At 35.5% G+C, this 57,671-nt stretch carries 50 protein-coding genes and 4 pseudogenes (2 of these 54 only partly in view); 36 read left to right on the top strand and 18 right to left on the bottom strand.

Annotation, left to right across the window (positions count from 1 at the left end):
* The 7 genes from I585_RS14015 to I585_RS13985 all read left to right on the top strand — a co-directional run.
* Nucleotides 1–2,611: the 3' portion of a phage tail tip lysozyme gene (locus tag I585_RS14015; RefSeq protein ID WP_010742440.1), read on the top strand. The gene continues 161 nt to the left of window position 1, outside the view; only the last 2,611 of its 2,772 coding nucleotides appear in the window; its start codon lies off the left edge, out of view; its stop codon occupies nucleotides 2,609–2,611.
* A gap of 14 nt (nucleotides 2,612–2,625) precedes the next feature.
* Nucleotides 2,626–3,354 (top strand): hypothetical protein, encoded by a 729-nt coding sequence (locus tag I585_RS22675; protein WP_010742439.1) that lies wholly within the window; start codon nucleotides 2,626–2,628, stop codon nucleotides 3,352–3,354.
* Between the two features lie 13 nt (nucleotides 3,355–3,367).
* The gene (locus I585_RS14005; protein WP_010742438.1) at nucleotides 3,368–3,658 is read left to right on the top strand and encodes a hypothetical protein; all 291 of its coding nucleotides are present in this window, start codon (nucleotides 3,368–3,370) and stop codon (nucleotides 3,656–3,658) included.
* Complete coding sequence (locus tag I585_RS14000; protein WP_010742437.1) at nucleotides 3,648–4,886, top strand: hypothetical protein; 1,239 nt, start codon at nucleotides 3,648–3,650, stop codon at nucleotides 4,884–4,886. Before I585_RS14005 ends, I585_RS14000 begins: the two co-directional genes overlap by 11 nt.
* Before the next feature lie 62 nt (nucleotides 4,887–4,948).
* Nucleotides 4,949–5,452, top strand: coding sequence for a DUF3801 domain-containing protein (locus tag I585_RS13995; protein ID WP_010742436.1), 504 nt, complete (start codon nucleotides 4,949–4,951; stop codon nucleotides 5,450–5,452).
* A gap of 44 nt (nucleotides 5,453–5,496) precedes the next feature.
* Nucleotides 5,497–5,775, top strand: a complete 279-nt coding sequence (locus I585_RS13990; RefSeq protein WP_010742435.1) for a hypothetical protein — start codon at nucleotides 5,497–5,499, stop codon at nucleotides 5,773–5,775.
* Nucleotides 5,776–5,821: 46 nt separating this feature from the next.
* The gene (locus I585_RS13985) at nucleotides 5,822–6,157 is read left to right on the top strand and encodes a hypothetical protein (protein ID WP_010742434.1); all 336 of its coding nucleotides are present in this window, start codon (nucleotides 5,822–5,824) and stop codon (nucleotides 6,155–6,157) included.
* 96 nt (nucleotides 6,158–6,253) lie between these two features.
* Here the strand turns inward: I585_RS13985 and istB are convergent, their stop codons facing one another.
* Nucleotides 6,254–7,015, bottom strand: coding sequence for an IS21-like element helper ATPase IstB (gene istB / locus I585_RS13980; RefSeq protein WP_003129321.1), 762 nt, complete (start codon nucleotides 7,013–7,015; stop codon nucleotides 6,254–6,256).
* A 10-nt stretch (nucleotides 7,016–7,025) separates the two neighbouring features.
* Nucleotides 7,026–8,252, bottom strand: a pseudogene (gene istA / locus I585_RS13975) (IS21 family transposase).
* 127 nt (nucleotides 8,253–8,379) lie between these two features.
* Between istA and I585_RS22670 the strand changes: the two are divergent.
* From I585_RS22670 to I585_RS13960, 3 genes are all read left to right on the top strand, one after another.
* Entirely contained in the window at nucleotides 8,380–8,766 is a 387-nt protein-coding gene (locus I585_RS22670; RefSeq protein WP_010742432.1) for a hypothetical protein, read from the top strand.
* A gap of 241 nt (nucleotides 8,767–9,007) precedes the next feature.
* Nucleotides 9,008–9,358: a plasmid mobilization protein gene (locus I585_RS13965; protein WP_010742431.1), complete on the top strand. Its 351-nt coding sequence runs from the start codon at nucleotides 9,008–9,010 to the stop codon at nucleotides 9,356–9,358.
* Nucleotide 9,359: 1 nt separating this feature from the next.
* The gene (locus I585_RS13960) at nucleotides 9,360–11,012 is read left to right on the top strand and encodes a relaxase/mobilization nuclease domain-containing protein (protein ID WP_010742430.1); all 1,653 of its coding nucleotides are present in this window, start codon (nucleotides 9,360–9,362) and stop codon (nucleotides 11,010–11,012) included.
* Between the two features lie 176 nt (nucleotides 11,013–11,188).
* Here I585_RS13960 and I585_RS13955 read toward each other — a convergent pair whose 3' ends face one another.
* Complete coding sequence (locus I585_RS13955; RefSeq protein ID WP_010743167.1) at nucleotides 11,189–11,869, bottom strand: IS6-like element IS1216 family transposase; 681 nt, start codon at nucleotides 11,867–11,869, stop codon at nucleotides 11,189–11,191.
* Between the two features lie 606 nt (nucleotides 11,870–12,475).
* Between I585_RS13955 and I585_RS23430 the strand changes: the two genes are divergently transcribed.
* From I585_RS23430 to I585_RS13885, 15 genes and pseudogenes are all read left to right on the top strand, one after another.
* Complete coding sequence (locus I585_RS23430; RefSeq protein WP_002316998.1) at nucleotides 12,476–12,616, top strand: hypothetical protein; 141 nt, start codon at nucleotides 12,476–12,478, stop codon at nucleotides 12,614–12,616.
* A gap of 13 nt (nucleotides 12,617–12,629) precedes the next feature.
* Complete coding sequence (locus tag I585_RS13950; RefSeq protein ID WP_010742428.1) at nucleotides 12,630–14,435, top strand: type IA DNA topoisomerase; 1,806 nt, start codon at nucleotides 12,630–12,632, stop codon at nucleotides 14,433–14,435.
* Nucleotides 14,436–14,991: 556 nt separating this feature from the next.
* Nucleotides 14,992–15,180, top strand: coding sequence for a hypothetical protein (locus I585_RS13945; RefSeq protein WP_002311028.1), 189 nt, complete (start codon nucleotides 14,992–14,994; stop codon nucleotides 15,178–15,180).
* Between the two features lie 722 nt (nucleotides 15,181–15,902).
* Nucleotides 15,903–16,325: a cupin domain-containing protein gene (locus I585_RS13940; protein ID WP_002307506.1), complete on the top strand. Its 423-nt coding sequence runs from the start codon at nucleotides 15,903–15,905 to the stop codon at nucleotides 16,323–16,325.
* Nucleotides 16,326–16,408: 83 nt separating this feature from the next.
* Complete coding sequence (locus I585_RS13935) at nucleotides 16,409–17,062, top strand: ABC transporter ATP-binding protein (protein ID WP_010742427.1); 654 nt, start codon at nucleotides 16,409–16,411, stop codon at nucleotides 17,060–17,062.
* Complete coding sequence (locus I585_RS13930) at nucleotides 17,059–17,823, top strand: ABC transporter permease (RefSeq protein ID WP_002318452.1); 765 nt, start codon at nucleotides 17,059–17,061, stop codon at nucleotides 17,821–17,823. Before I585_RS13935 ends, I585_RS13930 begins: the two co-directional genes overlap by 4 nt.
* A 459-nt stretch (nucleotides 17,824–18,282) precedes the next feature.
* Nucleotides 18,283–18,597: pseudogene (locus I585_RS13925) on the top strand (recombinase family protein); the annotation flags it as partial.
* A pseudogene (gene topB / locus I585_RS13920) lies at nucleotides 18,597–20,310 on the top strand (DNA topoisomerase III); the annotation flags it as partial. The pseudogenes I585_RS13925 and topB, both read left to right, overlap by 1 nt.
* Nucleotides 20,310–20,549 (top strand): annotated as a pseudogene (locus I585_RS13915) (transposase); the annotation flags it as partial. The pseudogenes topB and I585_RS13915, both read left to right, overlap by 1 nt.
* Before the next feature lie 534 nt (nucleotides 20,550–21,083).
* Nucleotides 21,084–21,656, top strand: coding sequence for a Dps family protein (locus I585_RS13910; RefSeq protein ID WP_002292150.1), 573 nt, complete (start codon nucleotides 21,084–21,086; stop codon nucleotides 21,654–21,656).
* 143 nt (nucleotides 21,657–21,799) lie between these two features.
* Nucleotides 21,800–22,504, top strand: coding sequence for a Crp/Fnr family transcriptional regulator (locus I585_RS13905; protein WP_003125436.1), 705 nt, complete (start codon nucleotides 21,800–21,802; stop codon nucleotides 22,502–22,504).
* 228 nt (nucleotides 22,505–22,732) lie between these two features.
* Nucleotides 22,733–23,071: a hypothetical protein gene (locus I585_RS13900; RefSeq protein WP_003102891.1), complete on the top strand. Its 339-nt coding sequence runs from the start codon at nucleotides 22,733–22,735 to the stop codon at nucleotides 23,069–23,071.
* Nucleotides 23,056–23,910: a prolipoprotein diacylglyceryl transferase gene (gene lgt, locus I585_RS13895; protein ID WP_010742424.1), complete on the top strand. Its 855-nt coding sequence runs from the start codon at nucleotides 23,056–23,058 to the stop codon at nucleotides 23,908–23,910. The genes I585_RS13900 and lgt overlap by 16 nt, the downstream gene beginning before the upstream one ends.
* 146 nt (nucleotides 23,911–24,056) lie before the next feature.
* Nucleotides 24,057–24,290 (top strand): heavy-metal-associated domain-containing protein, encoded by a 234-nt coding sequence (locus I585_RS13890; protein WP_005237717.1) that lies wholly within the window; start codon nucleotides 24,057–24,059, stop codon nucleotides 24,288–24,290.
* Between the two features lie 197 nt (nucleotides 24,291–24,487).
* Nucleotides 24,488–26,392: a heavy metal translocating P-type ATPase gene (locus I585_RS13885; RefSeq protein WP_010742423.1), complete on the top strand. Its 1,905-nt coding sequence runs from the start codon at nucleotides 24,488–24,490 to the stop codon at nucleotides 26,390–26,392.
* Nucleotides 26,393–26,575: 183 nt separating this feature from the next.
* On the opposite strand, the gene I585_RS13880 is transcribed toward I585_RS13885, so the two are convergent.
* The 10 genes from I585_RS13880 to I585_RS13835 all read right to left on the bottom strand — a co-directional run bounded on the left by I585_RS13880 (nucleotide 26,576) and on the right by I585_RS13835 (nucleotide 35,547).
* Nucleotides 26,576–27,535: an IS30 family transposase gene (locus I585_RS13880; RefSeq protein WP_002330482.1), complete on the bottom strand. Its 960-nt coding sequence runs from the start codon at nucleotides 27,533–27,535 to the stop codon at nucleotides 26,576–26,578.
* A 105-nt stretch (nucleotides 27,536–27,640) separates the two neighbouring features.
* Nucleotides 27,641–28,435, bottom strand: coding sequence for a MurR/RpiR family transcriptional regulator (locus tag I585_RS13875; RefSeq protein WP_010742422.1), 795 nt, complete (start codon nucleotides 28,433–28,435; stop codon nucleotides 27,641–27,643).
* A gap of 25 nt (nucleotides 28,436–28,460) precedes the next feature.
* On the bottom strand, nucleotides 28,461–28,829 hold the full coding sequence (locus I585_RS13870; protein ID WP_010742421.1) for a glucose PTS transporter subunit EIIB: 369 nt from the start codon (nucleotides 28,827–28,829) through the stop codon (nucleotides 28,461–28,463).
* A 36-nt stretch (nucleotides 28,830–28,865) separates the two neighbouring features.
* Nucleotides 28,866–30,530, bottom strand: coding sequence for a recombinase family protein (locus I585_RS13865; RefSeq protein ID WP_010742420.1), 1,665 nt, complete (start codon nucleotides 30,528–30,530; stop codon nucleotides 28,866–28,868).
* A gap of 310 nt (nucleotides 30,531–30,840) precedes the next feature.
* Nucleotides 30,841–31,638 (bottom strand): replication-relaxation family protein, encoded by a 798-nt coding sequence (locus I585_RS13860; protein WP_010742418.1) that lies wholly within the window; start codon nucleotides 31,636–31,638, stop codon nucleotides 30,841–30,843.
* A 162-nt stretch (nucleotides 31,639–31,800) separates the two neighbouring features.
* Entirely contained in the window at nucleotides 31,801–33,975 is a 2,175-nt protein-coding gene (locus I585_RS13855; RefSeq protein WP_010742417.1) for a type IV secretory system conjugative DNA transfer family protein, read from the bottom strand.
* A 4-nt stretch (nucleotides 33,976–33,979) separates the two neighbouring features.
* Complete coding sequence (locus tag I585_RS13850; RefSeq protein WP_034709023.1) at nucleotides 33,980–34,177, bottom strand: hypothetical protein; 198 nt, start codon at nucleotides 34,175–34,177, stop codon at nucleotides 33,980–33,982.
* Nucleotides 34,174–34,788, bottom strand: coding sequence for an MT-A70 family methyltransferase (locus I585_RS13845; RefSeq protein ID WP_010742415.1), 615 nt, complete (start codon nucleotides 34,786–34,788; stop codon nucleotides 34,174–34,176). The genes I585_RS13850 and I585_RS13845 overlap by 4 nt, the downstream gene beginning before the upstream one ends.
* A 191-nt stretch (nucleotides 34,789–34,979) precedes the next feature.
* Complete coding sequence (locus I585_RS13840) at nucleotides 34,980–35,237, bottom strand: hypothetical protein (RefSeq protein WP_010742414.1); 258 nt, start codon at nucleotides 35,235–35,237, stop codon at nucleotides 34,980–34,982.
* Between the two features lies 1 nt (nucleotide 35,238).
* Nucleotides 35,239–35,547 (bottom strand): hypothetical protein, encoded by a 309-nt coding sequence (locus I585_RS13835; RefSeq protein ID WP_010742413.1) that lies wholly within the window; start codon nucleotides 35,545–35,547, stop codon nucleotides 35,239–35,241.
* 142 nt (nucleotides 35,548–35,689) lie between these two features.
* Between I585_RS13835 and I585_RS13830 the strand changes: the two genes are divergently transcribed.
* Nucleotides 35,690–36,778 (top strand): hypothetical protein, encoded by a 1,089-nt coding sequence (locus I585_RS13830; protein WP_010742412.1) that lies wholly within the window; start codon nucleotides 35,690–35,692, stop codon nucleotides 36,776–36,778.
* Between the two features lie 287 nt (nucleotides 36,779–37,065).
* On the opposite strand, the gene I585_RS13825 is transcribed toward I585_RS13830, so the two are convergent.
* The gene (locus tag I585_RS13825) at nucleotides 37,066–37,422 is read right to left on the bottom strand and encodes a recombinase family protein (RefSeq protein WP_010742411.1); all 357 of its coding nucleotides are present in this window, start codon (nucleotides 37,420–37,422) and stop codon (nucleotides 37,066–37,068) included.
* 194 nt (nucleotides 37,423–37,616) lie between these two features.
* On the opposite strand from I585_RS13825, the gene I585_RS13820 reads away from it, so the two are divergent.
* From I585_RS13820 to I585_RS13810, 3 genes are read left to right on the top strand one after another with little or no spacing between them, the layout of a single operon-like run.
* Nucleotides 37,617–40,619 carry a type I restriction endonuclease subunit R gene (locus I585_RS13820; protein ID WP_010742410.1) on the top strand — a complete coding sequence of 1,001 codons (3,003 nt, stop codon included), beginning with the start codon at nucleotides 37,617–37,619 and terminating at the stop codon, nucleotides 40,617–40,619.
* 18 nt (nucleotides 40,620–40,637) lie between these two features.
* Nucleotides 40,638–42,239, top strand: coding sequence for a type I restriction-modification system subunit M (locus I585_RS13815; RefSeq protein WP_010742409.1), 1,602 nt, complete (start codon nucleotides 40,638–40,640; stop codon nucleotides 42,237–42,239).
* Nucleotides 42,239–43,390 (top strand): restriction endonuclease subunit S, encoded by a 1,152-nt coding sequence (locus I585_RS13810; RefSeq protein ID WP_010742408.1) that lies wholly within the window; start codon nucleotides 42,239–42,241, stop codon nucleotides 43,388–43,390. The genes I585_RS13815 and I585_RS13810 overlap by 1 nt, the downstream gene beginning before the upstream one ends.
* Nucleotides 43,391–43,457: 67 nt before the next feature.
* Here I585_RS13810 and I585_RS13805 read toward each other — a convergent pair whose 3' ends face one another.
* Both I585_RS13805 and I585_RS13800 read right to left on the bottom strand, forming a co-directional pair.
* The gene (locus tag I585_RS13805) at nucleotides 43,458–44,387 is read right to left on the bottom strand and encodes a site-specific integrase (protein WP_010742407.1); all 930 of its coding nucleotides are present in this window, start codon (nucleotides 44,385–44,387) and stop codon (nucleotides 43,458–43,460) included.
* 89 nt (nucleotides 44,388–44,476) lie between these two features.
* Nucleotides 44,477–45,541: a restriction endonuclease subunit S gene (locus I585_RS13800; protein ID WP_010742406.1), complete on the bottom strand. Its 1,065-nt coding sequence runs from the start codon at nucleotides 45,539–45,541 to the stop codon at nucleotides 44,477–44,479.
* Nucleotides 45,542–45,802: 261 nt separating this feature from the next.
* Between I585_RS13800 and I585_RS13795 the strand changes: the two genes are divergently transcribed.
* The 6 genes from I585_RS13795 (at nucleotide 45,803) to I585_RS13770 (ending at nucleotide 54,346) form a co-directional block, all read left to right on the top strand.
* Nucleotides 45,803–46,009, top strand: coding sequence for a hypothetical protein (locus tag I585_RS13795; RefSeq protein ID WP_010742405.1), 207 nt, complete (start codon nucleotides 45,803–45,805; stop codon nucleotides 46,007–46,009).
* Nucleotides 46,010–46,139: 130 nt separating this feature from the next.
* Nucleotides 46,140–48,302, top strand: coding sequence for an ATP-dependent nuclease (locus tag I585_RS13790; protein ID WP_010742404.1), 2,163 nt, complete (start codon nucleotides 46,140–46,142; stop codon nucleotides 48,300–48,302).
* A gap of 1 nt (nucleotide 48,303) precedes the next feature.
* Nucleotides 48,304–50,073 (top strand): UvrD-helicase domain-containing protein, encoded by a 1,770-nt coding sequence (locus I585_RS13785; protein ID WP_010742403.1) that lies wholly within the window; start codon nucleotides 48,304–48,306, stop codon nucleotides 50,071–50,073.
* Nucleotides 50,074–50,262: 189 nt separating this feature from the next.
* Nucleotides 50,263–50,592 carry a hypothetical protein gene (locus I585_RS13780; RefSeq protein WP_010742402.1) on the top strand — a complete coding sequence of 110 codons (330 nt, stop codon included), beginning with the start codon at nucleotides 50,263–50,265 and terminating at the stop codon, nucleotides 50,590–50,592.
* Between the two features lie 231 nt (nucleotides 50,593–50,823).
* Nucleotides 50,824–52,062, top strand: coding sequence for a hypothetical protein (locus I585_RS23425; RefSeq protein WP_010742401.1), 1,239 nt, complete (start codon nucleotides 50,824–50,826; stop codon nucleotides 52,060–52,062).
* A gap of 511 nt (nucleotides 52,063–52,573) precedes the next feature.
* On the top strand, nucleotides 52,574–54,346 hold the full coding sequence (locus I585_RS13770) for a DUF262 domain-containing protein (protein ID WP_010742400.1): 1,773 nt from the start codon (nucleotides 52,574–52,576) through the stop codon (nucleotides 54,344–54,346).
* A 342-nt stretch (nucleotides 54,347–54,688) separates the two neighbouring features.
* Here I585_RS13770 and I585_RS13765 read toward each other — a convergent pair whose 3' ends face one another.
* Both I585_RS13765 and I585_RS13760 read right to left on the bottom strand, forming a co-directional pair.
* Nucleotides 54,689–55,945: a PTS transporter subunit EIIC gene (locus I585_RS13765; RefSeq protein ID WP_010742399.1), complete on the bottom strand. Its 1,257-nt coding sequence runs from the start codon at nucleotides 55,943–55,945 to the stop codon at nucleotides 54,689–54,691.
* Between the two features lie 16 nt (nucleotides 55,946–55,961).
* A complete protein-coding gene (locus I585_RS13760) occupies nucleotides 55,962–57,287 on the bottom strand; it encodes a family 4 glycosyl hydrolase (protein WP_010742398.1) in 1,326 nt (441 codons plus the stop codon).
* A 259-nt stretch (nucleotides 57,288–57,546) separates the two neighbouring features.
* On the opposite strand from I585_RS13760, the gene I585_RS13755 reads away from it, so the two are divergent.
* A protein-coding gene (locus I585_RS13755; RefSeq protein ID WP_010742397.1) for a MurR/RpiR family transcriptional regulator crosses the window boundary here: on the top strand, nucleotides 57,547–57,671 show its 5' end (the start). 619 nt of this gene lie beyond the right edge of the window; the window shows 125 of its 744 coding nt (coding positions 1–125); its start codon is at nucleotides 57,547–57,549; its stop codon lies off the right edge, out of view.

The raw sequence follows: 57,671 nt of genomic DNA, 5'->3' as shown, positions 1-57,671 counted from the left end.
GATGAAAGAAAATGCCAATCTATCTTCACGAAAACAAGTGAAGCATACCAGGGGAGAATACAAGGAAGCACAAAAAAAGTATCGAGCAAAAGTTCAGACACACAAGCAGCTGAAGCAATCGCTCGATGCTTTGAATGCAGAGCATTCATCCAAAGTTACAGATCAACAAAGAGCAGCGTATACAGATGAATCCAAAAAATTAGATTCTCTATCAAGTGGAAAAACGGCTGAAGAGATTCGAGCGAAAACATTTGCTAGAGAGAAGCTAGAAAAAGAAGTCGAAAAAGCAGGTAATGACGTAAAAAATGCCAAAGAAGAGGCCGGAACTGCTAAACAAGTATTGAAAAAGACCAAAAAAGCTGACCCTTCAAGACTTTCAAAACAAGTGAATCGGCAAGCTCTATCAGCTGCAAAAAATAAGGCTGAAGAATCAATGAATCAGCATGATACGTTAGCTGAAGCAGTGAAGCTCAGACAAGATGGCCGACGTCGAACAAACACATATCAATCGACAAAATATTTAGTTAAAAGTGGTCATCGAGTAAATATGAAATTGACTAGGGGCGCTTATGGCCTGTCCAATCGCTCCTATAATTTCATTCGTGGACGGGGGTTTCAAACGACACCTGAAGAATATTCGAAATTGCGACAGACAGCTAAAAGAATGCGGAACTTTAGGAATCGACTTCAAGCCAGCAAAGCCGCCCAAGCAGCAAGAAAAACGCAAGGATTTGTTAGCTCCATTATTCGTGTATTGAATAATCCCTTTAAGGGAAGAAATTTATTAATAATCGGCGGCATTATGATGTTCATTGCTACGATATTCATGTTTTTCCCGCTATTTACACCACTTCCTATCCAACAAGACGAATTCGATCTAACCGATTCATGGAATCATATGACGAAACTGGATGCGGATCGTTCCGATGATACGTATTCATTCTACACGAATCCTGATGAAACAATGTTTTATATGAATTATCGCTTTGAAGACTATACCATCGATGAGCGAACGAATATCCTTTCTTTCAAGACGTATGGTGATTATTTAAATGGCATTTGGGAATCGATGAATAATACCAAAGGTGACGAGTACAAATTTACATCCATGTACGATCTCGCTAAGGATAAAAAATCGGATTACTATTTAGATTCTGATGATTTTGAAGAAATGAAGGAAAACGTGGATGAATACGGCTATTCAACGTTAGATGGCCAGTTAAGCCAGCCTTTTGAAACTGACAGTTTGCCAATCACTAGAAGGTTTGGCTATGAGGTCAGTAATGATAAAGCCGTTCATTTTGGCAGCATTGAAGTTGAAACAAATCAAGATTTAGATTTAAAAGCATCTATGAGTGGAAACGTGAAGTGGTATGAAGACCAAAAGAAAGTCATTATCACTGAAGAGGGCGAGCGTGGTTCTCGACTGATTTTGACAGGGGTCTATGGTAAACGCCAGGAGAGCGGTTCGGTCGTTCAAGAAGGAGAGTTGGTCGCCAAAGCAACAGGTAGCAAGTTGACGATCTCTTACGAAAAATATGACGAGGATAAAAAGACAATGCGGCGGGTGAACCCCGCTTTTTATTTTCCCAGTGTTTCTTATCGACAAAAAACAACCGTTTCTGAACCTTTTGATCCTGAAGGCGGCGAGTTAGAAAATGCCCGTTTCCTTTACAGTAAACTCACAGAACAAGGCTACAAATTAGAAGGTATTTGCGCTATGTTAGGTAATTATTCTGTTGAGAGCAGTATCAATCCCAAGCGAGCGGAAGGAGACTACCTGTCGCCCCCTGTTGGAGCGAGTAAAGACTCCTGGGATGATCCCGCATGGTTAGCGATTGGCGGTATGCAAATTTATGGCCGGTATCCAAACATAGTCCATCGAGGCTTAGGGCTAGGGCAGTGGACAGATACGGCCGATGGTGGAACACGACATACGTTGCTGGTGAATTTCGCCAAAGAAAAAAAGAAAAAGTGGTACTCGCTAGGCTTACAGATGGACTTCATGTTAAATGGTGACGTTCCAGCATATCGAACGATCTTCAAGCAAATATTGAGTGGAGAATCAGGAAGCAGCGTGGCTGAATTGACCCGCGACTTCTTAGTTCGTTGGGAAGGAAATCCTGGTGATAAGCTGCAAGCACGAGTAGAAGCAGGTGAAAAGTGGTACAAGTATTTCAAAGAGAATCCAGATAGCGATCCAGGAGGAAGCACTGGGAAATATATTCTACCAATTAGTCCACCAAATATTAGTTCTGGTTTTGGCTGGCGATCGATGGGAGATTACCATCGAGGACTTGATTTTGCACATCCACAGGGCACACCAATCAAAGCGATCGATGGGGGCACTGTTATCACAGCAGAATTCCATTACTCCTGGGGAAATCATGTCCGAGTAAGACACGATAACGGACAAACAAGTCTTTACGCTCATTGTTCTGCATTAAAAGTAAAAGTTGGCGACAAGGTGAAACAAGGCGATATCGTTGGTTTAGTAGGGAATACCGGTAACAGTTTTGGTGCGCATTTACACTTAGAAATTTCAAAATCAACTGATTTATCAGTCGCGAGCTTACTTGATCCGGCGGTTGTTTTAGGAATCAATAAGTAAGAAAGGAAAGAGATATGTATAACGAAAAAAAGGTCAAAATTATTAGTCGTTTGGCGATTGTTGCTTTGCTGGTTGCCGGAATCTTAACAGGTTTCGGCATCGGCCAGCTGACCAGTAAATCTGAGAATAAAACAGAAACAAAAGCTTCGTCTACTGCCAAAAATACGATTGAAGAGAAGACGAAAAAGAATCAACTCAATACAAAGGATGTAGAGGCATTCTTGATCGCTTATTATACGAAAAAGGATTTGTCAGAAAATCGTTCAAGGTATAAACCCTTCATGACTAAATCGATGTATACACAAGAAACCGATATAGAGGATCTACCCATCAATCAAGCATACAAGGGTTATGTGGTCAATCAAGTGTTTGATGAAGCAGACGTTTATATCGATAGTGAGAACCTGGTTGTATTAGTTGACGTTAAATATCATAATACCCAGCTAGTGGAAAAAGGAACGACTGAAGGGGCGTTGGTAGATACGCCTGAAACGCAAACACTGAAGCTTACATTTATTAAAGAAAACGGTCGTTTTAAAGTCAATAATATTAATCGTATTTTCTTGACAACTACCGGCGAAACGGCGAGAACGAATACTTATGAAGATGAAGAGGAAAACGAGACAAAAGAAAGCTCTAAGACTGAAGACAGTCAATCAACGAACAACTCTTCAGAGACAACCGAAGCGGTTACAAAAGAATCAACGGCGGCTTCTCAAACACAAGAATCAAAAACAGAATAGGAGAGGTCATCTTTTGGGTAAAATTGAAGATCTACAAAAAAGACGTAATCGTCTGGCCAAAGAATTAGAAAAAGCGGAACAAACCCTTAAAAAGCAAAACGAGATTTGCAAAACAAAACGGGCAACGTTAGAACAGCTGGATATGGATATTGTTTCCCAACTATTAGTTGATAAGGGAATGGATATGAAGGACTTAATGAATATGCTTGGAAACAACAACGCTGCGGTGTCACCCTCTTCAAATGGAAAAGTCGTTAATGAGGAGAACCATTCAAATTTAGGAGGACAATCAGATGAAGTTTAATCCCCTTTCGATCGTTAAAAAGAAGTATAGTTTTGAATTTTCAGATGATTATAATGTAGAAACACCTGAAAAAATGAAAGATGCTATGGATCTTATCTGTTGGGCTGAAGAAGAAAATGCTCGTCATTTAGAAGAAGATACTTCCGGCTCAGTAGTGATCATCAAACAAAATAAAAAAGGCGTTGTGTTGTACGGGCAACGTATAGAATTTCCGATGGATTTAGAAACTGATTTTGATTCGTTGATGGAATCCTTTTATACGCGAAAAGTAATTCCGTTCGATCAAACACTTTTAAGTAGTTCTAATCAGAAAGAAACGGCTTTTGTTGCACCACCAACGCCACCATTTCCGCCTCTAAAAGACGTGGAGCAAAATGATAGTGAGGCGGGCTATGCAGCTGTTCCTACTATTCGATCAACTGAAGAGCCGGTTGAAGAAGAAAAGGAACAAGTTACTTATCAACCAAGCGACATTCAAGAACTGATTGCTCTTCAAAAAGAGCAACAAGAAGAAATCCGACGATTAAGGCAACAATTAGAAGAAAAAGAAGCTAAAAATAGTACAAGCGAGCCGGTTTCGCCTACAGTAAGTGGGTTAGTGATTGAGTCTGTTGTAGAAGGTAAAGAAAATGCGGTTCAGCTAGGGGTACCAGGGGAAGGAAAAGCAGTATACGGATCTGCGGCGGCGTCCAATTTAACCTTCCAAGAACGTATGGATCTGTTCATGCTAGACGAAAAGAAAAAGATTGAAGCTGAGATTGTAGCAGCCGACAAACGTTCAATCATAGAGTCATCAATTACAGCGAAATTACAAGCTGAAAAAGACGCTGCGGTTAGTAAAATGGAATTTGATTTATTTGATCAACAAACCAAAGCAATCGAACAAGAAGAGAAACGTCATGCTTTAGAAATGGAACGGATTAGAAAAGACTATGATAATCAAATTTCTGCCAAAGCGCTTCTTTTAGATGAAAAATACAAGAATAAAGCGGAAGAAGAGATCCGCACCGAGTACAATAAACAAACAGAAGCCCTAAAGAAAATATACGACAAGCGGATGACGGAACTGAAAGAACGTCAAAAAGAGTTGTCTGCTAAGATGATGGAGAATATCGAATCAAGCTTCAGCTCGTTAGACTTAAACATCGATGAACCAAGAGAACAAAAGAAAGAAAAAGAAGAAATTCCGGATATTACCGATTTTCAACGAATTCGAGTTGGAGAATAATTGAAGATGCTAGTCCTATAGAGCTGCCAGCAATGGCAGCTTTTTCTATTTGGAGGTGACGAATGGATCAAAAAGAATTAGTTCATTCATTATATATAAATGGTGTAAGCACGATGAAAACACTCCTAGAGACGTTACTGAAAGTAAGCTCTGAAGTGGAGTACATGGGGAAACAAATCCATGAGAGATATTCACCTAGTGAAACAAAATTATACAAATTGTTGAATCAAAAAGATCCTATCAGTGTTCAATTTCTATCCCAAAAAGTTGATTTGAATAAAGTAAGAGAGCATTTGGGGAAACACAATATCTCATTTGCTTTTGAAGAAGATCCAAACGGTGTCCGGCTGTATTTTAAGGTGAAAGATGAACGGATGATCGCCCAGGCATTACAGCCAATCATCAAAGAAGCAGCTGCTGACTTAGGTTCGTTTTCTAAGAAGGTGTTGAAAAAACCAGGAACTATGAGTTTCAAAGAGAAAGTAGCTTACGCACAAAAACACCAATCAAAATACCAGGGACCAATCAAGAAAGCACCTACAGTCAAAGCACCCGTAAAAAGCTGATGGCACATTTAGCTTAATGAATTCTATAGAAAGAAGGGGAACAAATGCTATTTGTCGTTGAAACCATTGAAGACAATGAAAAGAAATATAGTGTAGTGGAATCAGAGTCGCCAAAAGGAGCCATGCTGCTAGACGGGTTTGATTTGCTACAAAAGAAAGGTGATACACCTAATAAGGTAGAGAGTTCTATTACTGGTATTTATGAGGTTGCTCAAACGAACCATTTATTAGAAATGTCTCGAAATGCGGAAGTGCATAGATTTTACCGAGAAAGAATCAAAAATCTAGGGTTTGATTCATCGACTCTCAAAAAATTGGAATAAAAGGATCTAATATTGTAACTACTAAAAAAAGAATAGAGGGAATTAAATGAAGAATTACTTAGATGATTGGAGAAAGATTGAGGGATCACTGACTGAAGAAAGAATTAATAGTATCCCTTATTGTTTGGAAAAAGATCATTTATTTAGAATCAGAGAAATGTTGTCTGAAGAGGGTTTTGAATCAGATGAATTCTTCATTAGGGAAAATCCAGCGCTGGGTGTCTACATTGTGTGTAGAGAAAACCAAGAGGATTATTTTACGATTCATGAAGAAAATGGGAATCTTACTCCGATATATATTACGAACGATTTTGACGAGAATGGAACAAATTGTTTCCCATGCAAGGAAATAACAAAAGCCATAGCGTTGAATGAATGTTGAAAAAGTTCACAAAATAAAGGCGGTGGAATATGCAAATGTCAAGGGCCATAATAAAATGTTGGTTTTGGGCCATTGAAATTGTAGGTAGTTTTCTCTTTATCGTTTCGTTTCTTTTCCTTTCGTTTCACTATAACTTTTCATTCGATAGGAAGGTCCTGTAATTTGAATAATTTTAGAATGATGGACCAATCGGTCCAATAAAGCATTAGTCAATTTCTTATTACCAAAAATTTCGGACCATTGAGACAGAGGAATATTCGTTGTAATAATCGTTGATTTTCTTTCGTATCGCATATTAATTAGTTGAAACAGTAAGTTAGATCCTTCTTTTGAGAAGGGGAGATACCCGACTTCATCAATAATTAATACAGAATAGCTCGCATATTTTTTGAGCATGGTATCACTTGTCCCACGTTTATGTGCCCGGATAAGTCGATTAACCAGTTCTGTACTAGTGATAAATAAACAGCTCTGCCCTCTATCAATACACTCTAAACCAATTGAAACGGCTAAATGAGTTTTTCCAACACCGCTATTTCCAATGAATAAAAGGTTGTCATACGTGTCTAAAAAGCGTAATGTCACTAAATCTTGAATTTCACTTTTTTTGATTTTGGGTTGAAAATCAAAGTTAAAATCATGAAGGCGTTTATGATAGGGAAACATTGCCCGTTTTAAAATTTTTCTTTGGGTCTCCTTTCTACGATAGCTAATTTCTTGATGTGTTAATTCAAATAAAGAATCAACTAGAGATTGTTCATTTTTAGCTACTTCATCTAAATGGGCAGGTAAAATTTCTTTGATACAGGTAAGATTTAAATCTGATAATTGATTTAATAACTGATGGTAATTTGACATATGAGCCTCCTTATAATTCATCGTAAGCATCTAAATTTTCTTCTACAAAGCGCTCCAACTCTTCGTCTTCTAAGTATTTGAAGACATCAGATCGAAGAATCTCAAGAGAGTCATCACGTTGATAATTTAAGGTTTTTTTGCTTAATGGGTGCGAGCGAATACATTGATGGCCATACCAAATGAATAGACTGTCCTTACGGACATCTAAAGTTACCTCTTTACCAATATATTTCACGGGAACAGAATACTTTGAGTTTTGATATTGGACCATGGATTCAATGGAAACTTTTCTAATTACGTGTTGGGTTCTAGAAACATATCTGACTAATTATAAACGATTGAAAGGACGCAACACCGATTGTTCATCTATAAGAAGCTTAGAGGGATGATTATTCACTGCTTGAGAACGTTCATTATTTAAGTCATTCATAAACTCATAGACGATTCGTTTTAGCTCCTGCTCATTTTCAAACTCGTAGTTAAAGACCATTAAGCGGTTAACAGTACGAGCTAAAGCTTCAACTTTGCCTTTGGTTTGTGGACGAAAAGGGCGACAAGCAATCGGATTGAATCCAGCATCTTTAGCAAATTGACGAAATTTTTCGTTAAAAACGGTTTGACCAAATTGGCTTTTACTTCTATCAACAACTGTTTTCATATTGTCAAACCAAATTTCTTGAGGAACACCATTCCCGCAGTACTCAAACGCATTGACCAAACAATTGAAGACATTCGCTTGGGTTCGATCAAAGGTTACCTCTAAGTATTTCATGCGAGAATAGCCTAGAATATATAGAAAAAGATTGAAGTAAAAGACTTCACCATGTTTACTCACCATCTTAATATTTTCTTTCCAATCGACTTGAGCAGAAAGACCTGGCGTCGTTTCAATTCGAATGGTTGCCTTTTTTACACGCTTTTCTCGATAGTTCCGACAATATCGTTTGACGGTGGTATAGCCACCTTGATATCCTTTTTTCTTAATAAAATAATAAATTGAAGAAGCGGAACAGCTTAACTCCATTTTATCTTTAATAATTTCTTCAAAACCGCTTAATAAAAGAGGAGCAGAAGATTGTCTCTTTTTGATCTGTTCTACTTCCCCTTTAGTTCCAGCTTCATAGTAACGCTTGACTGTTCGGTAATCACAATTATATTGCTTGGCCATGGCTGCATAGTTAGGTTGAATATCGTTCATAATGTGTCGTAAGACTCCTTCTAAGACATCTTTTCGCATGAGTCACTCTCCTTGAATGGTTTCATGAAAAAGAATATCAGATTTTAAATCTAACCTACATTTTCGATGGCCCTTTTCCTACATTTTATCGTGGCCCTTTACACCTGAGAAGGAGAATTAAGAAAAAATGCCAATGAAAAACGAAACGATCGTACACACGCTTTCGCAAATTTTATTAGTTGATCCTGCAAGTGAAACACCGAGAATCCATAATAAAAGGAAATCTATTTCTAAGCGACAATTGATTCGAAGATTAGAGTTGCTGGTTCAAGAAATGGAAGAATTAGAAATCGAAATCGATCTTACTGAATATAAAGAGACAATCGCACACTTGAAAAAAATTAAAGCGACTCATGAATACAATGAGTTGATTCAAGAAGTCGTCGATAGTTATGATCCGGACTTTGGTGTAACGATCGAACGGAAAAACGAACTGAAAATCGTCAAAGAGATGACGAAAAAGGAAGAAATCGAGTCACAAGAAAAACAAAAAAGTAAACGGTCGTCTGTTTAGAATGGACACTCGCTTCAGTGAAGCGGAAAAATACGTCAAAAATGGTCAAATGAACGTCAGTGAAAGTCAGTCGTTCAGCAAAAGGGGGATTGGGGGAACCCCCAAACATTTAGAAAGGAGTCGTCAAAATTGACGGCTCTTTTGTAAAATATAGCGAGTGGGTACCCACTTGCTCTGCTCGCAAAAGGGTTAGTCTACCGTTCCTAGATTTGCGGAGTCAATAGGAAAAGGAGAACTGAAGATGGAAAAAGAACCTAAACGCAAAAGACCAATTCAAAAAAAAGTCCGCTTTAGTCAAGAAGAATGGGGCTATCTGAAAAATAAAATAGACCAAAGTCCGTACAATAATTTTCAAAATTTTGCTCGAATCATGTTGATTACCGGCGAGATCGTCCATGTCGATTACTCGGAGCTGCGAACGTTGAACCAGGAAGTTGGCCGGATTGGAAACAACGTCAATCAAATGGCTAGACTTGCAAATCAGTTCGAAGAAATATCCATCGATGATGTTGAACAGCTGCTTACTGATGTGCAAAATTTACAAATCATGGTTTCTTCAGCATTGAAAAAGGAAATGCAGAGAGGGAGATAAGATGGTTTATACGAAACATTTCTTTATCCGGTCGTTTGATCATTTGAAGCAAGCGGAGGACTATATAAAGAATGCCGGCAAGACGACCATTCAAAAAAGTGAAGACAACGATCATTTAGGAAATTTATTTCCGTATCTGATCAACGAAGATAAAACAATGAGTAAAAAACTGGTGTCTACTTTTGGCATTGCTTCAGTCGAAAATGCGGCGGATGAATTCTCCGCAACAAAGTTGAATGCAGCAATCGAAAGAGGAACTGATGTCGAGATCGATTTAAAAACGGGAAAACCTAAGTCGCTAGAACTGAAGCAGCTTGAATCGGGAAATAGAATTTTGGCACATCATGTTATCCAGTCGTTCTCACCAGAAGACAATTTGTCGCCCGAAGAAATTCATGAGCTAGGACGAAGAACGATTTTAGAATTGACTGGTAATGAACATGAGTTTGTTATCTCGACTCATGTTGATCGCGAACATATTCATAATCACATTTTGTTTAATTCAACAAACATGATGGATGGAAATTCGTACCGTTGGCTGAAGAGTACAAAAAGAACTTTGGAGAAAATATCAGACAAACACGCAGCAAAAGCAGGCGCTAAAATTATAGAGAAGTCGCCAAAGAATTCTCACAAGAAATATACGATGTGGCAAACGGAATCGATTTATAAAAGTAAAATTAAGTCGAGGTTGGACTTTCTTTTGGATCATTCTTCCAGCATTGAGGACTTCAAAGAGAAAGCAGATGCGTTGTACTTGCATGTAGATTTTTCAAAAAAATGGGCAACGTATCGTTTGCTAGATCATCCACAAATCAAAAACACTCGGGGTCGGAGTCTCACGAAGAGAGATCCAGAAAAATATAATCTTGATCGAATTGAAACTCGATTAAAGGAAAACACTGCAACATTTACAGTTGAGGAAGTTGTCGATCGTTACGAGGAAAAAGAAAATGAGATCAAGAATGATTTTGATTACCAGGTAAAAATAGAAAGCTGGCAAGTCGATCATGTGACCACAAAAGGAATTTATTTGAATGTCGATTTTGGTGTCGCTGATCATGGTCAGCTGTTCATTGGGGGATTTAAAATTGATCAATTAGAAAACGGAGATTTTAATCTCTATGTAAAAAAGGAAGATATATTTTACTTCATGAACGAGAAGAATGCCAATCGGAATAAATACATGACAGGAGAGACGTTGGTCAAACAATTGAGTCTCTACAATGGAACCGTACCTTTGAAGAAAGAGCCGGTCATGTCAGAATTAAATGAAATTATTTCGGCAATCAACTTTCTTGCGGATCATGATGTTAGTAACGGAAAGCAGCTTCAGCAGCTGGAAGTCAAATTGGATCGTGCGCTGCATGAAGCAAAGAATAAACTGATTGAACTTGATGGGAAAATCATTGAGCTGAATCAAGCAGCGAAGGATCAGTTGTTGGGTAAAGATCCTGACTCTGAAGAGATTGAAACATCAGGAGACTATCAAACGATTCAGAAGGAGCTTGCTTCAGTAAAATTGAGTCGGTCAATTCTAAATGATCGCTTTGAAGAAATCGTTGGAGAGATTGAAGCGTATCGTGAAATCCGATATGTGGCAGAAAAACCAGAAGAGAAGAATCGTCCTGAGCATGGTGTGAATAAGAAGTAACAAATGACCCGGCCTCTTTCAGCAGCTTTTTCTTTTTCGTTCAGCCAGGGCGAGCCGCCCGTTTATTTTTGAACCACTAAGCGGCGGGGGCGGTGGGAGCTAGTGAGTGAAAAAATAAAAAAGGTTCTGTTGCAAAGTTTTAAATAAAGAATAAAATCCCTTACGGTATCTATGATTTAAGCTGGGATTCCCAATAATATCTTGATTTCAGTACAGACCGAAAACCCGAAGAGAGTGCCTTCTTTTCGGGTTTTCTTATATAATCCTCGGATGGCTTCCATGCCTTTAATCGTGGTAGAGGCAGTGCGTAAACTTCGATAGAATTTATTGCGTCTCTTTACTGGACGATGGTCTTGTTCAATCAAATTATTCAGGTATTTAATGGTACGATGTTCTGTCCCTTGATAAAAGCCGTATTCTTTTAGTTTCTTAAAGGCACTTGTAATAGAGGGGGCTTTATCTGTGACTACAACCTTCGGTTCATCAAACTGCTTCACTAACCGCTTAAGAAAAGCATAGGCTGCTTGTGTGTCCCGTTTTTTACGTAACCAAATATCCAAGGTTAAACCATCTGCATCGATGGCTCGATACAAATAATGCCATTTTCCTTTAATTTCGATGTACGTTTCATCCATTTTCCATGAATAAAAGGATTTTTTATTTTTCTTTTTCCAAATTTGATAGAGTAGTTTGCCATATTCTTGCACCCAACGATAAATCGTCGTATGAGAAACGTTAATGCCACGATCATATAAGATTTCTCGAACTTCACGATAGCTAAGGTTATAACGAAGATAGTAGCCCACGGCTACAATAATCACATCCTGCTGAAATTGCTTTCCTTTAAAATGATTCATCGTCATTCCTCCTGCTATCTTTTTCTATTATTCTACCTTATTTGATAGTAGATTTAAAACTTTGCAACAGAACCGTCCATGACATTGAAGTCAACAGCAAGTAGTTTTTGACTAACTATTTGCAGCTGGTCAATAGATAATGGGGTCATAAAGTCTGCGAAAAATTGGAAATCATAAGAAGTCGGGTACGTGGCTTCTTATGATTTGATTTATAAGAGCCAGGGCTTTAGTGATATCGATTTTAGGAATTTGAGTAGTGTCATTTGATAAAAATTTCTCAAGCAGCATTCTTAAATGGATTAGTGTCAAATTATTGTTTTCGTTTCTAAAACATCCTTGTATAGCAAGATAGCTTGTTGAACATCATGATGTTCAACAAGGTTGTAACGTTTTTTTGAGTGTTGTTGTCTTCGGATATCGAATTCAAACAATCACTACTTATCACTAACAAGTCAATTATCAGATTGAACAGAAAAGTGGATTGACAGCTGAAGCAGTTGAAGAGCTCAAAGATTACTCAAATAAACAATTTCAAGGCCAGAGAACAAAAGCAAGAACAAACAATAGCTTTACAAAGAGAAGAAGAAAAATAAAGGAGAGTGAGCTATGAATTTTCTACAAAATAATTTCCAAACTTTATATTTAGGTGCAGCTGCAGGAGATATTCAAGGAAGAATTTCCGGAGCATTAACAACAGTTCAATCCGTATTGACAGGTATACAAGATCGTCAAAAAGCATTTAGATGAAGCGGAAACAATCGTGATTGCGACCGACAGCGACCGAGAAGGTGAAGCAATCGCCTGCTTGATTATCAACCTTTCGGGAAATAGCCGGAAAACCATTAAACGTTTATGGATCAACTCGCTTGAAACTAGCGAAATCAAAAAAGGATTTCAAAATCTGAAGGACGGACAGGCGTTTTATTCCACTTACAAAGAAGCAGAAACCCGACAAATCGCTGATTGGCTGGTAGGAATCAATCTCACCCGTCTTTACACGCTTTATATGCAGAAAAACGGCATGAGAGGCGTGTTTAGCGTTGGACGCGTCCAAACCCCGACTTTGTTCTTGATTTACCAACGCAACGAAGAAATCAAACATTTCGTCAGCAAGCCATTTTATGAGTTGTATGCCACTTTCACACACTCGAATGGTAAGTACAAAGGGAAATACAAAGAGCGGTTTGATACACTCGAAAACCTTGACGGGTTCAAAGAAACCAATCAGCTAGAGCAAGCGGAGAATGCCGAAGTAACAAATGTCAAAGTGGAAGAAAAACGGCAGTATGCGCCGAAACTCTTTAGCTTGTCTGATTTACAATCTTTCGCGAATAAACGCTTTAAGTACAGTGCCGACAAAACGCTTTCGATCGCTCAAAAACTCTATGAAAAAAAGGTGCTTTCTTATCCAAGAAGCGATACCAATTATATTGGTATCCCCGAATTTGACTACCTGAAAAGCAACCTCAGTCGGTATCTCGAACTAGCAGGAGTGGGCATTTCCGAACCGCAGCTAAACGAAAATAAACGGTATGTAGATGGAAGCAAAGTACAAGAACACTATGCGATTATTCCAACGAAGACATTGCCGAAGCTCAGTGATGTAACGAAAGACGAAAAAAACATTTATCTTCTGGTCTTGTATCGTACCCTCGCAATTTTTGAAAAGCCGTATATCTATGACGAAACCACCATTGATACAGCGATCAATCAGGTTCTGTTCCAATCAAAAGGGAAGACAGAAAAAGAGCGTGGATGGAAACGACTATATAAACAGGAAGAAAAAGACAAGGACGACCCACTTTTACCAGAAGTAACCGTCAATGATTCAGTGGCTTTCGCCCTTGAAACAAAGGAAGGGAAAACCCAACCACCCAATTACTATACAGAGGGCACACTGCTAACCGCCATGAAACATGTCGGACGGGCAATGGACGATAAAGACAGCAAAGACATTCTTAAAGAAACCGAAGGGATTGGAACCGAGGCCACTAGAGCCAGTATCATTGAAACCTTGAAGAAACAGGACTACATCACGATCAGTAAGAGTAAAATCTATGTGACAGAAAAAGGCGAATTGTTGTGCCGCATAATTGCAGAGGACGAAATCGCCAATGCCGGCATGACTGCCCAATGGGAATGCTATTTGAAAAAGATCCGAAGCCAACAAGGCACACAAGAAGCTTTTTTAGGCAGTATCGAGCGGTTTGTGCAGCACCTCATTGAAAAAGTGCCACAAAACTTCCAAGACAAAAAAGAAAACATTGCAGATGTAGCCGGTCATATGGAACAAGAAAATGTGATGGGTACGTGTCCGAAATGTCAAAACAGCGTAGTAGACAAAGGAAAAGTTTATGGCTGTTCGGGCTACAAAGACGGTTGCAAATTTACGCTTCCTAAAAGATGGAGCCAAAAAGCACTCACAAAGAAAAATGTCCAAGATTTATTAAGCAAAAGAGAAACGAGTTTAATCAAAGGGTTCAAAAGTAAAAAAGGAAGCAATTTCTCGGCAAAGTTAACACTGAATGACGAAATGAAATTAGCTTTTGAATTTCCAAAAAAATAAAAACACAAGATCTAGACCTTGCCCCTTTTGGAAAAAAGGGGCAAGCCCCCAAAATCGTCTCAGTCACCCAGTTGTAATAGCCTAAAACTGAATAACACTTAAATAAGTCAAGAAACGGGTAAGTATTTTTTGGCAGACCACCAAAAAATCTCCACCCTCACAGTCCTTGACTTCTTTATTTTTGGCTGTGGGCTGTCGTCGCCGACAGTCAAACCAGTTGTAAAAAATATTTGCTATCTTGCCTGTCGCTAAAATAGTGTACCGCCAAAAAACGCTTGAAAGGAATTTTTCTTTTGCTCGCTTGTTGCTTTGTAAGAATAAGTAGCTATTCTGCAAATAACCCTAATATTTCGTATTTCTCTAAAAAACCAGTGTTTGAGAGGGAAGTTCTACGCTCATTTCAGATTGATCTATGGGTAACTATCCATGAAAATGCCTGTAAACCGCTCTTTTTTCAGTTTTTTTAAAGAGAGAGAAAATAAAAATAAAATACCAACTTTTTACGTATATTAATAACGAAGGACTTAAATATAGGATGATCAAAGGAGGCGTTCTTATGTATGAAGACGAATGGAGAGAATACTATGCAACCAAAAATGAGAGCATACATATTACGAGAAACAAACTCATTTTCCAATGCAATGAAGGAATCGCTCTGTCTACTCATAAAACGGAAATTGAAAGAATCATGCATGCATTGGCACTTAAACTCTTATTACTGGAGTTAAATTCATATGATTTTTAATCTGCAAAAAAGTTTATAGCACCGTCGCTTATACCAGAAAATATAACAAACGCCGCATTGTTTTTTTGTGCACTTTAATAATCTATTCAACTAAGGAATTAAGCTGGCTGTCAAGAGAGTAATATCGTATTGAATCTCAGGTGGAAATTTTCTGCGGTATCTTTTTTGACTGAAATGACATTAGTGTTTTTTGGGGATTGTGTATGTAAGTATTTTTTAAAATCATTTTAACAAGTTTTGGACAAAAATTCTCATGAAAAAACAGAATTTAAATAGCATGATAAATTAGAGAAGATAGTTTAATGTGCTTATAGGAACACCCCACTTTTACAGTCACAATCAATAACCTTGCTACTTTCTTTCGAAATTGATAAGATTCTAAAGGATTGACAACGCTTGATAGTGAGCATAAACTTAATGTACGCTAGTTAGTTTACAAGTGCAAACTAAAAAAGTATGATGTGTCGTCTCTGAAATTCTCCCTGATTCAAGTCATAACCAGAGTACATATCGGTTATTTTTTGATTCCATATTTTTTCCTTTATGTGCTGAGGATTAAGGGGTACCAATTGTAATTGCGCGTTATATGGTCTTTGTTTAGAATCGCTCTCCAAAAAGCCAATTTTTTGCATAGAATTTTAGATGTGGTACCATTAATTAGAATTATTATAAATAAGAAGTAGGTATCATTGTTTTAGTAAAAAGACTAGGAGGAATGGAAGATGGAAATAGACTACAAGGATCATGGGAAGAAGCCGTATATCATTAATATTGAAGACGCCACCACAGGAAATGATAATTACCGGACGACCATTTGGACAGGCAGTAAACTGCAAGTCACCGTAATGTCCATTCAACCGGGCGATGACATCGGTTTGGAAGTGCACGAAGGCATTGACCAATTTATCCGTATTGAAGAAGGAGAAGGCGTGTGTAAAATGGGGCCTTCTAAAGATAACTTACATGTTCAACAAAAAGTGATGGATGATGACGCCGTATTTGTTCCGGCGGACATGTGGCACAACATCGAAAACACCGGTGATAAGCCGCTCAGACTGTATACCATTTATGCTGGTCCAGATCACCTTGAAGGAACGGTTCACCCTACTCATGAAGACGCCAAAAACGATCCAAACGAACACTGAGGTACACTAGGATGAAACAAAAGCCCTGCACCCGTATGGATGGTCCACTGGTGCAGGGCTTTTTTATAAAGGAGAGAAGTGGTATGAGTGATTCATTGTTTAAATTAGAGAAGGTTGGTTTTCAGGCAAACGGAAACCAAATCCTTCAAGATATCTCTTTTACAGTAAACAAAGGGGAAGTGATTGTTTTTTCTGGTCCTTCTGGAAGTGGAAAAAGTACCCTTTTGAAATTAATTGGTACGCTGCTTTCCCCAACTTCCGGAAAAATTTATTATCGAGGTACGGATCTGCAAAAAATCGATCCTGTGGAGTATAGAAAAGAAGTCTCTTATTTCTTTCAAAACGCTTCTCTATTCGATGAGACAGTTCAAGAGAACTTGTCTTTTCCTGCCCGCATAAGAGAAGAAGGATTTGATCGGGAACGTGCAAAAAAATTGTTAGAACGAGTTCAAATACCTGAAACTTACTTATCGAAAGAGGTCAAGGAACTATCAGGAGGGGAAAAACAACGGGTTGCATTGGTCCGAAATTTGATGTATCAACCGAAAGTGTTGCTCCTGGATGAAGTTACCAGTTCATTGGACCAAGAAAACAGAGCGATTGTCCTTGATTTAGTCCGAGACATGATGAAAGACCAACAAACTACGGTGTTGGCCGTCACTCACAACCAGGAAGAAATCGACCAAGCTTCTCGTCTGATTACTATCAAAGGTGGAAAAATGGAGGAATCGAAATGACAAACAATTTGGAAATCAGTAATCTTTCTTTGCTTTTATCCTCTGTCCTCTTGATAGTTGCCTTGTTGATTGATTACAAAGAGAAATTGGGATTAGGAAACGACATTTTTATTGCGGGAATTCGCGCTGTCGTTCAATTATTCCTTATTGGATATGTATTGAGCTACGTATTACGAGTGGATAACAACTTTCTCACTTTAGCGATGGTTTTGTTCATTGTGTTCAACGCTTCTTATAACGCCCATACACGCAGTGAGGGGATCAACCGCTCTTTTAAAATTTCAACGACGGCTATTGGAGTAGGAACAGCCTTGTCCTTACTCATTCTTGTTTTTTCAGGAGTCATTGACTGGTCCCCTTCCCAAATCGTTCCAATTACAGGCATGATTGCCAGCAACGCCATGACTGCGATTGGAGTGACCTATCGGTCTTTGAATTCAAAATTTACGGACCAACGCCAACAGGTATTGGAAAAATTGGCATTGGGAGCCAATAAAAAACAAGCGTCCATGAGTATTGTAAGAGAAAGCGTCAAAACGGGCATGGCTCCTTCTATTGACCGAACAAAAACGGTTGGACTTGTCAGCCTACCAGGTATGATGTCAGGGTTGATTTTTGCGGGAATTGATCCTGTTCAAGCGATTCGTTACCAAATTGTTGTGATGTTTATGTTGATTTCAGTTACTGCGATTTCTTCGTTTATTGCTAGTTATATGGCTTACCGTGAGTTTTATAACAATCGCAGTCAATTAATTATATGATTTGGGATGATACACTACTCTTAAAACCAGTGGTTACAATTTTATGTAGTTAAAAGAAGACCTCACGAGAATAATTGCAAAAAGAACTTCATTTTTTAAGGAAGAAGGATATTTTTGTCATCGAATCTTTGGAACGACTAGGGCGAAACTATGATGAAATTTTTTATATAGTGCAGCAACTGGATTAAAAGGATATCGGACTGATTGTTTTGAACATGCCTATCCTCAACCAATGAGAACTTTCGACGAAATCATGTTCTAGAAAGAAATTTCTATCCAATAAGAATTCCAAATCATGGACACTATTATCAAAGAAGCTTTAATAGATAAAATATTCAAAGCAGATTCTAAAAAAGTCGATTCCACAAAATATACATGAAATGAAAAATGGAGGAATATAAGTGAACTTTATGTATGAAGTTAAAACAACTAAATCATTCCAAGCGGCAACAGAAGCATCTAAGGCAATTGATTAATAATTTAGTGATTGAAATTTATAAATATCAAGCTGAATCAGAACGTAAAAAAATTAAAGAAAGACAAGCCGAGGGTATCGTTTTAGCAAAGGAAAAAGGGAAATTCAAAGGAAAGTAATTTAAATTTAAAGAAAACGATCCACGGCTACAACATGCCTTTGATTTATTTTTGAACGGTTGTTCCGATAAAGAAGTTGAAGAAAAAACTGGAATCAATCGCCGAACGTTTAGAAGGTATCGATCAAGATATAATGTGACAGTAGATCAAAGAAAAAACAAAGAAAAGAGGGATAGTTAATGAGCACGGTTATTTTAGCTGAAAAACCAAGCCAGGCATTAGCCTACGCAAGTGCTTTAAAACAAAGCACCAAAAAAGACGGTTATTTTGAGATCAAAGACCCACTATTTACAGATGAAACGTTTATCACTTTTGGTTTTGGGCATTTAGTCGAATTAGCAGAACCAGGTCATTATGACGAAAAGTGGCAAAATTGGAAACTTGAATCTTTGCCGATTTTACCTGATCGATACGATTTTGAAGTCGCAAAAGATAAGGGAAAGCAGTTTAAAATTGTTGCAGAACTTCTCAAAAAGGCAAATACAATTATTGTTGCAACAGATAGCGACAGAGAAGGTGAAAATATCGCCTGGTCGATTATCCATAAAGCAAATGCCTTTTCAAAAGATAAAATATTTAAAAGACTATGGATCAATAGCTTAGAAAAAGATGTGATCCGAAGCGGTTTTCAAAATTTGCAACCAGGAATGAATTACTATCCCTTTTATCAAGAAGCGCAAACACGCCAAATTGCCGATTGGTTGATTGGCATGAACGCAAGCCCTTTGTATACGTTAAATTTACAACAGAAGGGCGTACAAGATACATTTTCACTAGGACGTGTTCAAACGCCCACCTTATACCTTATTTTTCAGCGCCAGGAAGCCACAGAGAATTTTAAAAAAGAACCTTTTTTCGAGGTGGAAGCTAGTATAAAAGTAATCCAAGGGTCATTTAAGGGCGTTCTAAGCCCCACACAGCGTTTTAAAACCCAAGAGGAGCTTTTAGCTTTTAGCTTTTGTTTCTTCTAAACAAGCTAAAATAGGCAATCAAGAGGGGATAATTGCTGATGTTCAAACCAAAGAGAAGAAAACGAATAGTCCGAGTTTGTTTTCTTTAAGTAGTTTGCAATCAAAAGTCAATCAGCTTTATAAAGCGACAGCGAGCCAAACTTTAAAAGCTATGCAAGGACTGTATGAAGCAAAATTATTGAGTTATCCAAGAACAGATACACCATTTATTACAGAGAACGAATTTGCTTATTTAAAAGCGAATTTTGGCAAATATAGCGGTTGTTTAGGACTTGATCTTGAAATGGTTCAAACAGAGCCTAGAAAGCGTTATGTGGACGGTAGTAAGGTACAGGAACACCCCGCCATTATTCCAACAAAACAAGTACCTAACGAATCTGCATTAGCAAAAATGGACGATTTACAACGAAAAATATATGCTTTAGTCGTTAAAACGACCGTTGCCATGTTTTTACCTGATTACTTGTATGAAGAAACCAAGATACAAACGAAAGTAGCTGATTTGCTGTTTCAATCGATCGGAAAGACACCAAAACAAGAAGGTTGGAAAATTCTTTTCAAACAACAAACCAAAGAAGAAAAAGAGGACGTTCAAACGTTACCACTCGTTATCATTGGCGAACGTGCCGAAGTTGATGTTAAGAGTGTTGAAAAAGAAACGCAACCGCCAAAAGCTTTTACAGAGGGTACACTTTTAACCGCTATGAAAACGGCGAATAAAACGGTTGATAATGAAGAAGCAATAAAAATTTTACAAGAAGTTGAGGGGATTGGAACAGAAGCAACAAGAGCAAGTATTATTGAAGCGTTAAAACAAAAAGAATATATCCAAGTGATTAAGAATAAACTTGTTGTAACTGAAAAAGGAAAATTATTGTGCCAGGCAGTTGAAAGTCAGCACCTTTTAACGAGTGCTGAAATGATTTCCCATTAGCCATACGCAAGACTATTTACTCTACGAACTTGATTGAATCCTTTAATAAGCAAATCAAGAAATACAGCCACCGCAAGGAACAGTTCCAAAATGAAGAGTCGATGGAACGTTTCTTAGTCTCGTCTTTTGATACTCACAACCAAAAATTCCTAGGTCGCAGTCATAAAGGTTTCCAACAGGCCGAAGGCGAGCTCGAACAAATGCTGAGTCAACCGATGGAGAATTAGAAACAATCTACAGTAGGAAAGAACCATTTACACAAAATTATTGACGCTCCCAAGCTAAAACTCCTATTAATCGATCTACTAAAAATAAATAAAAAATTCTTTTCAATTTTTATTTATGGTATGACATAAATAAAGTAAAGTTATTCTTCTAGGTTAATCTTATTAATACTCTTTCTCACTAGTGTTGCATGCAACACTAGTGAGAAAGAGCATTAAATATACTGCAAGGCAAGACATTTGGTAATTGAAGAATAACAAGCAAAAAAATAGCAGTCAGGTCTCTTGACAAAGTATAGTTGCTATTCTTTTTTTAGGCCCTACTTTAATGAAATTTTTGTTTGGAGGGAACGACTTCATTCCTTTGATTATTTCAGTTGAATTTAATAGAGAAGCCTGGCGTCTATTAAGAAATACTTTTCTTGATGAGCGTCAATTTTTTTAACGGAAATCTATCCTATACTAAATTCAGTAAAGAAAAAGGAGGAATCAAAGAAAGCTATTTTAAACAAACCAAAATTATAGGAGGAATAAATCATGACTGAAAATAAAGCTACTCAAGAAAGAACACCCCAAGAAAGATTGCAAGAAGAACAAGAACACAAGGAACATGTTCATCATACGAAAATTAATGCAGCGGCCATTGCGGATCATCTTTTAGGCAACATGCATACATTACATGTGAAACTGCACCAATATCACTGGTATGTAAAAGGAGCCAATTTCTTTACGTTGCATGAAAAATTTGAAGAGTTGTATAACGAAAATGAAAAATGGTTCGACAAACTTGCGGAGCGTCTAATTACTTCTGGGCATAAACCTGCTTCGACAACGGTTGAATTTGAAAAATATTCGATGCTTTCGGAAGATGCAGTTAATAAATACGCTAAAGCAGAAGACATGGTTGAAAATATTATCGAGGACTTCAGAAGCACTCGTGACCTAACTATTCGCGCGATTCGTTTAGCTCAAGACGAGGGTGACGATGCTTTAGAAGATACATTGATTGCTTTTAAAAATGACTTAGACAAGAACATTTGGATGCTGCAAGCGTTCATTGGTAAAGAAGCATTAGAAGATGATGACGCTCTTGATGAGGATGAAGATTAAGGTAAAAGTAGAAGCTGATTTAGGGATTGGAATTCTTTCCAGTCCTTTTTCCATTTTCTTGATGTGCATCAATTTTTTTGTAGTAAGAGACTTATATAATAAAAGCAGCGAATATAAACAAAATAAATAAAGGGGAGAATGAATTGACTAAACATACCCATCATGAAATTGGCGACCACGCAGCCTGTATCCGCTTGGTTCCAATATTCAATCACTTAGAGGATAGCGCGATGAATTACATTGCTGAAAAAGCCCACACGAAACAGTATCAAAAAGGAGAGTTTCTGTTTCGTTCACAAGAAAAAGAGGATACTTTATATATTATCAATCGTGGGAAAATCCGTATTTATCGATTGGCAGACTCTGGCAAAGAGCAGCTAGTGCGGATCTTGAACCCTGGTGATTTCACCGGAGAATGGACCTTGTTCAACCCGGATGCAGTACACGAGGAATATGCCGAAGCAACCCGAGATACCGTTGTCTGTATGATTCAGCAAAAAGATGTCCAAGATTTTCTGGAACAATACCCAGCTATTTCTTTAAAACTATTGGCGGAAATGTCTAAACGGTTAGAAAGTTCAGAACGTCAAACGACACAAGTAGCCTTGGAGAGTGTCATTACCCGTTTAGTTTTGTTTTTGGCAGAAAATGTGGAACCTGAAATGGGCAACTCTCCCACCATCACCCTGCCGATGGAAAAAAAGGACATTGCTTCCTATTTAGGAACGACACCTGAGACCATCAGTCGCAAATTTGGAGAATTGGAGGACGAGGGATTGATTCAACAGCTGTCTGGGAAAAGGATCAAGATTCAGGATTTAGATGATTTATTGCTTTACAGCGAATAATCGGACACACTTTTTTCTACACGTTGGTGTTCTGTCGCTCTTCATTAACAACGGGACAGAACTCAGTGCTTTTGCTTCCATCTGTCCGTTTTTGGCTTTTTTAAGACAGAACGACCTTCATTCATTGGAAAAATAAAAGCACAAACATGATAACCCTCAAGTTTTTTTGTTTTATTTTTCTTTAAGATAGGGTTGTCGAACAAAACGTAAAAATAAGTAGGGGTGAATGTGCATTATTTTTGGGTGATAGTTGCCATCACGTTGTCAGCAGCGGGTGCATTCTTTGTCGTCCCTTTCACCAAGAACACGATTGGCGGCGAAGCAAAAACGTCTAACGTTGTTGAGGCAGATAGGTTAGCTATGGAAAAAGAAGAGGAAGTTGTAAAAGGAGCCGGCGTAATCGGACACGGAAAAGTGGCGTATTACGAAGCGAGTGACCAGGGAGATAAAAGTGTATTCACTGTTTGGTTTCCATGGAGCTTAGCCGGAATCTTGTTCAGCATCACCATGACTAGAATGACGCGAAAAATTGAAGAAATGGAGCAAATAGAATGGAATTCGTATTAGGCGTTTTGAATCCCCATGCGGTGGAGATTGGTTCTGTTGTGATTCATTGGTATGGAGTCATTATTGCAGCGGGCATATTAGCGGCTCTCCAGTTGAGCACCAAGGAAGCAAAGAAAAAAGGACTGGAAGAGGATACCATTATCGATATGGCCTTATGGGCAATTCCGATTGGACTCCTCGGCGCTCGGCTTTATTATGTGTTATTTGAACTTGGTTATTATCTGCAAAATCCAGGACAAATCCTTGCGATTTGGAATGGCGGCATTGCGATTTATGGGGGATTGATTGCAGGAGGGGGTACGCTATATTGGTATGCAAAGAAAAAAGGTACTTCTTTGGCACTCGTTCTTGATATTTTAGCGCCCAATGTATTGTTAGCCCAGTCCATTGGTCGTTGGGGCAATTTTATGAATCAGGAAGCTCATGGTGGACCGGTTACTCGTCAATTCTTGGAAAATCTTTATTTACCTGAATTTATCATTGAACAAATGAATATCAATGGTACCTACTACCATCCGACTTTTTTATACGAGTCATTGTGGAGTTTGTTGGGCTTTGTCCTCATCGTCACTATACGGAACCGAAAACAGCTTTTGCGTCAAGGAGAAGTCGCTTTGAGTTACGTTTTGTGGTACTCAGTGGGTCGGTTCTTCATTGAAGGTATGCGAACGGACAGTTTATGGATTGGCGAGTGGATCCGCGTTTCGCAAGCCTTGTCTCTGGCCCTGTTTATTGGCGCGATTGTAGTATGGTTTATACGCAGACAAGACTATCCACCAATTTCTTATTATTCTGATGGCAATAGGGGGCAGAAAAAGACTATTAAGATGGTGAATTGAGCAAAAAGATAAAAAGAAGTGCAAAACTTGATATGCGTCAATTTTCGTTTGCTAAAAGTGAGCTATACTACAGTTGTAAAGAGGAAAAGGCAGTGTTCATTAATCTGCTGCCGATAAAATAAAAACACATAAAGGAGATAGGAATTATGGAAAAAGCTATATTGCAATTAGAAACGTTGTCTTGTCCAAGTTGTATGCAAAAAATTGAAGGTGCCTTGAAATCAGTTAACGGTATTGATAAAGACAGCATTAAAGTATTATTCAACTCCAGCAAAGTCAAAACCAATTTTGATCCAGCTGTCACTTCGATTGAAGAGATTCAAAAAGCTATCGAAAACGTAGGCTATCCGGTCCTTAAAGCAAAAGTCAAGGCCGCTTAACAGATTAAATGAACTAGGCAATTCTGGAAGAAAAGCTATTTTTCCGGGATTGCTTTTTTTGTTGCAATCCGATTCGAGGTGCTTAGAAACGATAAAAGAGAACTTTCTAAACTTGATAGCCGTCAATTAATTACTTAGGCAATTATCTTATACTGTGTTTATCAATAAAAGAGAAATTAAATTTGGAGGGAAAAAGCATGCAACAATATATATTAAGCAAGAAAAATGTTATCACCGTCATCAGTGGATTGTTAATCGCACTCGTTTTCTTCAGTCACTTTGTTTTAGAAAACGTAGGACTTTCAGAGTGGTCTTTGATCATCGCCTCTGTCTTTGGGATTACGCCAATTGCCATTCAAGCGTTTCAAGCAATGAAAGTCAAAGTCATCAGTATTGATGTCTTAGTCAGTATTGCAGCGATTGGTGCGCTTTTTATTCAAAATTATGAAGAATCGGCTATTGTCACGTTCTTATTCTTATTCGGACACTACTTGGAACAACGAACATTGAACCAAACGCGATCTGCTATCAAAGAATTGACTGAAATGGCACCCGAAAGCGCCTTGAAACAAATGGATAATGGCGAATTTGAAGAAGTAGAAGTGGATGATGTAGATGAAGGGGATATCTTGCTCGTTAAAACGGGTGCGAAAGTTCCAGTAGATGGTACAGTCCTTACGGGTGAAGGGCATATCAATGAAGCTAGCATTACAGGTGAAGCTGTTCCGGTCAACAAGCTAGCTGATGCAGAAGTTTTTGCAGGAACCATTTTAGAAAACGGAACGATTCAAATCAGAGCTGACCGAGTTGGTGAGGACACCACATTTGGAAAAATTATTGAACTCGTGGAAGAAGCACAAGATTCTAAATCCGAAGCGGAACGGTTCATTGATCGCTTTTCTAAATACTACACACCAGCTGTCTTGGTTCTGGCAATTGTTGTATGGGCGTTCAGTCAAAATATTGAGTTAGCAATCACCATCTTGGTTCTAGGTTGCCCAGGCGCATTAGTTATCGGAGTGCCTGTCTCAAACGTTGCCGGTATTGGGAATGGTGCTCGTAACGGTGTTCTTTTAAAAGGGAGTGAAGTCATTCAAGACTTCAGCAATGTGGATACAATTGTATTTGATAAGACAGGTACTTTAACTGTCGGAAACCCAACCGTTGCAGCGACTGAACTGTATGAAAAAGATCCTGCTGAAACGCTTGGCTATCTGGCCAGTGTGGAACGGGAATCAGATCATCCATTAGCAAAAGCGGTCTTAAATCAAATTGGAGAAACAAACTTTTATCCTGTTGAAGGAACTGAAGTCGTGAAAGGCGGCGGAATCGTTTCAAGTGTAGCTGGACATAGAGTGGCTGTTGGGAATGTGGCCTTGATGGAAAAAGAAAATGTCACTCTCAGCAAAAAAGTGCAAAAAGATGTCAAACGGTTTGAACAACAAGGGAACTCTCTCGTTTTGACAGCGGTCGACGGTGAATTAAAAGTACTGATGGGCATTCGCGATCAAGTCCGTCCGGGTGTGAAAGCTAATTTGCAGGAATTAAAAGACTTGGGCGTGAAAAATCTAGTCGTTCTTTCAGGAGATAACCAAGGAACTGTTGATGTGGTCGCCGGCGAACTTGGTTTGACCGAAGCTCACGGCCACATGTTGCCGGAAGACAAATCGGCTTATATCGGAAAACTTCAACAACGTGGTCAAATTGTAGCCTTTGTTGGAGATGGCGTTAACGATAGTCCGTCCTTAGCTTTAGCAGACATTGGAATCGCAATGGGAAGCGGAACGGACGTAGCGATTGAAACATCCGATGTCGTTTTAATGAACTCGAACTTCAGCAACTTGCCTCACGCATTAGGATTAGTAAAAGCCACCGCAAATAATATGAAACAAAATATCGTGATTTCAATTGGAGTAGTGTTGGTCTTGTTGACCAGCGTCTTCTTCAGCGAATGGATGAATATGTCTATCGGAATGTTGGTTCATGAAGGTAGTATCTTGGTGGTAATTTTCAATGGCATGAGATTAATGAAGTATAAGTTGAAAGGTCGAAAAGAACAAAAAGAAGTATCAGCACCTGCAGAGAAAGTAAAAATATCTTAAGAATAAATTAGAAGAGGCTGAGACAATAGTCCATCCTTGAAATGACAAAAGCGGAAACTCAGATTTTTAAATCTGGGATTTTCCGCTTTTTTGAGTTCTTGAAAAAAAAATAAGAGTATAGAGTATGTTCTTTATAAAATTAATTTTCGTGTAAATGATTAAAAAATTTAATAATCTTAATTGTCAAATTAAGTTAGACAAATCATCAATACTTACGTAACTCAAAAATACTTCCAAAGGTGTTCGATAATCCAGTGATTTTCTAGGAATATTATTTCGTTTAGATGTGACAGATTGAATAAAAGATTCATCTACTGAATTGAAATCCATAGATTTCAATAAACCATCTCTACGTAACAATCCGTTAGAATTCTCGTTTAGGCCTCTTTGAGACGGCGTTCCTGGATCAGCGAAATAAATGGCAATATCATTGGCATTACTGATTTGTTTCCAATTTGAAAATTCCTTTCCACAATCAAAAGTGATGGATTTGAATAGATTTTTCGGTACAGATTCAAACCAATGATTTAATTTTTTTTCAATATCAATCGCTTGTCTACCACACGGTTTCAATGTGATGATAACTTTTGATAATCGTTCAACTAAGGTAATTACAGCACTTTTATGTTTCAGACCTACGATAGTGTCACCTTCAAGGTGACCAAACTCATTTGAGAATTGGCTATAATCTTTTTCACGTTCATGAATAGAGCGGCGGAAAGCTTGTTTTCCACGCCTTTCTTGATGTCCATTCGGTTTACGCTTGCCTTTCATCGGTAAGTCAGAAGGATTAAATAGCCCCTTTTTGAACATACGATAAATGGTACGAGCAGAACAACGAATAGGAAACGCTGCACGACCAACAATCACATCGGGTGTCCATCCTTGAACAACCTTTCTTTGAATATATTCTGATTGTTCCTCGGGTAAAACAAGCGGGCGTCTACCACAGTTTGATTTGTTTTTCTTATACTGTTGATAGTATTCTAAGGCTGATTTTCCTTGCTTGAAGAATAGGTATACTTTATGGATCGTTTGTCTTGAACGATTCAAGCAATGCGCAGTTTTCGCAACAGATTGATTTATTTTGAAATAAGACTCTATCATTACAAGTTCATCCGTTGTAAGATGGGTATAGGTCATTTGTACTCACTCCTTATAATTCTTTGGTCAGAACTATTTTGAGTGTAGCACAAATGGCTTTTTTAGTTGTCTAGCTTAATTTTACAATCGGCGATTTTAAAAAAATTAATGTTGTTGACGTAAATAATCAGTATAGTATAAATAGACTAAATCAACAGCAATCCTTAAGTTAATACCTTCAATCAAAGAGGTTTCATATTGATGTAATGCTAAAGAACTGACTGGTAGAATCATTTCATTTTGTTTATTTAATCCTCGTTCTTTATTAGCTGTAATCCAAATTATTCGACAATTTTTATTTTTCAATTTTCTATATAAACGTTTGATGTGTTTGGTTGTACCTGAAAAAGTGACAAATACGATTAAATCATTTGCTGTTATTAATTCAATTGCATTTAATTGTGATTTTACTGACGAAAATGAAAATGAAAGTTGGTTAATACGTGTAAATTTTTCACATGCATCTTTTGCGACATTATTAGAAAAAGAACTTCCAAAAAAGTAAATACTTTTAGAAGAATCTAACCATTGAATGACTTTGTTTAAAATATTTGGAGTTAAAAGTTCTCTTGTTTCGTTTATTGATGGATATAAAACAGAGAAGTAATCATTGGAACTCATAAATTCTTCAGTAAATTCTCCATGCACTTCTTTTTTTAAATAAGAAGTGTATTCCATTAATTCTAGTTTTAACTCTTTAAAATTAGAATTGTTTATACGGCGACAAAAACGACTAATTGATGATTGAGATGTATTACAAGCTAAGCTTAGTTCACTAATTGACATATTAGGAATAAAATCGTGATTTTCTAAAATGTAGTGAGCAATATAGCTGTCAATTGATCTTGACTTATTTAAATTTTCAACACATGTTTTTAAATTAGAATAAACAGCAAACATTGCTCACATCCCCTTTTTTTATTAATTATTCAAATTCTAAAAATTCACGCATTTCAGATTTATAAACGGCTGCTTTATTTCCATAAATAATTTGAATTCCATCACCAACATGAACGATTCCATTTGCACCTAGTTGTTTGGTAAAGTAATCATCTTCTATTAATTTTTTATTATCGACTAATTTAATACGTAAACGCGTAAAACAAGCGTCAACACTGATAATATTTTCTTTACCTCCTACAGCTTCGACAATAAGTGGAATTAACTTATTTATATCTTTGGTTTCTTGTTTATTTTCTTCAACTACAGCAACTTCTCGACCTGGTGTTTTTAAATTAAATCGTTTAATACAAAAACTAAATAATAATTTTCTGTTCTCACGGAGCAGTCCCATATTTATTTTAAATCGAGCGAAAATTTCTCGCTCGATTTAGATTTGTCCAATAAAATTGTAATGAATCTCTATCTTAATCTGGCGCTGTTTACCTCTACCAACTGGCGTGTGAATAATTATCCGATTAATCAAGGTATTTACAATTTCTGGCGTAAGTTCGGTCATATCGGTATATTTTCTAACCTGTCGCAAAAATCGTTCAATATTAACGGATTGATCATCTTGTTTAGAAACGATTTGTTGTAATTCTTGAATTTGTTGAGTCAGTTTGGTTTGTTCAGTTTCATAATCTTTCGAAAGTTTGCTAAAACGCACATTTGTAAGTTCTCCGCTGAGCTTATCTTCGTACAAATTTTGGATAATTTGGTCAATTTTCTCATACCGCTCTTCCGCTTGAATCAAGCGGTTTTTATTTTGCAATTTTTCTTTATTATCAACAATATCACAATTCTGCCGTAATTGATTCGCAAGCTTGCTCTCGTCCAAATCAATTGCATGAATTAGAAACTGGAGTTCTTTTAAAACAATTTCCTCAAGTACGATTTTTCGAATGTAATGTCCGTGATTGCAAGTTTCCTTGATACCTTTATATTTGCCACATTTGTAATGATCTAAATTTCTATGGTTCTTTTGTTGCGGACAAAATGTCATCTTATGTCCATTCTCACAAAAGACCAATCCCGCAAATAGATTCTCATGACCCTTAACATCTTTGAATTTATGATACTGGGGAACACGCTTATGCTGGCGCATTTTTCTAGCTGTCTCAAAAGTATCTTTGTCAATAATCGGTTCGTGTGTATCTTGAAAGATTAGCCATTCTTCACGAGGTGTGTTGATACTTCTAGCTTGCTTATGCGAAAGTTTTCTAGTACGCAAATTAACAGTTGCTCCGGTATACTCTTCACGATCAATCGTATTGAGAACTGTTTCAGCTTTCCAAAGATAAGGATTGTTCGAAAAAGAAATGGCGCTTTTCAAACCTAACTTCTTCTTATGGAATGATGGCAGTAAAATTTTGTCATTAGCTAAACCACGGGCGATACTACTAGGCGTTTTACCTGAAACAAATTCTCGGAAAATACGCTGAATGATTTTAGCGGCTTCCTTATCAACCAACCATTCTTTACGATTTTCAGGATTGTTTAAGTAGCCATATGGTGCTTGCCAGCCAATTTTTTCGCCTGCTTTTGCCTTGGTATGCTTAGACATCCGAATTTTCTCACTACATTGTCGACTATACCATTCATTGAAGATATTCATAAGGGGCAACATATAAGCGTCTTGACTTGAGATTTTCAAACTATCGACTTGTTCATTGAGTGAAATAAATCGAATACCATGTTGTGGAAAAACAGATTCTAAAAGCTGTCCGACACGCAAGTAATCTCGTCCGAGTCGACTTAAATCTTTCACAATGAAATTTTTGACTTTTCCAGCTTCAACCAGTTCTAGCGCTTTTACCATAGCGGGGCGATTGAAGTTAGAGCCAGAGAATCCATCATCCGCCATAAGTATTGGGTTGCTCAAATTTTCTTTTTCCGCAACTTTTGATAAAATTAACTTCTGATTGGCAATTGAATAACTTTCGCCTTCATTACCATCCTCCGCTGAAAGTCGACAATAAATGATCGTAATATCCGTCAACTGTTTTAAATCTACTTCTGTGTATTCTTTAATTGTCAAAGTGCTGTTATTCATATAAGTGGCCTCCTAATTGTTATTATTTTAGATTTCACCTATAACCCACTGACAGTATAGCGTGCTTTGGGCAAAAAGTGGAGTCTTGATTTTATTTAATCTAGCTTCAACGACCAGCGTTTAGGAAATTAGATAAAAAGTGCGCACGAGCTGAAGCTCGCTTCCGCCTTTTTCCTAAATTTCTACAACGCTAAGCGGTCGTTTCAGCTTTTTTATCTATTTTCCTTGTAAAATAAGTCGTTCAATCAGTTGCTTTAACGGCTTTTTGCCGACAAATTTCTGCTTAACAATATAGGTGGTGCCACCAATCTTAATCTGCTTTTCCATCGCTAATGCCTCCAATCATAAAATCTCTTAAATCATCGAGTGAAATAACCTGAAATAACGCCCAGTAATCTTGTAGCTCTTGTTGAATTCTTTTTTCAATCGCTAGCTTGCGTTTTTCATCTGGTACAACCCAAAGCACTAAAGGAAAAACGCCAGTATCTTTTTGTTCGATATTTAAATTAAAATAGCGGATATATTGTTTAGATTTGTTAATCACGCGTGCTAGACTTTCGGTGTTTTTATCTACCTCGACAAAATAGTTATAGAGATAATTGTCTAGTGAGATTTCAATATAGCAGTCTGGTTTTAGAATCATTCTCCCTGCATGATTATCTAACCAGCCTCGCCAACAGTTCGGCTCAAACTGAAAGCTATCGATTGACTGAACTAAATGCTTATTTTTCAGTTCAGCTAATTGCACATATATTTCAGAAATCGCTAAAGTGTGTTCTAAGTGATGCCAAGTCGGCTCATAGCTATTTTGCCGAGTAATACTTAAATTCATTTGTTTTTGTTTTAAATACTTCATGCCGTTGGTATTTATTTTCCATACGAAAGATCCGCTCCCAGCTCTGATCCCACCGATTCTTCTATCTAGGTGTTTGATATATCCTTTTTCATTTAGCTTCTTAGTTGTCAAATTCGCTCTTCTTAGTGCAGTTGAACTGCTCACACTATCTGAAAAATAGAACCTAGAAAGTTGTTTAGTTGTGGCATATTTTGCCTTAAATAGGAACTTAAGTAGCTGTTCTTCTTTGGCAGATAATTCAGTTGGTTTCATATAGGAAATCCTTTCTGCACTAGGGGTTATCTCCGTATGTAAATATAGAGAAATACGGGGTAAGTCCTGTGCAAATTATGTTTAATAATGGCGGTTTAGCGCCGATAACTTGTATTTGCTTATGGTCGTGAACCGAATACCGAAACGAACGGTTAAATCAACTTATTCATCTGTTATTTTCTTGCGTCTACCAATATTTTGAGGTGGTATTTGGTCTGTTTTGTCGTTCGAATTGAGTTCATCATAGCCAAATTGTTTGGCAAGCTGTGCTTCAATTTCGGGAATTGCCTCGCCATATTTGAGGGCATTTCGTGCAACTAAATCGACATAATCTCTGGTCTTAGGTGCTGGCGCGAAGGTCTTACCAAGTAGCCAATTCGTCGAATTGCCACCATTATGGAGCCTCACATAAATGTGGTATTGCGGGAGGGAGTAGAAATCATCTGCTATCAGTTCTGGTGCTTGGCGAGCCATATCTTGCGCATCATTCATGTCTAAACCAAAACAAATCTTATTTTTGCAGTTAGCGTCAATCGCCATTTTAATCTCTTGTGTCAATTGGTGGCGATACTGATGGGCAAGGGTTAAAGACACGCCAAGCCCTCTAGCTTGAATAAGCGCATCAGATAAGCTAGTTGGTAATCTCAAGTAATCCTGAAGTTCGTCAATAAACAGTGAGACTCGGTGGCGTTTTTCGGGCGGAATACTCGCCCTGTGGAGCGCTAAACTCCAAGTTAGGCTCACTATAATAGAACCTAGGAAACGGGCTGACTCAGCGCCTAGAACGCCCTTATTAAGCGATACTAAAACGACTTTGCGTTTGAAGTATAAATCTGTCAAGCTAAATTTGTTATTTGTCTGTCCAAACAAATATTTTAAACTTGGATGGATAAAGATTTGTCTTAGTTTATTTAAAACTGGCGAGATTAGTTGCGTTTGTTCGCCTTGGCTGAGACTATCGTAATAGTTCCAGAAGCTTTCTACGCCAAATGGATCGTGAATGTCTTTGAGTAGAGTTTTGCGGAATTGCTTGTTAGTCAATAATTGAGGCAACATTAATAGTGTGGCGTGCTTCGTTTTAGCCAGCGTTAAAATGGCATGGCTTAAAACATCTGAACTACGAATCCCCCAATTATCTGAAAACAAGTCTTGGAAGATTGCCATCAAGTGCTGAGTTAAGAGTTCGGGCGAAATACCAAATCTCAACAGGTCAAAAGGATTTAAGCCTATCGGGCGCTCGTTAGTTGGATCGATGATTACTAAATCATCTTCACGAGCTTTTGGATAGCGCTCTAAAATATCTCGAACAAGATCACCCTTTGGGTCAATGACGAGGGCAGAGTTGCCACTTTCAATATCTGAAAGCGCCAATCGCAACATAGCGGTACTCTTACCAGAGCCTGTACCACCAAGTAGCACCGTATGAAACAGGGAATCGCTACCAGAAATACCTAATTTCTTGGTTTCTAGTGAGCTATTTAAAGCTGTTGCTTCGCCAAAAATCCGCTTGTGGTTTTGTTTTAACCCTAGTGGTGGTAGAATAACTTTTGGATGAAGATTTGCAAATCCATCTAATTCCTCGTTGCCATTCGGGAATAATCCCAAGCAGGCAAGTTCAAGTGTCGACAATTTGAGCGGAAATTGGAGTGGTAAGCGAACTTCATCTATTTTTGTAGGCAAAATTGGTTTAAAGCGCATTTTAACTTCGCTAGATTCTAATATTTTAAAGCAACCGATTAGCGACTTAAGATCAGTGAGGTAGTCTGAAGTCGAGCCAATCCGTAAGCTACAGCTAAATTGTGGTTGCGATTGCTTATCTGTCAGCTGTTTTCTGGTTTCAGTTGTAATTGGTGGGAGGTTGCCAGTAATGGCTTGCCACCAAGTCGTGTGTGGATTTGGTAGATTCTTCGGTAAAGAGTGTGGCGCAAAGCTTTTACCCACAATAATCTGAATAACCACTGTATCTTTGGTATTTCTAGCCAGTGTTGCTAAAGTCGTCCGCAGAAAATTGTCGCCTTCTTTGACTTTTAGTGGTAATACTTGACTAGTCAGTCCTAGTTCGTAAGCAGATTTAGTAGGTTTTCGTTCAAATTTCGGATTACGGCTAAATTGAAATTTTTTATGTCTAGAAAATAGCTTAGTGATATTTCTTAAATCTTTTGTTTCCGCCCCGATAAAATGACTAATCTTGTTATTTTGACTTCTAATTTCCCACACAAAACTCTTTCGACCGGTTAGACCCGCAAGGTGTGCTAATGTGTCTACAACCTCTTGAAATTCTAATGGTCGAAGAAATGAAACTGCTTGCCACTGAATATTTTCTAATTGTCGTTTCATTGGCTTAACTCCAATCTCTCCAGTGTTTGAGACGAAGTAAGAGTGCTAAAATGGTGATTAGTCCAATAACTATCGCCAACACCCACCAAACCTCTAGTAGTAGCTTGATGCCCCAGTTGATACCAACACAAGCAATGATGAACCAGAAAATATAGGAGCTGATTTTCTTGGTTGGTGGGTCTTTTTCTTTGTCTAGCTTCATCCATTCTCACGCTCCATTTCTGTTTTCGTAAAATCTTTAGCATTTACTTTGTAGGCTGGTACAGGGAAGTCCCTGATTTTCACATCACTAGCCACCTCATTACCCCAAATATCCCAGCCGTGTCTTGGTCGTCTAGCGAATAGTTCTAGGTAGTTACCTTCAGAACAGCGTTCAATAATGTCATAAACTTCTTCGGGTTTGTGACTATGATCTTGAAGGGGCATAAAGCCCCAGTTCATCTGTCCTTTAAACTGAATTGGTGCTTTACCACGTGTGCCGAGTAGTAAATGCTCTGTAGAGTTTCTAAGATATACACCTAGCCCTAATCTTGGTTTTACCCACGTATAGATACTGCGAGGTGTAAAGCCCCATGCACGCAAAACATCATAGCCTGCCTCCAAGGTTGCATTAGTTACCCAAAGCCAACAATGTGCATTTTCTTCCACTAAATCGGCAATCGGTATGGCTTTGATCCGCTCTAAAGTCATTAAGTTGTAATGCTTAATTGCCCCTCGAGATTTACCTTTTTGTTGGATATCCCAAGGTGGGTCTGCCAAGACTGTCTTATATTTAGTTGGATTTTTTGTAGTATTGATTGTTTTTTCTGTCATTTAATTTCATCCTTTCCTTTAACTGAACTAGAAAGATTTCAAGCAGATTTTTTTGCCTAAAATCTCTCCGATTTATATAGAAAACATAGTAAAAATGCAAATTTTGAATGATTAAAATTAAAAGCGATACGAATCACTCTAACAGGGGTGAAATTGGCTAAAATTGTATTAGTTGTCCACCGTTGTAAAAATTACTCTCGTTTATGTCGAAACACTTCATTTAGCATATCTCTACTAGCTTCAAAAGCTTCAGCATCTAAGTCCGATTTCATTTGAAGTAAGGTTGCATAGAACTCTTCTTCCTCGGTGTATTCTGTCTTTTTTGTTTTAGATTTACCTCGATATTTATTAATTAAATCTTCAACAAACCAGTAGGCAGATAATGCAGAGCAGAATATACCCATAGCTAAAAAGAAGAAGAATACTCCTGTAATAATATCTATCTGCATCTTAATATCCTCCTAAGCGGTTATTAGCCTTAATTGTGTACTGGTCAACGATAAATCTCAGCCGATTTTCAGCAGTTGGTGCAATAGCAGACAGCTGAGACTCAAGCAACGATAAATTAGCGATATTAGTCATTGCTGTATTTGTCACTAAAGACATCCCATTTTCAAGCATATTTTTATGCACTACTGCACGGAAAATATCGCATGAGTCTTTATGGATCTGACGTTTAGCAGCAAGTGGCATATGTTCAGTTGAGAAGTTTGCAGGGCTAAGTGATGTTGAGAATTGGTTCTGTTGTTGTGGGTTCATTTTGTATTCCTCCCTAATTGTTAAGCTATTCACTCGAGTGATATAATTTAAACTAGCTAGTTTATGTATAGAGATTATCACGGCGATTGAGCGGTTTGTTGCTATAATCTTGCCAATATCTTGCTGATTGGAGGAAGAACTTTTGTTTAATGTTTCAAGCTATTTTAAAGTAATTCATAAAAATATAACTGGTGTGGATTGGAAACTCCCCAAAACCCTTAGTGAAGGACTCTGTCTTGTCATCTATCGAGAGGTTAAAAGCATGGTGGGTGAAACTTTCTACAATAAATTCTTTAATGGCAATAATAAGGGAAGAACATTATATAAAGTAGTACAAGATGAAATCGCAGAAGTAACATTCCATAATTATATTCAACAGGTTATCCAGAGATTTATGAGCATAAACTATAGAGACAATAAATTCGATAGCCAAGCTGTTGCCAAAGAAGTATTAGGCAAAATAAAAAATGCCACCAATTTATCTGGTGACATCCGAAATGGTATAATCCAGTCCTACAGATTGAATTATAATAAAAATGTATATATCTTTTTAGCCGAAGTACTTTATTATACTTTAGAAATACAAAATAATTCAAATACGCATTATATACAAATAGACCCATTGTTAGAAATTAAAGCAGAAGCTAAATCTGTACTTCCGTGGCATAGACTAATAGAACTAGAAGAATTAGAGAATTACAAACTATCTCTTCGGACGCAAGAAGTATTAAATCTCCTAGATGAATATGAAGTTGAAATAATTACAAAACTGGCAACTTTAGTTATTACCGAAGAAGATGGTGAAGAATATCTTTACTATCCATCAACTGATGAAGAACTAGATTTATATAAAAAACACGGGATTGGCTTTAATGAGTTTCGAAGAATGAAAGATTGTGAGCTAATTGGGGTAACTGTAGAGAATAGGTTTGATGTAGAATATCCATATCTATATGGATTCCAAAATGACAATTTAGTTCTAGTTATTTCTACAAGCGAAGGGAATAACTATAAGGTGGAATACAAGAGCTATTCGTTTACTCAAGTTGGAAAGCAATTATTGAACATGGCACAGATTGAGACAAGTGATAGTTTCTTTACTGATTTAGCGCTAATATTTAAAGATAAAATTCGAATGGAATCTAAGAAAATTGGTGTTTTTACTATGGAAGATGCGCAGAATTATGAAGAGATAGATGATATTGATTGGGGGAAGAATAAAACGCAATAATAATTTTGGATTTTAGTTAAATTTAATTGTGTGCAATAGCAATAATATTCTATACCGCTACGAGACAACAGTAAAGGGAATTTTATAACCAGACTATAGCAATGTACAAAAAATAAATCTTGATTGTTTATCTTATTAGAAAGGTAGATTAAAGATAAAACATAAATTTAAAAATAAGGCAGCTCTAAGACAATTTGAACGTAATCACTTTATTGATTATACCGTAATTCAAATCAACTATCTTTGGGCTATTCGTTTAGAAAAAGGGCTCAATTACCCGTTGTATTTTATGTTTTGCTTCCAATTCTGATGATATTCAATAAAAAAATACCATAACTTTTTGTCACGGTATTAGAGGTCTTACGGCTTAATCTATCCATTTTGTAGACACAGAAAGACACTTGTTTCCCGCAACCAGATAAATCTTTAGCAAGGTTAATTGCTTTGTCTAATTCTACTCTATTGTCGTTACTGCCAGATTGTTTCTCTGAGAAGATAACTGTGCAACCGGTCAATGCTTCTGTCTGGACTTCAAGACCTAGTTTTTGACGATCGTCTAAACTACTTACTCGAGCATAGCCAACCTTAACACTATCTAATTTCTCCAATTCTTTAAACTTACTATTCTTTTTAGCTTGTTCCATTTTAACGCCTCCATATATTTATTAGTTTGGTACTTATATATGGTAATAGAAATGGTCGGAAATCCCATATTTCATAGATAGACTTATTAAAATTACTAGGAGATAAGCGCATTCGTGATATAATTACAAGTATGAGTTCATTTTATACTTACGATATAATAAAGCGAAAATCCTATATTTAGGGAGTTGAAGAAATGAGTAGTGATTATACAAGCGAAGCAGTTATCGAAAAACAACTTATTAACCAATTAACAAGTGGTGAGAGTCAATGGACTTATCGGAAAGACTTAAATACTGATTCTTTATTATGGCAAAATTTCTTTGAGAAATTAGAACAAAATAATGTACGGGTACTAGACGGTAATTCTTTAACCGAGCAAGAAAAACTTCAAATTCAAAACCAACTGAATTTTGTAAATTATTATGAAGCCGCAAAATGGATTGCTGGTGAAAATGGTATCGCTAAAGTCCAAGTTCAGCGAGAAGACGCAAGTCTAGGAACGATTAGATTAGAAGTTTTGTGGCGGGATAATGTGGCTGGCGGAAAATCTAGTTATGAAGTAGTTAATCAGGTACAAAGAGATAAGATTGACACTAAAGATGCTAATCGACGTTTAGATGTGACCTTATTAATTAATGGGTTACCGATGATTCATATTGAGCTAAAGAATCGATCAACAGGATTTATGGATGCTTTTCGTCAAATAAAAAAATATGATGGCGAAGGAAAGTTCAGAGGTATTTACTCTACTTTACAAATGTTCGTTGTTTCTAATGCGACCGAAACAAGATATATTGCTGCAGCTAAAGAATCTAAGATAAATGACCAATTCTTGACAAAGTGGGTCGATAAAAATAATCGACCAGTTGTTGCACTAAACGATTTTACCGATCAAGTATTATCAATTCCGCGAGCGCACCAGATGGTTATGCAATATTCAGTAATTGATGATGATAAAAAAGCTTTAATCTTGCTTCGTCCATATCAAGTTCACGCAATTGAAGCGGTTAAAAAAGCCAGCGGTCGCCAACAATCTGGTTATGTGTGGCATACTACCGGCAGCGGTAAGACTTTGACCAGTTATAAAGTGGCACGTAATTTACTTCAAATTCCAGCGATTGAAAAAACGATTTTTGTTGTAGACAGGAGAGACTTAGACCAACAGACGACTTCAAGTTTTCTTTCTTATGCAGAAAATGACACAATTGATATCGATGAAACTGAGAATACTCACAATTTAGTGAAGCGTCTTTATGCTTCAGATAAACGAGTAGTTGTGACGACAATTCAAAAGATTAATACCATGATGAAAAAGTTCGAAGAGGGCAAATACGCAAGAGAGTATAAAAAAATTAAAGAGCTAAAACTGGCTTTTGTAGTGGATGAATGTCATCGTGCGGTTTCTCCAGAACGCCAACGAGCAATTCAACAATTCTTTGTTCACTCTCTTTGGTACGGGTTCACCGGTACGCCAATCTTCAAGGAAAATAAACGTGCGCAAAAAGGTGATTTAGCTCAAACTACTGAAGCACAATACGGTGACAGGCTACATCAATACACAGTTAAAGAAGCAATTCATGATAAAGCCGTTCTTGGCTTTCAACCTGAATATAAGCAGACGTTCATTAATGATATCGAAGAAAATGAAATTCAAGATTCAATTTATGAAACAGAAGAACATATGCTGGAAGTGATTGATTCGATCGTTAATCATTCTTATCAAAAATTAGGTTTTCAAAATGGCGTTGGGCGGACGTATAGTGCAATATTGACTGTTAAAAGTATCGCAATCGCTCAAAAATATTATGATTTGTTTCAACAGGTTAAGAATGGCGCCATGTCAGTGAAAGTAAGTGAAAAAGGAAAACGTGTATTGCCTGATTTTCCCAAAATAGCCATAACCTATTCAATAACTGAAAATGAAGAATCGAGTGTTGATAATCAAAAGCATATGAAACAAGCGACTAAGGATTATAATGAGGAGTTTAACACTCATTATTCAGTAACAGATATTCGAGCGTATAACAGCGATGTCAATGAGCGATTAGCACGTAAAAAAGAACGGTTTACCTTTAGAGAAGAACAACTTGATTTGGTGATTGTTGTTAATCGTTTATTAACAGGTTTTGATGCGCCTTGCCTTTCGACTCTATTCATTGATCGAGCGCCAATGAAACCACAGGACTTAATTCAAGCATTCAGTAGAACGAACCGACTTTTTGATAAGACAAAATCTTATGGTCAAATTGTGACTTTTCAAAAACCACATCTTTTTAAAGAGGCTGTTGACTATGCTCTACGTTTATATAGCAACGGTGGTGAAAATTATGTCTTAGCGCCAAATTGGGAAGAAGAAAAGGCAAATTTTGATGAAAAAGTAAAACAGTTAAAACATATTGCAAGAACACCAGAAGAAACACCAGAAATTGGCTCTGCCACTGATGCGGACTTAAAACGATTTGCCAAAGCATACCAAGAATTTGATAAGTATTTTGCTTCGATTCAAGTTTATTCTGACTATAACCAAGAGGTTATTTTCGAGGAGTCAAATTTGACAACCAAAATAATTGAAGAGTATGCAGGGAAATATGAGAATGTGATTGAAGAATTAAAAAGGCGTCGAGAAGATCCTGGCTCTGATGATGAAAGCTCTGATATTGATATTTTCTATGAATTATCTAGCGTTCATACTGACGAAATTAATTACAACTATATTTTATCTCTCATTCAGGCTTTCATTCCTGACGATAGATTAGAGGTGAGAGAACTATCTAATAAAGATATCAAGGCGGTTTCAGAATATATTAACGAACTTGGGAAGACAAACTCAGGCTTAGCAGATTTGATAAACAGTCTTTGGCTACAAGTGCAATTAGATCCAGAACTTTATCGTGGGCAATCTGTTTCTAATCTTTTGGATGCTTTAATTGAAGAAACAATCCAAAATCAAGTTAAATCAATTTCTAAGCAATGGTTCGTTGGTTATGATGAGTTATTATTCCTTGTCAAAAATTATAGACGAGGCGCTACCAAACAGCGCGGTGAATATGAACTAAGAAAATCGCAAGATTATGCGGCCTACAAAGAAAAGTATGGCGATCAGGCACTTAGTCCACTAAAATATAAATCCAGCATCAAGCCAGCTTACACAAAAGTTATTCAAGAGGTTATAGAGCCGATATTACAAAGAAGATAACAAGGAGATTCATAAACTATGTCAACTAATCAATCAGAAAAATCAAAAACACTATATCAAGCGCTTTGGAATAGTGCCGATATTTTGCGTTCAAAGATGGATGCCAATGAATATAAATCATATTTATTAGGAATGATTTTCTATAAATATTTATCAGATAGGATGTTGTTTTATGTGGCAGATACTATGCAGACCCCGACAGACAATTTATTAACTGCCCAAGAAATTTATTTTGATGCATATAGTGATGAAGATACTAAAACAGATTTAATTGAGGTTTTAAAAGAAGATATTAGTTATTTTATTGAGCCTAATCTAACATTCACTTCACTAGTTAATCAAGTGAACGTTGGTGAATTTCAACTAGAATTATTGGCTCAAGGGTTCAGAAACATTGAACAATCAAATGAAATATTTGAGAATTTATTTGAAGATATTGATTTGTATTCGAAAAAACTAGGTGCCACTCCTCAGAAACAGAACCAGACAATTGCTTCAATCATGAAAGAACTTTCTGTTTTAGATATTGCCGGTCATGCTGGCGATGTTTTAGGTGATGCTTATGAATATCTGATTGGTCAATTTGCGAGTGATTCTGGTAAAAAAGCTGGGGAATTCTATACTCCTCAACCGGTAGCAAAACTAATGACCCAAATCGTGCTTCATGGAAAAGAAAATCAAAAAGGCTTTACTGTTTATGACGCAACCATGGGCTCAGGGTCTCTGTTATTAAATGCAAAAAAATATAGTAATCAACCGGGAACAATCTCGTATTTTGGTCAAGAGTTGAACACTTCAACTTATAACCTTGCAAGAATGAACATGATGTTGCATGGAGTTGCAGTTGAAAACCAATTTTTGCACAATGCAGATACCCTAGATCAAGACTGGCCTACGGAAGAACCGACAGACTTTGATGGTGTTTTAATGAACCCACCTTATTCTGCTAAATGGAGTGCAGCGCAAGGCTTTTTGCAAGATCCTAGATTCTCGACTTTTGGGGTGCTAGCGCCTAAGTCAAAAGCTGATTTTGCCTTTTTACTGCATGGTTACTATCATTTGAAACAATCCAGTGGTGTTATGGCGATTGTATTGCCCCACGGCGTCTTATTCCGTGGAAATGCAGAAGGAAAGATTCGTCAACGTTTATTGGAGGAAGGCGCCATTGATACTGTAATAGGTATGCCAGCAAATATTTTCTTTAATACAAGTATTCCGACAACCGTTATTATTTTAAAGAAAAATAGAACAAATCGTGATGTTCTGTTTATTGACGCCTCAAAAGGTTTCGATAAAGGTAAGAATCAAAACACTATGACAGATGATCATATTCAAGCTATTTTAGACGCTTATATTAATCGTCAAGATATTGATAAATATGCCCATGTAGCGAATTTTGATGAAATTAAGGAAAATGACTATAATCTCAATATTCCTCGTTACGTTGACACTTTTGAGCAAGAAGAAGCAATTGATATTGTTCAAGTTAGTCAAGAAATCGTCAATTTAAATAAGGAAATTAAACAAGCAGAAACTGAATTTTTAGCTATGCTAGATCAATTAGCTGTCACTCCTGAAACAAAAGATTTAATTGAAGCAACTAAAGGAGTGTTCAGATAATGACTAATAAAAACGTACCAGAACTAAGGTTTGAGGGCTTTGAAGATGATTGGGAACAGCGTAAGGTTTTTCAATTTGCAAAAGATACTTATGGTGGAGGTACACCTAAAACTAGTGTAAAAGAATTTTGGAATGGTGCTATTCCGTGGATTCAAAGTAGTGATTTAGAAACAAATCGATTGTTTAACGTTTCTCCAAAAAAGAAGATTACAGACGAAGCTGTTCAAAAATCTGCAACAAAAATCATTCCTTCTAATTCAATTGCGATAGTAACACGTGTAGGTGTCGGAAAATTGGCACTGATGTCTTTTGAGTATGCTACTAGTCAAGATTTTTTATCACTTTCAGAGTTACAAGTAGATCCATATTTTGGAAGCTATTCTTTATATACGATGCTTCAAAAAGAATTGAACAACATACAGGGTACATCTATTAAAGGAATGACTAAATCAGATTTATTAGAAAAAAGGATAATGATCCCTAAAAATGCTGAAGAGCAAAAGAAGATTGGCACCTTATTCAAACAACTCGACTACACTATCACTCTTCATCAATGTAAGCTCGAACAGTTAAAAAGGATAAAAAAAGCTTTCTTACAACTATTATTCCCTGTAGATGATGAAAAAATACCACGATTACGATTTGCGGATTTTGAGGAGGATTGGGGGCAGCGTCAGTTGAAAGATGTGCTAAAATCTCACTCATTTAAACAATATTTAGCTGAACCAAGACTTAAAGGTGAATTTGAAATTATCCAACAAGGAGATAAACCAATAATTGGATATGCAGAAGGAGAGGCATTTGCAGAATACGCTGATGTTACTCTATTTGGAGACCATACTGTTTCACTATATAAACCCAAAAGGCCATTCTTTGTAGCCACAGATGGCGTAAAAATATTGAGTGCTGATGGATTTGATGGTCAATATCTTTTTTCAACATTGGAACGATACAAACCTGAGTCACAAGGTTATAAAAGACATTTTACAATATTGAAGAATGAAGGTATTTGGTTCACAAAAAATAGTGATGAGCAGATAAAAATAGGTTCATTCTTCAAACAACTTGATAACACTATCGCTTTGTATCAACATAAATCAAACCAATTAGAACAATTAAAACAAGCATATTTGCAAAAAATGTTTATTTAGAAACGTTACATCACTTATATAAAAGCAAGCATACAAATATTGTACGCTTGCTTTTTGTAGTATTCTTTTACATGAGTTGCGATAAATATCGCATGATTTTTTCATTATCTTGATTTTCTAATTCTTGAATAATATGCAAGTAAGTTTCTTGAGTAGTAGTCATACTAGAATGTCCTAATCTCTTGGCAACACTAGCAATAGAGACGCCTGAAAAAATTAATAACGAAGCGTGTGTATGGCGTAAACTATGAACAGTAATAACTGGAATATCGGCTTGCATACATAATACCTTCAATCGATTATTGATTGTCGAATTGAAAATTCTTTTTGTTACGAATATTGGTTTATCCATATCAATGTTTTTAATTAATTGTGAAAATTGCATAGCGGTTTGCCAGTCAAGCTGTATTTTTCGCTTTGAAGATTCATTTTTAGTTGGCTGAAAACTTCCATTCGTTCCTTTATAACTCCATGATTTATTTACATCAATCTGTTGTTTCGCAAAATCAAAGTCATTCGGTGTCAATGCTAATGCTTCTGAAAAACGAAGCCCCGTTTTCGTTACTAGTAGAATAAACCAATCCCAATTAATTTTATCTGTCAAATTCAATTGTTTTAATAGAGCTTGAACTTCAAATTGATTTAAAAACTTCGGTTTCTTTTTAGCTGGTTCTTTTCCTTTTATAATAATTTTCCTAGTGGGATTTTGCGTAATTAACCCTTCATCAACCGCATCTAAAATTGCTCCTTTAATTTGATGATGAAAATCCATAGTTGTCTGTCTTTCATGAGTAACCGCATAATCGTTTAACAACTTTTGATAACTTTTTCTATCCATTTCAGATAGTTTTAAATTTGGTGTGAGTTCCACTAAATATTGTTGGGCAATTTCATATTTTCTTAAAGTTAGTGGCCTCACGGCACCTTCTTTATATAATGCAACCCATTCCTCAAAGTATTCATGAAACAATTGCCCAGTTTTTTTCTGTCTTGCCATAGCAAAAACCTCCTATATTATATTATTAGTTTTTTGGAATAATATCCAATAACTATTATCTAGGAGATTTTAAATTTCTCATACTAAAATTAGATGAACATTTTTTGCAAATATGCTTGTTTTAATTGCTCTAATTGGTTTGACTTATGTTGATAAAGAGCGATAGTATCATCTAACTGCCTAAAGAATGAACCTATTTTTTGTTGTTCTTCAAATGATGGTGATTTAATAATTAGTTTCATCATGACGTCAGCATTAAGTTTTGCTCGCCCACCACCAACTAAAAATGGCTCTATATTTAAGTTTTTTATAGCATTCATCAAAAATCTATTATCTGTAAATGCTTCTTTCCCTTGAAGAACATGTGCATGATTATTCACCCAAACTTTTCCATTAACGTATTGTACAGGATAATTTTTCAAATCATTTGCCCCATCTTCAGCTACTAAAATAAATTCACCATCATGAGTAAAACCTTCAACATAGTCTTGAACTCCATTTGCTCCATAATATGGCGTTTTCCCAACTAAACGATCTGATGCAGTAATAGGAACACGAAGATTATCAAAGCGGTCTGTTAGATTTGATAACTTACACTCCTCCCAATCACCCTCAAAGTTAGTGAATCTAACTATAGGTACTTTTTCATCATTTACAGGGAATAGCTGCTGTAAGAAAGCTTTTTTTATCCTTTTTAACTGTTCCAGCTTTTTATGCTGAAGAGCGATAATATTATCGAGTTGTTTGAAAAAGGTACCAATTTTATTCTGTTCCATGATGCTTTGAGGAATAACAAGATCAGTTTCGAGAAAATTAGATGCTGCAATATTTAACAATCCATGATTTCTTGCGCCTTCTGCAGCATGCTTTGAAACTTCTTTATGCCAATAAGTAGTATCGTAATATTTCTCTAAAAAATCTGTATCTATATCTGTAGATTCAAATACAATATACAGGGTAGATAGAACTCCCATATCATAATTATTTAGTCGTTTTATAGCTCCCCAAGGATAGCCATTTGAATAGGACTTGTTATATGCAAATTCACCTTTTTTAACAAGATAATACCCACTAACATCTCGACTAGCTACAGTTTTGTTAAAAAAATCATTTTGGTCTATTAGTCCTTCTTGAGCTGAGATAGTTAACGGCAATACTGATTCTAAATTTTTATTTTTACGAGTTACTCTTTTAGCTACCTCCGCTAACTTACGCTGTTCCCACTTTCGATAAGTTAGAATTATCTGAATTTTATGAAATTAATTTCAATAAGAAGAATAAAGTGGTAAAATTTAAACATGAAAGAGTATAAATAAATACAAAGAGGAGTTAAAAATATGAATCAGATGAAATGTCACCATTGATGAAGCTAGTTATGAAAGAAAAGTTTGCTATATTAGACGGAGAGAATAAAAATGAAAATTAATTTTATAAGTAGTTTTTATATTTTTCAAGATAAAAAGATTGAACTAAAGAATAAGAATTTTATTTTTAGCAAGAATGGATCTGGCAAGTCTACACTTTGTAATTTAACAAAACTTTCAAGGCATTTTATTAAAATTGAGACTTATGAAAATGAACAATTGATTGAAAAAGTTGAAAACGGAAAGAATTTTATCTGAAAATTAGAATGAAAAATATGATGTCCGGATTTTTCAAGGTTTTGAAAGTGCAATCGGAGAGGATAATGAATTAAATGAGATCGCTTTAAGTGAGGAAAATAATAATGAGACGAGAGTGGAGAAAACAGTAATGAATTTATCGAAAATACAAATTGTGAATTTTAGAAATTATAGCTCAACAACTTTCAGTTTTTCTGCTAGCGCAAACACTATTATCGGAGAAAACGATTCAGGTAAGTCGAATGCATTGACTGCAATTAGAATGTTATTAGATGATAATTTTTACTATTCTGTAAAAAGTTTAAACGAGAACGATTTTAACAATTCTCTAGACAACTTTAGAGGTCATTGGATTATTATTTCTGCTGAATTTGAGAATATTTCTGATGAGGAAAATGATAAAGAAGTTATCGCAAGTCTTAGAAAAGAAATTTCAAATACGAGCTTTTCTGAAGGAAATGTCTGCTTAATCATTCGTCCAAATGTAAAAAAAAGACAAGAACTCCATGATGTATCTGGCGATGTTTTTGATTTTGAAGATGTTAGAAACTCGATACGTATATCAGATTATGAGTTTATTTATCGCGGTAAAATGACTACTGATTTTACTGATCCAAGAATATATAAAGATATAGTTGGAGATTTTGAAAACTTTAAATCTCCTGATCCTAAGGATAAACAGGATAATGAACAATATATAGGTAGTAAGATAGATATAAAAGATATTAATGAACATATTTCGGTAGTTTTTATTGATGCACTTAGAGATGTTCTCAGAACTGTAGGCTCTACATCTAATCCTATTAAAAAAATAGTTGAGGAGATAGAAGATAAAATTTCTGATACCAAATTTGAAGATGTTAAGGATAAGATAAAAGATTTGAATGAATCTATTACTGACATTGATGAAATTAGAGAAATTAAACGTGATATAAATAATAAATTAGTAGATATTTTGGGTCTAGTCTATTCTCCTGATTTATCCTTATCCTCAAATATATCGGATGATCTCACTTCTTTGTCTAGGTTTTTAAAGCTAAGACCTCAAAATGAGGAGGACATGAAGTCACTCGGTTTAGGACATTTAAATATGATTTTTATAGCTTTAAAAATTGTTGAGTACAATAAATGTAGTTTTAGAGAAGTATTGAATGTTATGCTGATTGAAGAGCCGGAAGCTCACATTCATCATCACATTCAACGAACTCTTTTTCAAAATTTGGGAATTAAAGATAAATCAACTCAGGTAATTATGACAACCCATTCTCCTAATATCGCTGAAAGTTCTGAAATATCAAGAATGAATATCGTTAAATCGTTTAATAACTTATCAGTAGCAATGAATCCCAATACAGAACTAGATATATTTGGAGAAAATAATTTAAATACCAAAATAAGTCTTTCGAAATCAATCGAAAGATACTTGGATGCAAAAAGAAGCAATCTTTTATTTTCCAAAGCAGTATTGTTGGTCGAAGGTGATGCGGAAGAAATACTGATTCCAAATCTTGTGAAAAATTCTTTAGGAGTTTCTTTAGATGAAATTGGTGTTGGGGTTGTTAATGTTGGTAGTACTGCTTTTGAATATATCGCATCACTATTTTCTAATGAACGTATAAAGCGAAAATGTGCAATAATTACAGATATTGATAAACAAATGGTTCCAAAGCTTATAGTAGGAAATAAGAGACAAGAAGATGGGACTTTAAAAAAAGAGCTAGTGAACAATAAAATCTATAAGGCAGGGGCAGAAGCAAAAGGTTTAGAAAGAAAGGATAAATTAGAACGTATTTTTAACGGTAACAAATGGGTCAGTCCTTTTTATGCTGAGTCTACATTTGAAATTGAACTTGCCAAAGTAAACAATGGGATATTTAGCAGTGTTCTTGAAAAATTATATAGTAAAGAAACCACGATTAAACAGTGGCGAGATAAATTGTCTTGTGCAAATGATTTGTTTTTTTTGAAAAAGCTTGTGGCTAATAGTGATCAAATTAAATGTAATGCAGTATTAAGTCTTGCTGATTCTACAGGTAAAGGCTGGTTAGCAACTATAATAGCTCAAAAGGTAATAGAATCTAAAGAAAAGTATATATTACCAGAATATATATTAGATGCCTTAGCTTTTGTCTCACTTGAATCGGTTAACGAAAAGGTTGTTGAGAAGATGATCATTCATAACACTGATATAAAGATGGGGATTAAGGATTTTTTAGGGGATAAAAAATGGGAAGACGACTGTCCATGCTTGTATTCTTTTATAGAAAAGTGGGAAGCAAAACGAGGTGTTTAAAATGGGGAATCAATTTATCGATAGAATTCTAGATACGCTTTCTGATTGCCAAAAAGAAGTAGTTCTTGACTGTGAAAACAATCTATTTGTGACAGCATGTCCTGGAAGTGGTAAAACTCGTACTTTAACAAGAAAAATTGCATATATGAGTAATCTTTATCCTGAATCAATGAAAAAAATTGTTGCAATAACTTATACAAATAGAGCGGCTAATGAAATCATGTCAAGACTTGAGAAACTAAATCTAAATGAGAGTCATATTTGGGTAGGTACAATACATCAATTTTGTCTGGATTTCATTCTAAGAAAATTTGGATTGAATTTAGAAAGAACAGCTCGGGGAATTAAGATAATTGATGATTATGTTACAAGTAGATACCTTAAAGAGATATATGAAAATCGTGGGATGAGATATAATCCTTATGAACATCCCAATTTGATGGTGACTACTTCAGGAAATTATTTTGAAGATGATATTGAAAAAAAAGATTTAGTAGCTGAGTATCATAAGAAACTTCGAAGAGCTAATGAAATAGATTTTGATTTAATTCTTACACTTTCTTTGAAAATTCTTGAAGAGAATCCTATTCCAACAAAAATAATCTCAAACAATATTCGATCAATATTTGTTGATGAATACCAAGATACAAACAATGCTCAGTATCAAATTCTAGGACTTTTAGCGAAAAATGATAAATCTATAAAGTTTATGTTCGTAGGGGATTCAGATCAAGCTATATTTACATCTTTAGGTGGTGTTGTGAAGAGCAAAAAGGAGATTGAGGAAATTACAGGCTTAAATTTTTCAAGTAAAAAATTAGACGGTTGTTATAGGTCTACTCAGAGAATTGTGAATTTATATTCACAATTCCAATCTGAAGCTTACAGAATCAGTAGCTTAGCAAATTACAGTGAAGATTATGGAGTCATACAATATGATAAAGAAACTCATAAGGATAATCTTTCTTCTAGAATTGCAGATATTATTCAAAATTTGATAAATGATGGAATTAGCGAAAATGAAATATGTGTTATTGCTCCAAATCAGTTCATACTAACCCCTGTAGCAAAGGAATTAAAAAAGAGATTAACCAATTTGAATTTTCGTTCTCAAGATGTTTACCCCATAAAACCAGATGAATTAAATTTATTTTACAAAATCAGCTTTTTAGTGTTTACTCCTATCGGTGAAAAAATGAGATTAAGGAAAACTATTGCGAATGAGGCTATTAATATTCTAAAAGATGACTTTGATGTATCTATTTCCATAAAGTTCAAAGCTCTGGATTTTTTAGATATCTTGAATTCAGCAAAATCGACGGAAAGCAATGGGCTAATTTTTTTACAAGAAAAAATAATATATTTGTTCGAGATTTTAGAAATTGATAAAGCGACGCACCAAGATTTGTATCAAGCTTATGAAGATTTTTTTACAAAAGCTTTTAATAGAATTAATGATACAAGATTGAAATTAAGTACAGATATTGGTGATTTTAGGAATATTTACAAAGAAAAGTCTGGAATTAATATTTCGACAATTCATAAAGTCAAGGGAGAAGAATACGAGGTGGTGATTGCTTTCGGTTTTCTTCAAGATATTGTGCCACACTTCAAATCGAAAAATCCTGAGAGTGAAGCAAAAAAATTGTTGTATGTTACTATGTCTAGAGCCAAAAAAAGAATATACTTGTTTTCTGAAAAAGGAAGACAATATGGGGCGTATCCTCAAAAAACCCCAACATCTCTTTTAGAGTCTGCCGACATTGAATAAACGTGTATTTTTTTATATTTAATATTTCTTGCTGTTAGTAAATAATTATTTTAGAATAGTCGTCAAAGTCCTGTGGTCATAATCATAAGACGTACTTCGCATCATAAATATTAGATATACGAGAACAACGAATTTGATTATAGAAGTGTTTCTAATCTGAATGAGGTTAAGATTTCTAGAGATACTTATATGCCTGAAGCGGATGGATTTGACCTGAAAGCAGATTCATCTGCTAGTGATAATATTAGAACAATATGGTCATATACTTTAAGTCTATTAAAAATTTCGAATATGTATAATGGTAATCACCTAGGTTTCGTTATTTTTGATGAACCAAAACAACATAGTATACATGAAAAAGATATGATTGAATTTTTTAATCAAGCAATGCTATTTCATAATAACCAAATTATTATAGGATTTACTCAAGACCAGTTAGAAAGTCCTCAAATATTCCTTGATAAATTAAAAAAAGAAGGATGTAATATAATTGATTTAGGAACAAAAGCTTTTAAATAATACTAAAAATAAAAAATCTATTAAAAGATTATTTTCGGTTGGAAATTATATTATCCAATTTATAAATTGTAATTTACTCTCCAAAAATAAGATATCTGCTCAAGTCCATACTAAAAAATTGTGGAGTGATTTATGAAAAAATGCATTATATATAAAGCCAGTATCAGATGTTTTTGTACAAAAACATCAAAAAATTATTTGACTAATATAAAGTGATGAAGGACAGTAAAAATGGCTGAAAAAAATGATATTGCGAAATCAGACAAGTTAATTATATCAAATCCAATAGGTGGAGAGCTCATAATGAAAAGATTATCAGCATCTCAAAAAGGAAAAAAATTCAAAGAAGTTTTTGTTTCAGAAGCTTCTTTACTCGCAGGAAATATAACTCAAGGTGCTTTACAAGTTGCAAATCAAGCTATGACTGTAGCTCAAATAGCTAAACAAGCGCCAAATGGATTATTTACTGCTTCAGTTGATCCAGCAAAATTATCCAAATTTAAAAATGGAACGTTAACAACAATGGTTCATGGAGGTGAAAAAAAGTTAGAACATTTTGGCTTCACTGAAGTAGCCATTTCTGGTGCTATTAATCCTGCTATGGTATTATCAGCAGGCATGCAAGTTATGTCCATGATATCAGGGACATATTATCTGAATCAAATAAATTCTCAAATTCGCCAAATTGACGAAAAACTTGATGAACTTATTCAATTTCACCATGACGAGAGTATTGGAAAATTAAAAGCTGCTAGGCGTGGATTATCAGAAATTGCAGTTAGGGAAATAGTTGATATGGCTGATGTCAATGAAATCAGAAATTACAAAAAGACTTCTCAAGAAATTCAAGAGGAGTACTTATACAGACTTAATCGTGATGTGCATAATTTTGTTCCTGATAAAAAAGGTGATAAGAAGAAACTTGATAATTTGAACTTTCAAATGTCAATTGCATTTGAAGCTAGTAAGTTATCCCTTTTTACTGAATTGATTGAGTTAGGAACAAGGATGAAGATTGGCGGACAAAGTGAACTAATTGAAGGATTGACAACGCAACTTAAAAATAATTATAAGAATAGCTTATATCTCAATATAGATTATGCAGCAGATAATTATTACAAAATAATTAAATCAAAATATCAGACAGAAAAATCAATCAAACAGAAAAACAACAATAAAATAGAAAAAGTTGTTAATTTTGTTCCTGTTTGGGGATGGGGTGTTCTTGGAAAAACTGTATTACAGGGTACTGTTTCAATTAAGAAAAATATTGATATTTCTACATCTAATAAAAAAGAAGTAAAAAGAAGAGAGAGTTTAGACTCACTTATCTATGATGCACATGAAAATAAGAAGATTGAAACGATTGATGTTACAATTGATGAGATGCTTCAACTACCATATGAAGGAAAGGATATTTTGTATGTGGTTGATGGCAATCGTCAACGCGTATTTGTTCCTGAAGAGTAAAAAAATTAAGCTCTAATTAACCTACAGATCAGGGCTTCTTTTGATGCTTTGAGATTCAATCTGGTTCATTATATCATAGTTATGTTGGCAATAAACGAAAAGCAACTGGCATATAATGAATCTGCTGAAACTACCAGAAAACTCTCAGGAGTTGATCAGTAGTTAGACAAACACCACCTATAGCCAAAAAAGTAGCGATTAATTCATTACTTTTTTATATTTTTGTATTATATTTTGAGGGATAAAACACAATTTTTTTGTTCTAGTACAGTTAACATAGAATTTATTATTAGTTTGAGTGTTTAATATCAATATTTTTTATATTATACCACAGTAGTAGCGGTTAATATGCTATACACATTAAAAAGGGTGTTCAGTCAACAGGATAAAAATACTTATGATTTCAAAAAAATATAACTTACGGGAGTATTTCAATATCACGCACCTAAGTTTTTTATGTTAACTTTGATACAATATGTACGAGATTTCAATTTAGATTGGAGAAAAAACTATGAATAGAAATGATATTAAACCAGATTTGCAAACTGTGAAAGAATATTTTGACAGAAAAGAGTTTTATATTCCTAGCTACCAAAGACCATATGCGTGGCAAGTTACTCAATGTGAACAACTGATTGAAGATATTGAAACACATCAAAATAATTTTGATGAAAATTGTCAAGATAACTATCTATTTGGAGCAATTTTGATAGCACAAGAATCTGGTGAAGAACATGAAGTGACCTTGATTGATGGGCAACAAAGGACTACAACCTTTATGCTTCTTCTTAAAGCAATTCTTATTAAAATAAATAATGAGCTAGGAAAATTGAAAGAAGAGTCTATTGAAGATGCTAAACTTATTGAAAAGCTTAGCGAGTTCAAAAGTAATATTGTTAGAATGCTTTACAACCTTGATGAAGATAACTCTTTCTTTTATAAAAAAAATAAATATGAACTTCAAATTCAAGACATTAAGTATTTGAACAATTCGATTTCAGAATTATATTCTCTAGATATGGCAACTATTTTGATTAGTGAAGATTTTGAAAGTATTCGAAATTCAGTTATTAGGATTTATCGTCGTCAAAATGATAATAAATATACAAATTTTTATAAAAATTTCAGATTTTTTTACAATTACTGTAGCAAACTTACAAATACTCAAATACGAGATTTTTCAGAACACTTCATCAACTATTGTCAGGTAATTACCATTACCAGCTTCAATACTGATCAAGCAATTAATATTTTTAATTCGTTAAACGGAACAGGAGTGCCTCTTACTCCGATAGAAGTAATCGTATCAAAGGCTACAGAAAATGCAAGCGATAGAAAAGAATTTGAATCCAGCTGGCAAGCAATTGTAGCAAAAACAGATAATTCTTCTCTAAATTTGAATTTGTTGATGACTCATTATATTTTTACAAAATTATCGGAACAGCACGGACCTGTCGCTAGAAATCTTGGTATTCGATCATTCTTCGCAAAAAATAAGGAGTTACTTAATGATGATGTTTTATTTACTACTCAATTAGATCGGTTACTTGATATTGTAAATAATTTTGATAATAGTGAATTTGGTCAAATTTATAACAAGTTTAATGGGAATTTCAAGCCTTTTATTAGCAGTTTTTCATACTTCAGAGATAATCAAAAATATCTATATTACTTGTTGCGGCTTGCGACAGTTTTGGAAGTCACAGATTTTGCTTATGGCAACGGAAAATTCAAAGGATTTTTAGAACGTATTAATTTGAAATATAGCCAAGTAGAGACAGTTTTGGATGAGGAATTAATTTTGGAAATTAAACATCACATTGATAGTAATTTCAACCGAGAAGATATTGAGGAAACTCTTAAAGAGAGTGGCATTTCCGTTCCAATCATCTACTTAAATGAGTATCTTTATAGTAAGAATCATGCATTGTCTTTTAATATTAGTGGTAATATTGATATTGAGCATATTATGCCACAAAGTGGATTAAACCGAGAAAACATCATGAAGGATGCTGGTTTTACTGATAAAGAAGAATTTTATGAATACGCTGAAAAGCTAGGAAATAAAATATTACTTGAATCAGAAATAAATCGTGGAATTGGAGATGCTTGGTTTAGAACCAAGAAAGAGAATCATATCACTAGTCATAATGGATATATAGGTAGTAAGTACCAAATTGCAAAAGCCTTAGTTAATTATTCAAAAGATACTTGGACAAAAGATGATATTGATGAAATAACTAATAAGGCTGCGAAACGTATTACAGACTTTATTTTCGAATAACGAAGAGAGATCCACTCAAGATTGCGAGAGACTGGAAAATAAACCGTGTAAGTTAGAAACGTTTAAATATTAATTTACGGTTTTTATGTTTGGTTTAATTTCTCATTTTGACTGACGATAGACATCACACCAGATTAATCGGTATCATTTTCGGTTTGTAGGTTTTTGTCGAACTGGTGTCAAATTCAACATGAAACAATAGTAATTCATTTATTTATTGAATTATAGGGTTATGAATAGTTACGCAATTTGTATTTTATTTCCTAACAGAACTTTTTCAAGTACCTGTCATAAATACATGGTAAGAAAAATAACATCAATAAAATACTTCTTTATTTTGGGTTATAGGTTATTTTGACTGCCGAGCAATTCGTGATATAAATAGTACATGATAAAATAAATAGCTCCAAGAGGGAGAATAATCCACCAGTTTGAACCTTTATCTGAATTGAGAATCCCATTAAAAATCAACGATAAAAATGGTCCTCCAAAAGCGGAAGGTCCTGCTACATTAAATTGGAAAAGGTATGTTAGTACATAAGCAACACCTGACAATAAGGCATGAATTCCAAATAAAATAGGAGCAACAAACAGGAATGAGTACTCTAATGGTTCTGTAATTCCCATAATAGCACAAGGAATTACAGCTGCAATCATTAATGATCCTACTTTTTTTCGGTTTTCTGGTAAAGCGGATTTATAAATAGCTAGTGCTGCTCCAGTTAAACCAAACATAGCAAATAAAACCTTACCGTTCATCACATATTTACTAACATCAATATCAAACATCATACCTGGTGTATTTAAAATTTGATTATAGATATTAACGGCACCTTCAACTACTTCACCACCAACTTCGATACTTCCACCTAGGGATGTAAAGAAGAATGGTAAGTAAATAAAATGATGTAAGCCAAATGGTAATAGTAAACGTTCGGATGTTCCGTAAATGAAAGCTCCAAATACACCTGTTCGATCAATTAAATCAGCTGCATTATTCAACATTCCTTGTATTGGAGGGAAAATAAATGCTAATATGATACCTACAAAACTTGCTACAATGACGGTAATTGCAGGTATAAATCGTGTTCCATTAAAGATAGAAAAAACTGCTGGTAATTGAATCTTATAGAATTTATTATGAAGATAAGCAACTGTTAAGCCAATAATAATTCCACCAAAAACACCAGTGTCTAGGGTCAAAACACCTAAGATTGTTTTTTGTCCAGTTAACAAACTTTCTGGATTAATCGTCTTTGTAAAAATTAAGAAACTACCTAAAATAGTATTCATTGTCATATAGCCAATAAATCCTGATAAACAAGCGGTGGCTTTTTCTGATTTGGCAAATCCATAAGCAATACACATAGCAAAAAGTATAGGAATATTATTATTAATAACATTACCAGCATCTTTAATAAGCATACTAAAAAATACAATGGGTTCATTTTTTAAAAAAGGAGCTGCATTTTGTAAACTTGGGTTAGAAAGAGCACTACCAAGACCAACTAAAATACCTGAAATCGGTAGTAATAGAACGGGGGTCATTAATACTTTGCCTAATTTTTGAAAAACATTATACACTTTATTATTCTTCATGTTATACTCCTCTAAATTAATGTAACTCTGGCCAAAAATCACCATTTGCTTCGATTAAATCGTCTAAAATTTGTTTAGCGATTGTCGTGGATGGGACTGTTTTATTAATTGCAATAGCTTGCAGTGCTTTTTCATATGATTTTTCATAATAAGCATCTACAGCTAATTTTTCAGAAGCTACTTGATTTTCAATTAGTCCTTTATAGAATGTTGAAATTGCTGGACGTGAAATTGGTTCTGGCCCCCATGAACGAATATAAGCTGGAACTTCAACCATTGCATCTGCAGGTAAGTTTGGAATTGCACCATTATTTTCAACAATTACTAGGAAACGTTCTCCTTTGTTATAAGCAATTGAAGAAGCTGCATCCACGATAAAGTCTCCGAAGACAGTGAAGTCTTGAATTGGACTTTCGTAACTTTCAGGATTTTCTAAATATTTAGTATGTTCAGCAAACATTTCTTTTTCTCGTCCATTAATAACCATATCCGCACGAGTCCAATTTTGATCCATATGTTGAGCCATTTCTTTAGAATATAAATAATATTGTAAATAACTATTTGGTAAGAATTCAGGATAATCTTTTACAATTTCAACATATTGTTTCCAAGTCTTATTCCAATCTGGATCTTGGTGGTGTTTATCACTTACTGCCATTCCTTTTTCTAAAATCATTTCACGTAATTCTGGTAGACGGTCAACACCATCTTTATCATACAATTCTGTGAACCAACCAAAATGATTTAGTCCAAAGTAACAAGGATCTAATTCTTGCCAATTTTTTAATCCTAACATCTTAGTAAAAGATAAAAGAATAGCCGTAGGCATGTCACAAATATTTAAAATACGCTCATTGTTGAATTCACGACGTGTAGCTTCTGCAACAACGGCAGCTGGATTTGAATAATTTAAAATCCAACATTTTGGTGAATAGCGACGAGCATCTTTTATTAATTCAACAACTCCAGTAATTGAACGAATACCATACGAAATAGATCCGCCTGGTCCGCATGTCTCTTGACCAACTACGTCATATTTTAATGGGATTTTTTCATCTGTTGAGCGCATACTTAATCCACCTTGGCGGATTTGAGCAAAAACAAAATCAATATCTGTATAGGCTTTTTCTTTGTCTGTTGTAACTATAACCTCTAATTCAGGATATTCTTGATAGATAAATTGTTTCATTATATCGTAAACTAAATGCATTCTTTTACTGTCAATATCATACATCACTAGTTTTCTAAGTGGAAATTCATTTTTCTTTTGTAATAAACTTTGAATAATTCCTGGTGTGTGAGTACTTCCAGCTCCTACGATGACAACTGCTTGTTTTTTCATTTTTATCTAACTTCCTTCCATTCATTTGTTTAGTACACCAGTAATGTATCACTAAAATAATGAGAACGCTTAAAACTTTCATATTATGAAATTTTGATATGTATTGAGAGGTATTTCGAACTTTTTATTAAATCTAAATATGAGTTTTTTCATGATAATGTGTTTGATATAAGTTAGTAATGAATAGTGTCTAATTATGTATGATGTGTTAAAATATAATAAAGATAAGCAATGATGACAAGTAAGGAGAGATTTTATCATGGGATTATTTAGTCATCTTCAAGCCAATCAGCATCTATTAAATGAACAAGAGTTAATACATTTAAACAATATGATGGATAAAGAAAATTTTTCTTTATTAAAGAATAGTACATTGAAAGAACT

It is taken from the genome of Enterococcus malodoratus ATCC 43197, assembly GCF_000407185.1.
GTDB lineage: Bacteria > Bacillota > Bacilli > Lactobacillales > Enterococcaceae > Enterococcus_A > Enterococcus_A malodoratus.
Note: the sequence above shows the minus strand (reverse complement) of the source record. Positions and strands in the feature narration are given on the sequence as shown.

Excerpts from the sequence above, each read along its gene's own strand:
- I585_RS22675 (WP_010742439.1), top strand. The coding sequence starts at position 2,626 with ATGTATAACGAAAAAAAGGTCAAAATTATTAGTCGTTTGGCGATTGTT.
- I585_RS14000 (WP_010742437.1), top strand. The coding sequence starts at position 3,648 with ATGAAGTTTAATCCCCTTTCGATCGTTAAAAAGAAGTATAGTTTTGAA.
- I585_RS13995 (WP_010742436.1), top strand. The coding sequence starts at position 4,949 with ATGGATCAAAAAGAATTAGTTCATTCATTATATATAAATGGTGTAAGC.
- I585_RS13990 (WP_010742435.1), top strand. The coding sequence starts at position 5,497 with ATGCTATTTGTCGTTGAAACCATTGAAGACAATGAAAAGAAATATAGT.
- I585_RS13985 (WP_010742434.1), top strand. The coding sequence starts at position 5,822 with ATGAAGAATTACTTAGATGATTGGAGAAAGATTGAGGGATCACTGACT.
- istB (WP_003129321.1), bottom strand. The coding sequence starts at position 7,015 with ATGTCAAATTACCATCAGTTATTAAATCAATTATCAGATTTAAATCTT.
- I585_RS22670 (WP_010742432.1), top strand. The coding sequence starts at position 8,380 with ATGCCAATGAAAAACGAAACGATCGTACACACGCTTTCGCAAATTTTA.
- I585_RS13965 (WP_010742431.1), top strand. The coding sequence starts at position 9,008 with ATGGAAAAAGAACCTAAACGCAAAAGACCAATTCAAAAAAAAGTCCGC.
- I585_RS13960 (WP_010742430.1), top strand. The coding sequence starts at position 9,360 with ATGGTTTATACGAAACATTTCTTTATCCGGTCGTTTGATCATTTGAAG.
- I585_RS13955 (WP_010743167.1), bottom strand. The coding sequence starts at position 11,869 with ATGAATCATTTTAAAGGAAAGCAATTTCAGCAGGATGTGATTATTGTA.
- I585_RS23430 (WP_002316998.1), top strand. The coding sequence starts at position 12,476 with ATGAATTTTCTACAAAATAATTTCCAAACTTTATATTTAGGTGCAGCT.
- I585_RS13945 (WP_002311028.1), top strand. The coding sequence starts at position 14,992 with ATGTATGAAGACGAATGGAGAGAATACTATGCAACCAAAAATGAGAGC.
- I585_RS13940 (WP_002307506.1), top strand. The coding sequence starts at position 15,903 with ATGGAAATAGACTACAAGGATCATGGGAAGAAGCCGTATATCATTAAT.
- I585_RS13935 (WP_010742427.1), top strand. The coding sequence starts at position 16,409 with ATGAGTGATTCATTGTTTAAATTAGAGAAGGTTGGTTTTCAGGCAAAC.
- I585_RS13930 (WP_002318452.1), top strand. The coding sequence starts at position 17,059 with ATGACAAACAATTTGGAAATCAGTAATCTTTCTTTGCTTTTATCCTCT.
- I585_RS13910 (WP_002292150.1), top strand. The coding sequence starts at position 21,084 with ATGACTGAAAATAAAGCTACTCAAGAAAGAACACCCCAAGAAAGATTG.
- lgt (WP_010742424.1), top strand. The coding sequence starts at position 23,056 with ATGGAATTCGTATTAGGCGTTTTGAATCCCCATGCGGTGGAGATTGGT.
- I585_RS13890 (WP_005237717.1), top strand. The coding sequence starts at position 24,057 with ATGGAAAAAGCTATATTGCAATTAGAAACGTTGTCTTGTCCAAGTTGT.
- I585_RS13885 (WP_010742423.1), top strand. The coding sequence starts at position 24,488 with ATGCAACAATATATATTAAGCAAGAAAAATGTTATCACCGTCATCAGT.
- I585_RS13880 (WP_002330482.1), bottom strand. The coding sequence starts at position 27,535 with ATGACCTATACCCATCTTACAACGGATGAACTTGTAATGATAGAGTCT.
- I585_RS13875 (WP_010742422.1), bottom strand. The coding sequence starts at position 28,435 with ATGTTTGCTGTTTATTCTAATTTAAAAACATGTGTTGAAAATTTAAAT.
- I585_RS13870 (WP_010742421.1), bottom strand. The coding sequence starts at position 28,829 with ATGGGACTGCTCCGTGAGAACAGAAAATTATTATTTAGTTTTTGTATT.
- I585_RS13865 (WP_010742420.1), bottom strand. The coding sequence starts at position 30,530 with ATGAATAACAGCACTTTGACAATTAAAGAATACACAGAAGTAGATTTA.
- I585_RS13860 (WP_010742418.1), bottom strand. The coding sequence starts at position 31,638 with ATGAAACCAACTGAATTATCTGCCAAAGAAGAACAGCTACTTAAGTTC.
- I585_RS13855 (WP_010742417.1), bottom strand. The coding sequence starts at position 33,975 with ATGAAACGACAATTAGAAAATATTCAGTGGCAAGCAGTTTCATTTCTT.
- I585_RS13850 (WP_034709023.1), bottom strand. The coding sequence starts at position 34,177 with ATGAAGCTAGACAAAGAAAAAGACCCACCAACCAAGAAAATCAGCTCC.
- I585_RS13845 (WP_010742415.1), bottom strand. The coding sequence starts at position 34,788 with ATGACAGAAAAAACAATCAATACTACAAAAAATCCAACTAAATATAAG.
- I585_RS13840 (WP_010742414.1), bottom strand. The coding sequence starts at position 35,237 with ATGCAGATAGATATTATTACAGGAGTATTCTTCTTCTTTTTAGCTATG.
- I585_RS13835 (WP_010742413.1), bottom strand. The coding sequence starts at position 35,547 with ATGAACCCACAACAACAGAACCAATTCTCAACATCACTTAGCCCTGCA.
- I585_RS13825 (WP_010742411.1), bottom strand. The coding sequence starts at position 37,422 with ATGGAACAAGCTAAAAAGAATAGTAAGTTTAAAGAATTGGAGAAATTA.
- I585_RS13820 (WP_010742410.1), top strand. The coding sequence starts at position 37,617 with ATGAGTAGTGATTATACAAGCGAAGCAGTTATCGAAAAACAACTTATT.
- I585_RS13815 (WP_010742409.1), top strand. The coding sequence starts at position 40,638 with ATGTCAACTAATCAATCAGAAAAATCAAAAACACTATATCAAGCGCTT.
- I585_RS13810 (WP_010742408.1), top strand. The coding sequence starts at position 42,239 with ATGACTAATAAAAACGTACCAGAACTAAGGTTTGAGGGCTTTGAAGAT.
- I585_RS13805 (WP_010742407.1), bottom strand. The coding sequence starts at position 44,387 with ATGGCAAGACAGAAAAAAACTGGGCAATTGTTTCATGAATACTTTGAG.
- I585_RS13795 (WP_010742405.1), top strand. The coding sequence starts at position 45,803 with ATGAAAATTAATTTTATAAGTAGTTTTTATATTTTTCAAGATAAAAAG.
- I585_RS13790 (WP_010742404.1), top strand. The coding sequence starts at position 46,140 with ATGAATTTATCGAAAATACAAATTGTGAATTTTAGAAATTATAGCTCA.
- I585_RS13785 (WP_010742403.1), top strand. The coding sequence starts at position 48,304 with ATGGGGAATCAATTTATCGATAGAATTCTAGATACGCTTTCTGATTGC.
- I585_RS13780 (WP_010742402.1), top strand. The coding sequence starts at position 50,263 with ATGCCTGAAGCGGATGGATTTGACCTGAAAGCAGATTCATCTGCTAGT.
- I585_RS23425 (WP_010742401.1), top strand. The coding sequence starts at position 50,824 with ATGGCTGAAAAAAATGATATTGCGAAATCAGACAAGTTAATTATATCA.
- I585_RS13770 (WP_010742400.1), top strand. The coding sequence starts at position 52,574 with ATGAATAGAAATGATATTAAACCAGATTTGCAAACTGTGAAAGAATAT.
- I585_RS13765 (WP_010742399.1), bottom strand. The coding sequence starts at position 55,945 with ATGAAGAATAATAAAGTGTATAATGTTTTTCAAAAATTAGGCAAAGTA.
- I585_RS13760 (WP_010742398.1), bottom strand. The coding sequence starts at position 57,287 with ATGAAAAAACAAGCAGTTGTCATCGTAGGAGCTGGAAGTACTCACACA.